The sequence below is a fragment of the Pelagovum pacificum genome, assembly GCF_016134045.1.
Lineage (GTDB): Bacteria > Pseudomonadota > Alphaproteobacteria > Rhodobacterales > Rhodobacteraceae > Oceanicola > Oceanicola pacificus_A.
The window spans coordinates 2,510,494-2,566,182 of record NZ_CP065915.1; the positions used below are offsets into that span (position 1 = coordinate 2,510,494).

Annotated in this window: 56 protein-coding genes and 2 pseudogenes; 34 read left to right on the forward strand and 24 right to left on the reverse strand. The window is 66.5% G+C overall.

The features are described from left to right. Positions 1-32 precede the first annotated feature (32 nt). Complete coding sequence (locus I8N54_RS12405) at positions 33-761, reverse strand: alpha/beta fold hydrolase (RefSeq protein WP_140197162.1); 729 nt, start codon at positions 759-761, stop codon at positions 33-35. Positions 762-956: 195 nt separating this feature from the next. Here I8N54_RS12405 and thrS point away from each other — a divergent pair, with 195 nt between their 5' ends. The 5 genes from thrS (at position 957) to I8N54_RS12430 (ending at position 5,888) form a co-directional block, all read left to right on the forward strand. Next, positions 957-2,918, forward strand: coding sequence for a threonine--tRNA ligase (thrS, locus tag I8N54_RS12410; RefSeq protein ID WP_140197163.1), 1,962 nt, complete (start codon positions 957-959; stop codon positions 2,916-2,918). A gap of 460 nt (positions 2,919-3,378) precedes the next feature. Next, on the forward strand, positions 3,379-3,687 hold the full coding sequence (locus tag I8N54_RS12415; protein WP_140197164.1) for a BufA1 family periplasmic bufferin-type metallophore: 309 nt from the start codon (positions 3,379-3,381) through the stop codon (positions 3,685-3,687). A gap of 52 nt (positions 3,688-3,739) precedes the next feature. Next, on the forward strand, positions 3,740-4,588 hold the full coding sequence (gene bufB, locus I8N54_RS12420; protein WP_140197165.1) for an MNIO family bufferin maturase: 849 nt from the start codon (positions 3,740-3,742) through the stop codon (positions 4,586-4,588). Then, complete coding sequence (locus I8N54_RS12425) at positions 4,588-5,316, forward strand: HvfC/BufC N-terminal domain-containing protein (RefSeq protein ID WP_140197166.1); 729 nt, start codon at positions 4,588-4,590, stop codon at positions 5,314-5,316. The genes bufB and I8N54_RS12425 overlap by 1 nt, the downstream gene beginning before the upstream one ends. Then, the gene (locus I8N54_RS12430; protein ID WP_140197167.1) at positions 5,313-5,888 is read left to right on the forward strand and encodes a DoxX family protein; all 576 of its coding nucleotides are present in this window, start codon (positions 5,313-5,315) and stop codon (positions 5,886-5,888) included. The genes I8N54_RS12425 and I8N54_RS12430 overlap by 4 nt, the downstream gene beginning before the upstream one ends. Here I8N54_RS12430 and I8N54_RS12435 read toward each other — a convergent pair. Continuing rightward, positions 5,845-6,213: a hypothetical protein gene (locus I8N54_RS12435; RefSeq protein ID WP_140197168.1), complete on the reverse strand. Its 369-nt coding sequence runs from the start codon at positions 6,211-6,213 to the stop codon at positions 5,845-5,847. The two genes, I8N54_RS12430 and I8N54_RS12435, sit on opposite strands and share 44 nt — an antisense overlap. A gap of 48 nt (positions 6,214-6,261) precedes the next feature. After that, a complete protein-coding gene (locus I8N54_RS12440; protein WP_140197169.1) occupies positions 6,262-6,588 on the reverse strand; it encodes an arsenate reductase family protein in 327 nt (108 codons plus the stop codon). A gap of 178 nt (positions 6,589-6,766) precedes the next feature. Between I8N54_RS12440 and I8N54_RS12445 the strand changes: the two genes are divergently transcribed. Then, complete coding sequence (locus I8N54_RS12445) at positions 6,767-6,973, forward strand: cold-shock protein (protein WP_140197170.1); 207 nt, start codon at positions 6,767-6,769, stop codon at positions 6,971-6,973. 37 nt (positions 6,974-7,010) lie between these two features. Here the strand turns inward: I8N54_RS12445 and I8N54_RS12450 are convergent, their stop codons facing one another. Further along, the gene (locus I8N54_RS12450; RefSeq protein ID WP_140197171.1) at positions 7,011-7,301 is read right to left on the reverse strand and encodes a hypothetical protein; all 291 of its coding nucleotides are present in this window, start codon (positions 7,299-7,301) and stop codon (positions 7,011-7,013) included. A 61-nt stretch (positions 7,302-7,362) separates the two neighbouring features. Between I8N54_RS12450 and I8N54_RS12455 the strand changes: the two genes are divergently transcribed. From I8N54_RS12455 to I8N54_RS12465, 3 genes are all read left to right on the forward strand, one after another. Then, positions 7,363-7,800 carry a nucleoside deaminase gene (locus tag I8N54_RS12455; protein ID WP_140197172.1) on the forward strand — a complete coding sequence of 146 codons (438 nt, stop codon included), beginning with the start codon at positions 7,363-7,365 and terminating at the stop codon, positions 7,798-7,800. A 55-nt stretch (positions 7,801-7,855) separates the two neighbouring features. Next, entirely contained in the window at positions 7,856-8,428 is a 573-nt protein-coding gene (locus tag I8N54_RS12460; protein WP_140197173.1) for a YdeI/OmpD-associated family protein, read from the forward strand. A gap of 120 nt (positions 8,429-8,548) precedes the next feature. Continuing rightward, complete coding sequence (locus I8N54_RS12465) at positions 8,549-9,034, forward strand: REP-associated tyrosine transposase (protein ID WP_140197174.1); 486 nt, start codon at positions 8,549-8,551, stop codon at positions 9,032-9,034. A gap of 143 nt (positions 9,035-9,177) precedes the next feature. Here I8N54_RS12465 and thyX read toward each other — a convergent pair whose 3' ends face one another. Beyond that, a complete protein-coding gene (gene thyX, locus I8N54_RS12470) occupies positions 9,178-10,086 on the reverse strand; it encodes an FAD-dependent thymidylate synthase (RefSeq protein WP_140197175.1) in 909 nt (302 codons plus the stop codon). A gap of 207 nt (positions 10,087-10,293) precedes the next feature. Between thyX and I8N54_RS12475 the strand changes: the two genes are divergently transcribed. The 6 genes from I8N54_RS12475 to I8N54_RS12500 all read left to right on the forward strand — a co-directional run bounded on the left by I8N54_RS12475 (position 10,294) and on the right by I8N54_RS12500 (position 16,075). Next, positions 10,294-11,373 carry a hypothetical protein gene (locus I8N54_RS12475; protein ID WP_140197176.1) on the forward strand — a complete coding sequence of 360 codons (1,080 nt, stop codon included), beginning with the start codon at positions 10,294-10,296 and terminating at the stop codon, positions 11,371-11,373. A 154-nt stretch (positions 11,374-11,527) separates the two neighbouring features. After that, on the forward strand, positions 11,528-12,739 hold the full coding sequence (locus I8N54_RS12480; protein ID WP_140197177.1) for a hypothetical protein: 1,212 nt from the start codon (positions 11,528-11,530) through the stop codon (positions 12,737-12,739). A 238-nt stretch (positions 12,740-12,977) separates the two neighbouring features. Further along, a complete protein-coding gene (locus I8N54_RS12485) occupies positions 12,978-13,406 on the forward strand; it encodes a VOC family protein (protein ID WP_140197178.1) in 429 nt (142 codons plus the stop codon). After that, on the forward strand, positions 13,400-14,107 hold the full coding sequence (locus I8N54_RS12490; RefSeq protein ID WP_140197336.1) for a DUF1194 domain-containing protein: 708 nt from the start codon (positions 13,400-13,402) through the stop codon (positions 14,105-14,107). Before I8N54_RS12485 ends, I8N54_RS12490 begins: the two co-directional genes overlap by 7 nt. Then, the gene (locus tag I8N54_RS12495) at positions 14,104-14,826 is read left to right on the forward strand and encodes a DUF1194 domain-containing protein (RefSeq protein WP_140197179.1); all 723 of its coding nucleotides are present in this window, start codon (positions 14,104-14,106) and stop codon (positions 14,824-14,826) included. The genes I8N54_RS12490 and I8N54_RS12495 overlap by 4 nt, the downstream gene beginning before the upstream one ends. Before the next feature lie 58 nt (positions 14,827-14,884). Beyond that, complete coding sequence (locus I8N54_RS12500; RefSeq protein WP_140197180.1) at positions 14,885-16,075, forward strand: DegT/DnrJ/EryC1/StrS family aminotransferase; 1,191 nt, start codon at positions 14,885-14,887, stop codon at positions 16,073-16,075. Between the two features lie 123 nt (positions 16,076-16,198). On the opposite strand, the gene I8N54_RS12505 is transcribed toward I8N54_RS12500, so the two are convergent. The 4 genes from I8N54_RS12505 to I8N54_RS12520 form a co-directional block, all read right to left on the reverse strand. After that, a complete protein-coding gene (locus I8N54_RS12505) occupies positions 16,199-17,110 on the reverse strand; it encodes a DMT family transporter (protein WP_140197181.1) in 912 nt (303 codons plus the stop codon). After that, positions 17,107-18,192 (reverse strand): THUMP domain-containing class I SAM-dependent RNA methyltransferase, encoded by a 1,086-nt coding sequence (locus I8N54_RS12510; RefSeq protein WP_140197182.1) that lies wholly within the window; start codon positions 18,190-18,192, stop codon positions 17,107-17,109. The genes I8N54_RS12505 and I8N54_RS12510 overlap by 4 nt, the downstream gene beginning before the upstream one ends. Before the next feature lie 75 nt (positions 18,193-18,267). Next, positions 18,268-19,740 carry a UbiA family prenyltransferase gene (locus tag I8N54_RS12515; RefSeq protein ID WP_331459744.1) on the reverse strand — a complete coding sequence of 491 codons (1,473 nt, stop codon included), beginning with the start codon at positions 19,738-19,740 and terminating at the stop codon, positions 18,268-18,270. A 1-nt stretch (position 19,741) separates the two neighbouring features. After that, positions 19,742-20,605, reverse strand: coding sequence for a lytic transglycosylase domain-containing protein (locus tag I8N54_RS12520; RefSeq protein ID WP_140197183.1), 864 nt, complete (start codon positions 20,603-20,605; stop codon positions 19,742-19,744). A 368-nt stretch (positions 20,606-20,973) separates the two neighbouring features. Here I8N54_RS12520 and I8N54_RS12525 point away from each other — a divergent pair, with 368 nt between their 5' ends. The 14 genes and pseudogenes from I8N54_RS12525 (at position 20,974) to I8N54_RS12585 (ending at position 34,135) form a co-directional block, all read left to right on the forward strand. After that, a complete protein-coding gene (locus I8N54_RS12525) occupies positions 20,974-21,159 on the forward strand; it encodes a Flp family type IVb pilin (protein ID WP_140197184.1) in 186 nt (61 codons plus the stop codon). A gap of 28 nt (positions 21,160-21,187) precedes the next feature. Further along, complete coding sequence (locus tag I8N54_RS12530) at positions 21,188-21,373, forward strand: Flp family type IVb pilin (RefSeq protein WP_140197185.1); 186 nt, start codon at positions 21,188-21,190, stop codon at positions 21,371-21,373. Between the two features lie 229 nt (positions 21,374-21,602). Beyond that, positions 21,603-21,788 carry a hypothetical protein gene (locus I8N54_RS12535; protein WP_140197186.1) on the forward strand — a complete coding sequence of 62 codons (186 nt, stop codon included), beginning with the start codon at positions 21,603-21,605 and terminating at the stop codon, positions 21,786-21,788. A 135-nt stretch (positions 21,789-21,923) separates the two neighbouring features. Beyond that, entirely contained in the window at positions 21,924-22,778 is an 855-nt protein-coding gene (gene cpaB, locus I8N54_RS12540; RefSeq protein WP_140197187.1) for a Flp pilus assembly protein CpaB, read from the forward strand. Positions 22,779-22,978: 200 nt separating this feature from the next. Continuing rightward, complete coding sequence (locus tag I8N54_RS12545; RefSeq protein WP_140197188.1) at positions 22,979-24,424, forward strand: type II and III secretion system protein family protein; 1,446 nt, start codon at positions 22,979-22,981, stop codon at positions 24,422-24,424. Between the two features lie 13 nt (positions 24,425-24,437). Beyond that, complete coding sequence (locus tag I8N54_RS12550) at positions 24,438-25,097, forward strand: OmpA family protein (protein WP_140197338.1); 660 nt, start codon at positions 24,438-24,440, stop codon at positions 25,095-25,097. A 309-nt stretch (positions 25,098-25,406) separates the two neighbouring features. After that, on the forward strand, positions 25,407-26,654 hold the full coding sequence (locus I8N54_RS12555) for an AAA family ATPase (RefSeq protein ID WP_140197189.1): 1,248 nt from the start codon (positions 25,407-25,409) through the stop codon (positions 26,652-26,654). 22 nt (positions 26,655-26,676) lie between these two features. After that, entirely contained in the window at positions 26,677-28,155 is a 1,479-nt protein-coding gene (locus tag I8N54_RS12560; RefSeq protein WP_140197190.1) for a CpaF family protein, read from the forward strand. Between the two features lie 11 nt (positions 28,156-28,166). Beyond that, positions 28,167-29,135, forward strand: coding sequence for a type II secretion system F family protein (locus tag I8N54_RS12565; RefSeq protein WP_140197191.1), 969 nt, complete (start codon positions 28,167-28,169; stop codon positions 29,133-29,135). A gap of 340 nt (positions 29,136-29,475) precedes the next feature. Beyond that, a pseudogene (locus I8N54_RS20210) lies at positions 29,476-29,952 on the forward strand (vWA domain-containing protein); the annotation flags it as partial. Positions 29,953-31,026: 1,074 nt separating this feature from the next. After that, the gene (locus tag I8N54_RS20215) at positions 31,027-32,013 is read left to right on the forward strand and encodes a type II secretion system F family protein (RefSeq protein WP_231592764.1); all 987 of its coding nucleotides are present in this window, start codon (positions 31,027-31,029) and stop codon (positions 32,011-32,013) included. 148 nt (positions 32,014-32,161) lie between these two features. Continuing rightward, positions 32,162-32,719 carry a tetratricopeptide repeat protein gene (locus tag I8N54_RS12575; protein WP_140197193.1) on the forward strand — a complete coding sequence of 186 codons (558 nt, stop codon included), beginning with the start codon at positions 32,162-32,164 and terminating at the stop codon, positions 32,717-32,719. A 62-nt stretch (positions 32,720-32,781) separates the two neighbouring features. Beyond that, entirely contained in the window at positions 32,782-33,642 is an 861-nt protein-coding gene (locus I8N54_RS12580; RefSeq protein WP_140197194.1) for a tetratricopeptide repeat protein, read from the forward strand. A gap of 4 nt (positions 33,643-33,646) precedes the next feature. Next, positions 33,647-34,135, forward strand: coding sequence for a prepilin peptidase (locus I8N54_RS12585; protein ID WP_231592745.1), 489 nt, complete (start codon positions 33,647-33,649; stop codon positions 34,133-34,135). Here the strand turns inward: I8N54_RS12585 and I8N54_RS12590 are convergent. Continuing rightward, complete coding sequence (locus I8N54_RS12590; protein WP_140197195.1) at positions 34,108-35,760, reverse strand: DUF2029 domain-containing protein; 1,653 nt, start codon at positions 35,758-35,760, stop codon at positions 34,108-34,110. The two genes, I8N54_RS12585 and I8N54_RS12590, sit on opposite strands and share 28 nt — an antisense overlap. Before the next feature lie 149 nt (positions 35,761-35,909). Here I8N54_RS12590 and I8N54_RS12595 point away from each other — a divergent pair, with 149 nt between their 5' ends. Further along, on the forward strand, positions 35,910-37,223 hold the full coding sequence (locus tag I8N54_RS12595) for an ATPase (RefSeq protein ID WP_140197196.1): 1,314 nt from the start codon (positions 35,910-35,912) through the stop codon (positions 37,221-37,223). A 57-nt stretch (positions 37,224-37,280) separates the two neighbouring features. Here I8N54_RS12595 and I8N54_RS12600 read toward each other — a convergent pair whose 3' ends face one another. Further along, entirely contained in the window at positions 37,281-38,822 is a 1,542-nt protein-coding gene (locus tag I8N54_RS12600; RefSeq protein ID WP_140197197.1) for an MDR family MFS transporter, read from the reverse strand. A gap of 131 nt (positions 38,823-38,953) precedes the next feature. Here I8N54_RS12600 and I8N54_RS12605 point away from each other — a divergent pair, with 131 nt between their 5' ends. Together I8N54_RS12605 and I8N54_RS12610 are read left to right on the forward strand one after the other, a co-directional pair. Further along, entirely contained in the window at positions 38,954-39,556 is a 603-nt protein-coding gene (locus tag I8N54_RS12605; RefSeq protein WP_231592746.1) for a MarR family winged helix-turn-helix transcriptional regulator, read from the forward strand. A gap of 49 nt (positions 39,557-39,605) precedes the next feature. Beyond that, positions 39,606-42,011: a ligase-associated DNA damage response DEXH box helicase gene (locus I8N54_RS12610; protein ID WP_140197198.1), complete on the forward strand. Its 2,406-nt coding sequence runs from the start codon at positions 39,606-39,608 to the stop codon at positions 42,009-42,011. A gap of 3 nt (positions 42,012-42,014) precedes the next feature. Here I8N54_RS12610 and I8N54_RS12615 read toward each other — a convergent pair whose 3' ends face one another. Further along, entirely contained in the window at positions 42,015-42,854 is an 840-nt protein-coding gene (locus I8N54_RS12615) for an NAD-dependent epimerase/dehydratase family protein (RefSeq protein WP_232790393.1), read from the reverse strand. Positions 42,855-43,000: 146 nt separating this feature from the next. Here I8N54_RS12615 and pdeM point away from each other — a divergent pair, with 146 nt between their 5' ends. Beyond that, a complete protein-coding gene (pdeM, locus tag I8N54_RS12620) occupies positions 43,001-43,651 on the forward strand; it encodes a ligase-associated DNA damage response endonuclease PdeM (RefSeq protein ID WP_140197200.1) in 651 nt (216 codons plus the stop codon). A gap of 154 nt (positions 43,652-43,805) precedes the next feature. Next, positions 43,806-43,967 (forward strand): annotated as a pseudogene (locus I8N54_RS20360) (VOC family protein); the annotation flags it as partial. Positions 43,968-43,987: 20 nt separating this feature from the next. Here the strand turns inward: I8N54_RS20360 and folD are convergent. The 12 genes from folD to tolQ form a co-directional block, all read right to left on the reverse strand. Further along, positions 43,988-44,878 carry a bifunctional methylenetetrahydrofolate dehydrogenase/methenyltetrahydrofolate cyclohydrolase FolD gene (gene folD / locus I8N54_RS12630; protein ID WP_140197201.1) on the reverse strand — a complete coding sequence of 297 codons (891 nt, stop codon included), beginning with the start codon at positions 44,876-44,878 and terminating at the stop codon, positions 43,988-43,990. A 173-nt stretch (positions 44,879-45,051) separates the two neighbouring features. After that, positions 45,052-45,654, reverse strand: a complete 603-nt coding sequence (locus I8N54_RS12635; RefSeq protein ID WP_140197202.1) for an MOSC domain-containing protein — start codon at positions 45,652-45,654, stop codon at positions 45,052-45,054. Between the two features lie 11 nt (positions 45,655-45,665). After that, positions 45,666-46,436, reverse strand: a complete 771-nt coding sequence (locus I8N54_RS12640) for a methyltransferase domain-containing protein (RefSeq protein ID WP_140197203.1) — start codon at positions 46,434-46,436, stop codon at positions 45,666-45,668. A gap of 99 nt (positions 46,437-46,535) precedes the next feature. After that, entirely contained in the window at positions 46,536-48,461 is a 1,926-nt protein-coding gene (gene ftsH, locus I8N54_RS12645; protein ID WP_140197204.1) for an ATP-dependent zinc metalloprotease FtsH, read from the reverse strand. Between the two features lie 76 nt (positions 48,462-48,537). Further along, the gene (tilS, locus tag I8N54_RS12650) at positions 48,538-49,797 is read right to left on the reverse strand and encodes a tRNA lysidine(34) synthetase TilS (RefSeq protein ID WP_140197341.1); all 1,260 of its coding nucleotides are present in this window, start codon (positions 49,795-49,797) and stop codon (positions 48,538-48,540) included. Positions 49,798-49,838: 41 nt separating this feature from the next. Further along, on the reverse strand, positions 49,839-50,663 hold the full coding sequence (gene ybgF / locus I8N54_RS12655; RefSeq protein ID WP_140197205.1) for a tol-pal system protein YbgF: 825 nt from the start codon (positions 50,661-50,663) through the stop codon (positions 49,839-49,841). A gap of 20 nt (positions 50,664-50,683) precedes the next feature. After that, entirely contained in the window at positions 50,684-51,190 is a 507-nt protein-coding gene (gene pal / locus I8N54_RS12660) for a peptidoglycan-associated lipoprotein Pal (protein ID WP_140197206.1), read from the reverse strand. A 65-nt stretch (positions 51,191-51,255) separates the two neighbouring features. Continuing rightward, positions 51,256-52,587 (reverse strand): Tol-Pal system beta propeller repeat protein TolB, encoded by a 1,332-nt coding sequence (tolB, locus tag I8N54_RS12665; RefSeq protein WP_408635300.1) that lies wholly within the window; start codon positions 52,585-52,587, stop codon positions 51,256-51,258. A gap of 125 nt (positions 52,588-52,712) precedes the next feature. Continuing rightward, entirely contained in the window at positions 52,713-53,105 is a 393-nt protein-coding gene (locus tag I8N54_RS12670) for a cell envelope integrity protein TolA (protein WP_140197207.1), read from the reverse strand. A 1-nt stretch (position 53,106) separates the two neighbouring features. After that, positions 53,107-54,261, reverse strand: a complete 1,155-nt coding sequence (locus I8N54_RS12675; RefSeq protein ID WP_140197208.1) for a hypothetical protein — start codon at positions 54,259-54,261, stop codon at positions 53,107-53,109. A 7-nt stretch (positions 54,262-54,268) separates the two neighbouring features. Next, positions 54,269-54,745: an ExbD/TolR family protein gene (locus I8N54_RS12680; RefSeq protein ID WP_140197209.1), complete on the reverse strand. Its 477-nt coding sequence runs from the start codon at positions 54,743-54,745 to the stop codon at positions 54,269-54,271. A 1-nt stretch (position 54,746) separates the two neighbouring features. Next, positions 54,747-55,421, reverse strand: a complete 675-nt coding sequence (gene tolQ / locus I8N54_RS12685) for a protein TolQ (RefSeq protein ID WP_197097662.1) — start codon at positions 55,419-55,421, stop codon at positions 54,747-54,749. Positions 55,422-55,689 lie beyond the last annotated feature (268 nt).

Genomic DNA, 55,689 nt, shown 5'->3' on the forward strand with positions numbered 1-55,689 from the left:
CCCCGTGTAACGGCCGTCCAGGGGTCGTCGCCTCAGCTTACCTCGTCGATCGCCGCCTCGATCAGGGCGAGGCATTCGGGCGTCGAGAAGCGGTGATCCGCACCCTTGACCAGTGTCAGACGAATGTCCGACGCCTCGGCATGGTCGAGCAGCTTCAACGCTGTGTGCTGGCTGACGTCCTCGTCCGCCGTGCCCTGCAACATGCGCACCGGCATCGGCAGCGCGAGCGGCCGGTCGAGCAGGAAGTTCTCCGGCCCCTCCTCGATCAGGCGCCGGGTGATCGGATAGGGGTCGCCGTAGGCACTTGGCCGGTAATGGACACCCGCCGCCATCAGGGCCGCGCGTGCGGCCTCGTCGAACTCATCCCACATGTTGGTGGTGAAGTCCGGCGCGGCGGCGATGGTGACGAGACCGGCCACCCGCTCCGGGCTGTCGCGCGAGATGAGCAGCGAGATCCAGCCGCCCATCGACGAGCCGACCAGCACCGCCGGCCCGTCGAGCAGCGCCAGTGCCGCGCGTGCGTCCGACGCCCAGTCGCCGATCGCGCCGTCCTCGAAGGTGCCTTCGCTCTCGCCGTGGCCGGAATAGTCGAACCGAAGGAACGGCCGCCCCTGCTGCTTTGCCCAGGCCTCCAGATGCACGGCCTTGGTGCCTTCCATGTCGGAGCGGAAGCCGCCGAGGAACGCGACGGGCACGCCCTCTCCCCTTGTCAGGTGGTAGGCGATGCGGCGCCCTTCGGGCGTGGTGAGCCAGTCGGCCATGAGACCCTCCTATCAGTCGGCGCCCATGAAGGCGCAAGCGGCGCGCGCCCGCAACCGGGTTTCCGCGGCGCACCAGCGTCGCCGGCACGGATACGCGCGGGCTTGACGCAGGACGCCGGGCAGGCCAAGTCACGCGCACGACATAACCCGCAACCGGGCGTTCCGTGGGCGCCGAACTGACGAGGAGCAAGGCCGATGAGCCTCGATTCTTCCCCCATATCCCTGACCTTCCCCGATGGCTCCGCGCGCGAGTATCCCGCCGGAACCACTCCGGCCGACGTCGCGGCGAGCATCTCGACCTCGCTCGGCAAGAAGGCGATTTCCGCCACCGTCGACGGGCAGCACTACGACCTTCAGTGGCCGCTCGAGGCGGACGCGACCATCGCGATCAACACCATGAAGGACGAGCGCCCGGCGCTCGAGCTCGTGCGGCACGACCTCGCCCACATCATGGCGCGCGCGGTGCAGGAGCTGTGGCCCGACGTGAAGGTCACGATCGGCCCCGTGATCGAGAACGGCTGGTACTACGATTTCGACCGGGAGGAGCCCTTCACCCCCGAGGACCTCGGCGCGATCGAGAAGAAGATGCGCGAGATCATCAACAAGCGCGATCCGGTCCGCACCGAGGTCTGGTCCCGGGCCGACGCGATCGCGCATTACGAGAAGACCGGTGAAAACTACAAGGTCGAACTGGTGCAGGCGATCCCGGACGACGGCCAGCCGATCCGGATGTACTGGCACGGCGACTGGCAGGATCTCTGCCGCGGCCCGCATTTGCAGAACACCGGGCAGGTTCCGGCGGACGCCTTCAAGCTGATGTCGGTGGCCGGCGCCTACTGGCGCGGCGACAGTTCGCGCCCGATGCTGCAGCGGATCTACGGCGCGGCGTTCCTCAACAAGGACGCGCTGAAGGCGCACCTCACCTTCCTCGAGGAAGCGGAGAAGCGCGACCACCGCCGGCTCGGCCGGGAGATGGACCTCTACCACATGCAGGAAGAGGCGCCGGGCCAGATCTTCTGGCACCCGAACGGCTGGACCATCTACACCGAGCTTCAGGATTACATGCGCCGCAAGCAGCGCGAAGACGGCTACGTCGAGGTGAACACGCCGCAGGTTGTCTCCCGCAAGCTGTGGGAAGAGTCCGGGCACTGGGACAATTACCAGGAGAACATGTTCATCGTCGAAGTCGACGAGGATCATGCCCGCGAGAAGGCGATCAACGCGCTCAAGCCGATGAACTGCCCCTGCCACGTGCAGGTGTTCAACCATGGCCTGAAATCCTACCGCGACCTGCCGCTGCGCATGGCCGAGTTCGGGTCCTGCGCGCGCTACGAGCCCTCGGGCGCCCTGCATGGCATCATGCGGGTGCGCGGCTTCACGCAGGATGATGCGCACATCTTCTGCACCGACGATCAGATCGAGGCCGAGACCAAGAAGTTCATCGAGTTCCTCGCCGGCATTTACGCCGACCTCGGGTTCGACAACTGGACGGTGAAACTGTCGACCCGGCCGGAGAAACGGATCGGCTCGGACGAGAGCTGGGACCGGGTCGAAGCGGCGCTCGGCGACGCCTGTAAGGCGGCGGGCTACGATTTCGAGGTACAGGAGGGCGAAGGCGCCTTCTACGGCCCGAAGCTCGAGTTCGTGCTGACCGACGCGATTGGCCGGGACTGGCAGTGCGGCACGCTGCAGGTCGATCCGAACCTGCCGGAGCGGCTGGGCGCGTCCTACATCGGACAGGACGGCGCAAAGCACCGCCCCGTCATGCTGCACCGCGCCGTGCTCGGCTCGTTCGAGCGCTTCATCGGCATCCTGATCGAGGAGCATTCCGGCCGCCTGCCCTTCTGGCTGGCTCCGCGGCAGGTGGTCGTCGCCTCCATCGTGTCGGATGCGGACGAGTACGTGCAGTCGGTCGTGGCCAAGCTGCGCAAGGCCGGCGTTCGCGCCGAGGCGGACGTGCGCAACGAGAAGATCAATTACAAGGTCCGCGAGCATTCGGTCGGCAAGGTGCCGGTGATCCTCGCCTGCGGGGGCCGCGAGGTCGAGGAACAGACCGTCTCGGTCCGGCGGCTGGGCGAGAAGCAGTCGTCGGTCGAGGGGCTGGATGCCGTGGTCGCAAGCCTCGCGGCGGACGCGCTGCCGCCGGACGAGCGGTAGGATCGGATCAAGGGGAAAGGGCCGGCCGGAGTGCCGGCCCTTTTTCGTTGGTGAGATGCGGTAACTGGTTGGGGGGCGTGAGCCCTTTGACGGTGCGGGAGCCCTGCGGGTCCCACACCCTGAATGTGGTCGCCCGGCGGTTCCGGGGCTGGCTTCCGAGGGCGCCGAATGGCGCGTCGCACTGTAACATTAGACCGCCACCGCAGCGGCTGGCCTGTGTCAGGTGACATTCTGTTACAGGTGGCGCTCGGTCTGTTTCAAATCTCCGGACACGCGTCGGAGACATTCAGACTGGAAACCAAAGGTAAACCATACGGGACGGGCACCGCGCTCTAGGTCCGCTCTCTCACGGAGCCGTCAGACACCGGCCTGTGAGTGGTTCGGCGCGCGATCCGCCACCTACCCTGTGCACATCACCCCGAGCGGTGATGACAACCGACTGCACCAAGGGAGAGACAGCATGTCCACCAAGACCAAGACCTTCGCCCTCGCCGCTTCCGTGGCGACCGCAATTGCGGGGCTCGCGACGCAGGCTGCCGCACAGGAGATGGAAAAGTGCTACGGCATTTCACTGGCCGGCGAGAACGATTGCGCCGCCGGGCCGGGCACGACCTGCGCCGGGACCTCCACCATCGACTACCAGGGCAACGCCTGGACGCTCGTGCCCGCCGGCACCTGCGAGGAGATGACGGTCAGCGACGCGATGGACGGCATGGAGGCCCGCATGGGCTCTCTCGAGCCGCTCGAGCGCGACCTGCCCGAAGCGTGAGACAGGCGTAGGATGGGTCACAGACCCATCCTACCCGCCAAGGGAGGTCCAGATGTTCGACGATACCGAGAAGTCCCTGCCCGCCCGTCCGGGCGTCGGCTACAAGCCACAGCATTTCCGCGACATCGGCCAGGCGCCCGGCCCGCTCGGCTGGCTAGAGATCCATGCCGAGAACTACATGGGCGACGGCGGCCGGCCGCTGGCGCAGCTCCGGCACCTGTCGGAGAGCTACCCGGTCTCGGTCCACGGGGTCGGCCTGTCGATCGGCTCCGATGGGCCGCTCGACCGCGCGCACCTCGCCCGGCTGCGGCACCTGTGCGACTGGCTGGCCCCGGCGAGCTTTTCCGAACACCTCGCCTGGTCGACCCATGACCGGGGCTTCCTCAACGACCTGCTGCCCCTGCCCTATACCGAACGCACGCTCGCGCTCGTCGCCGATCACGTCGCGGAGGTCCAGGACACGCTCGGCCGGCAGATGCTGCTCGAGAACCCGTCGAGCTACCTCGCCTTCGCCGAGAGCACGATGCGCGAGACCGATTTCCTCGCCGACGTCGTCGCGCGGACGGACTGCGGGCTGCTGCTCGACGTCAACAATGTCTTCGTCTCGGCCACCAATCTCGCCACCTCGCCGCAGGATTACATCGCCGCCTTCCCGACCGAGTTCGTGGGCGAGATCCACCTCGGCGGCCATGACGAGGACGAAGACGAGCACGGCGCGCCGCTGCTGATCGACAGCCACGGGCGCGAGGTCGCGGATCCGGTCTGGGCGCTGCTCGACATCACGCTGGCGCGGACCGGTCCAAAGCCGGTGCTGATCGAGTGGGACACCGATGTGCCCGACTGGCCGGTGTTGGTGGCCGAGATGGTCCGCGCCGAGAGCTCGTTGCAGGCGGTGCGCTGATGGAACAGGCCACGTTCACCGAAGCGCTGCTCGACCCGGCGCGGAAGGCACCGCCGGGCCTTTCCGGACCCGGCGGGCACCCGGCGGTCCGCCGCTTCGACGTCTATCGCAACAACGTCGCGGTCGGGCTGACCGACGCGCTGCGCAGCGCCTTTCCCGTCGTTCGCAAGCTGGTCGGCGACGCGTTCTTCGACGCGATGGCCGGGGAGGCGCTGCGCCGCCACCCGCCACGCGATCCGCTGATGATGCACTACGGCGCCGACATGCCGGCTTTCCTCGAGCACTTTCCGCCTGCCGCCGGGTTGCCCTACCTGCCCGACGTCGCCCGGCTGGAGCTTGCCCTCCGCCGGGCCTACCACGCGGCGGACGCCGAGCCGGTCGCGCCGGATGCCCTGCAAGCGATCCCCGCCCCAGCGCTCGGCGTGGTGCGGCTGAAGCTGGCGCCGTCGGTCTCGGTCGTCGCCTCGCGCTACCCGGTGGTGAGCATCTGGCGGGCGAACATGGTGGCGGGCGCTCCGCCGGTCCGGCCCGGCGCCGAAGCGGCGCTCGTCACGCGGCCCGGCTTCGATCCGCAGGTCGACCCGCTCGCCCCTGAAGGCCTCCGCTTCGTTGAGGCGCTGCGCGACGGTCTCCCCCTGGAAGCGGCCGCGGATCACGCCGGAGGCCACATCGGCGACACGCTCGGCCTGCTCCTGTCGCGGCACGCCGTGGTGGAGATCGCGACATGAGAGCGGTGTTCGACATGTCCCAGCAGGTCGCCGCAGGCCTCGACCGCGCGGCCGCGCGGGTGCTGACGACCCTCACGCGACTGGTCTTCGCGCTGGTCCTGCTGGTCTATTACTGGAATTCGGGGCTGACGAAGCTCGGAGACGGCGTGCTCGGCCTCGTCAGGCCCTCGGTCGGGGCCTATGCGCAGATCTTTCCGCGCCGGATGGAGTCGGTCGGCTACGACATCTCCCAACTTGGCGCGGTCGACCATCTCGTCGTTCTGGCGGGCACCTGGGCGGAGCTGATCCTGCCGGCACTCATCGTGCTCGGCTGCCTCACGCGGCTTGCCGCGGTCGGGATGATCGGCTTCATCCTGGTGCAAAGCGCGACGGACATCTGGGGCCTCGGTGTCGGGGCGGAGGATGTCGGGCGGTGGTTCGACCGGACGGCGGGCGCGGCGATCCTCGACCAGCGGGCGTTCTGGATCGTCACGCTGCTCGTACCGGTGACGATGGGGGGCGGTCCGCTGTCGCTGGACCGCCTCCTGTTCAGAAGTGGGCCTTCGGCTCGTCCGGCTTTCCGGCAGCAATAGCCAGCAGACCGGCGAGCGCGGCGAAGCCGATCGGGAACATCGTGCCGACGTTGAAGCCGAACGCGCCGTAGAACAGCGCGGCGGAGGCAATCAGCAGCACCCCGCCCCAGAGCGCCCGCGCCTTGGCCATCGCACCGCCGGCAATCGCGAAGAGCGGCGCGAAGAAGGAGGCGAAGCGGATGAAATCCGGCCGGTCGAGCAGGCCGAAGACCTCGGCGAACTCGGCGCTGCGTGCGGTAACCTCTGCGTAGCCGTAGCCGATCATCCCGACGACGATTCCGATCAGGCCGGCGATGAGGCCGAGGACAAGTGCGGCATTGCGCATGTGAAATTCCCTTCTTGATACGAACTGCAGATATGGGCGGGGTGGCCGCTATCCAATAACCGCCGCCCTGACGTCGCCCGTCCAGCCGAGAAACCATTGCCCGTCGTGGCGGATGACGGGGCGTTTCATCAAGGTCGGGTTCTCGGCCAGCAGCTCCAGCGGATCGCGGGCGCGCTCCTCCTCGGACAGGCCGCGCCACGTCGCGGAGCTCCGGTTGACGAGTTTGGGCCCGAACGCGGCCTGCATCTCCGCCAGGACCGGGGTCGGCACGCCGTCCTTCCGGACGTCGATCACCTGCGGGTCAAGCCCCGCCGCCCGGATCTCGCGCAGGGCCTTGCGGCACGTGTCGCATGTCGAGAGTGCATAGATTTCCATCGCTGCTCCTTTTTTCGGCAGAAACCGGCGCGTGACGGACGCGCACGTCACCTGTCATTTGCGTTTTAAGCGCAGCTGTTAATTGTTGAAAGGAAGGCTGACGGACGACCGCCCTGTCGCGGGGCCGTAAAGACCTGCCCCGGCCGGAAGGCCATGAGAGTGACAAGGGAGACCCGTGATGGCACTGGGAACCGTGAAGTGGTTCAACACCACCAAGGGCTATGGATTCATTGCACCCGACACCGGCGGCAAGGACGTGTTCGTGCACATCTCCGCCGTCGAGCAGGCCGGCCTGACCGGTCTCGCCGACAATCAGCAGATCGAGTTCGATCTGATCGAAGGTCGGGACGGGCGGCAGATGGCGGGCAATCTCCGGAAGGTCTGAGCCGCAGCCGATGCTGGTGACCGGAGCCGCACGGCGTTCAGGATGCGTCGTCGCCGGAGAGCGTTTGCCAGTCCACTCCCATCGCCACGATGCAGGACCGCCCGGAGGCGTAGCTGGCGACCATGGTCCAGCCGCCCTGCGCGTCGGTCCAGATTTCCATCATCTGCTCGTGGTCGCGCAGGCCGATCGCCTCGCGCGTGGCGCGGAAATCGATGGTGAGGCGTGTCATCATCTCGGGCGTCGGCGCGCAGATAACCTCTGCGATCGTGCTCGGCTCCGCCGTTGCGGCGGAGGCAGCCATTGCGCCGAGGAGGATGACATGTCTCATGATGGAAGTGTAACAGCCACATGACGCCTGTAAATACTTTGTATATACATCGGAGGCTGGAATGACAGATGCGGACTTCATCGACGGCGCGGTTGCGCAGGCGATGCGCGGCGCGGAGGAAGGCGGCGTTCCGGTCGGCGCGACGCTGCGCCATGGCGACCGGCTGGTGTCGGAGGGCCGCAACCGCCGGCAGCAGGAGGGCACGATCATCCTGCATGGCGAGACCGACTGCCTGCGGCAGGCCGGCCTCTACGGCGCCTGGTCGGAGACGGAGATGTGCACCACCCTGTCGCCCTGCATGATGTGCGCCGGCACGCTGGTGCAGTTCCGGGTGCCACGGCTCGTGATCCTCGACGACGTCAATTTCGGTGGCAACGAGCAGTTCCTGCGCGAGCGCGGCGTGGAGGTCGAAGTCCGGCGGCACGACCGGATGATCTCGTTCTTCTCCGAATGGAAGGCCGCCCACCCCGAGATTTGGAACGGCGACATCGGGGTGTGATTGCCTCGCCGTTCGGCGAGTGGTATTCATAACCCGAAGGGAATGAGAGGCGCCCATGGCACGGACGGCGGACGAGATCTTCGCGGAGGCGGAGCTCTGGCACGAGGAGGCCATCGCGCTGCGCGCGCGGCTGCTGGAAACCGGTCTGACGGAAGAGGTGAAGTGGCGGCAGGCCTGCTACACCTCGGGCGGCCACAACATCTGCATCATCCAGCGGATGCAGGGGTTTTTGTCGCTGATGTTCTTCCGCGGCGCGCTGATGAAGGACCCCGAGGGCGTGCTGAAGAGCCAGGGCGAGAACAGCCGCTCGGTGCTGCGGATCGAGTTCACCTCGCTGGCCGAGATCGAGGCGGCAGAGTACCTTGCCGCCTACGTGGCCGAAGCGGTGCGCGTGGCGGAGGCCGGGCTGAAGGTCGCGCGCCCCGAGGAGCCTGACTATCCCGACGAACTGGTCGAGGCGCTCGACAGCGACGCGGAGCTGGCGGAGGCCTTCGCCGCGCTCACGCCGGGCCGGCGGCGGTACTACGTGATCCACTTTTCCGAGCCGAAGAAGAGCGAGACGCGCGTCGCGCGGATCGAGAAGCTGCGCGGGAAGATACTGGCCGGCAAGGGCGTGAACGAACGGTAGGGTGCGCGCTCGATGCGCACCCGGTGAGGCCATTCGCAGCGCGGTCGGTATGGTCGCCGGGGTGCGCATCGAGCGCGCACCCTACACCGGTTGTTCAGGTTTTTCGTCGATACGGGGCCGATGGCCCGTTACCTCCGCCCCCGCGTTCCCGGTGCGGCGATCTTCTTCACGGTCTGCCTCGCGGACCGCTCGTCCGACCTGCTGGTGCGGGAGATCGACCGGCTGCGCGACGCGGTCCGGCGGACACGGGCGGAGCGGCCCTTCGGGATCGAGGCCTGGGTCGTGATGCCCGATCACATGCATTGCGTCTGGCGGCTTCCGGAGGGCGATCGCGACTACCCCGTGCGATGGTCGGTCATCAAGCAACGTTTCTCGCGCGGGTTGCCCTTCACGCTGCGGCGGGCCAGCCACGCCCGGCGACGCGAACGCGGCATCTGGCAGCGCCGCTACTGGGAGCATCACGTGAGATCGGAGGCGGAATTGTCTGCGATCGTCGACTATTGCCACGGCAACCCGGTGAAGCACGGGCTGGTCGCGCGGCCGGAGGACTGGCCCTATTCGTCGGTGCACCGGGAGGTGGAGGTGATTGATCGGGGCGATGGGTAGGGCGCGCGCGGCGTGGGGTCTGAGGGTGTGTCACCTTGCGCAGCGCACGCACCGTCAGCCACGCCTGACGGCCACTGTAGGGTGCGCGCTTGATGCGCACCCGTTGCGTTACCGCCCCGCAGGGTGCGCATCGAGCGCGCACCCTACCCATCCAGCATGCTGCTGAACTCCCGCCATTCCCCCTTGCTCATGCCGCTTGTCTCCTGCGTCACCTCTTCCCCAGCGAGCATCCGCTTGACGCACTCCAGGCCGCGGGCGGAGAGGACCGCGCCGCCGAGGCGGTAATCCTCGAAGGCGGAATAGGCGAAGGGCACCCAATCCTTGACCATGGCGCAGATCGCCTCGGCATAGACGCGGATCTCGTATTGCGCGTGCGCGTCAGCGCGCAGGCGCAGGAAATGGAACAGGTTGTGGAGATCGACCTTCCAGTACCACTGCGTGTAGATATTGGCCGGCAGGTTCATCCGGGCGAGCTCGCGGGCGAGGCCCTGCTGGCCCTCGGTCGAGATCATCTCCTGGTAATGATCGTAGGCGCGGCCCGCGTCGGACTTCAGCCACTCGAGCACCCGCGCGGCCTCCTCGCCGGACAGCGCCTCGCCCCGGCCCTGGTTGTTGACCACCGACTGCGCGGCGAGCGCGTCGGGCTCGGGGATGTAGAACTCGCGGTCGAGGATCGAGTAGCGGGCCGAGTATTCGTTCACGTTCGCCGTCCGGTGACGGATCCACTGGCGTGCGACGAAGACGGGCAGCTTCACGTGCAGCTTCAGTTCGCACATCTCGAACGGGGTCGAGTGCCAGTGCCGCATGAGGTAGCGGATCAGCCCCTCGTCGTTGCTCACCGCCTTGGTCCCCCGCCCGTAGGACACCCGCGCCGCCTGGGTGATCGCGGCATCGTCGCCCATGTAGTCGACCACCCGCACGAAGCCGTGGTCGAGCACCGGAACGGCCTTGTAGAGATGCGCCTCCATCCCCTCGGAGACCGCCCGCAGCGTCTGGCGGGGCTGGCTGCGTAGCTCGTCGATCTCGGCCTGTTGCTCGGGCGTCAGGGTCATGGGATGCTCTCCTTGGGTCTGGCGGACGGGCGGATACTATATCTGGGCGGGCCGTCGGGGGAAGTGCGGAATCCCGTGGCATATCGGGAACATGCCCCCTGCCGCCTGACGGGGCGACCACCGGCGCCGTTGACAGACGAGTCCCCCCTCGGCGACTTTGATCCCAAATGATCCGGGGCGCACCGGGCAAAACCAGAGAGCAGGCACATGAAACAGTTTCTCCTTGCGGCGTCCGTGCTGGCGCTTCTTGCCGCTTGCGGCGACGGTCAGCCGTTCTTCGAAGAAGAAACGACTGACGATACAACCGGCGACGACGGCTCGACTGATGGTTCAACGGACGACGGAAGTGACGAAGGGACCAATGGCATCCCATCGGCACAAACCCCCGCTTCCATGGACGTGCCCACTCCCGATTCTCGCATCGTGCGCTTCGAACAAGAGAACGAAGACGGCGGCGGCATGCTGATCAGTCCGGTGGTTTATGACGAAGTCAACGATCGCTTCTTCGTCGACAACATGGCTTTCGACGGGAATAACGTCTACCAGCGCATCTTGGGAAGCCAGATGCCCTACTCAGTCTATGAAGCGTCGGCCACTGCGCCCGATGCCTTGACGGGTGACGACATTCGCCAAGTTACCCCGTACAGCGCGATTGTCGGTGTAAGCAGGAACCGTTCGACCAATTCCGATGGGGAGTCCGTACCACGCACCGCGTTCGCAATTGTCAGAACAGGCGGTTATGTGGATTACGGCTTCGGAGGCTTCGTTTATCAGCGCGAAGGTGCCTTTGAAGTGCCGACCACCGGTCAAGCGATTTACACCGGAGACTATGGTGGCGTGCGAGTTTTCGAGGGTTCCTCCGGGCTAGAGTACGTCGATGGCAAAGCAGAAGTCCGGATCGATTTTGAAGACTTCAATCGCAACGAGGGCGTATATGCGCGCGTTTATGACCGGACTATCCTGAACCCCCGAAACGGGCAGCTGAACCTTCCGACCGTCGCCGTTCCGATCACCGTCGGTGATGGTGGCTTCGACGAAAACGGCGAATACATGAACACAATGTCTTCGGTTTTCATCGACCCTGACACCGGTGAGCAAGCTGTGCTCGAAACCGGCAATCTGTATGCGATCATTGCGGGCGACGCCACGTCCGGCAACGGCGGGGAAATTGTTGGAGTCGTTACCCTCACCTCGGACGACCCAAGGACTGAATATTCCAGCTCGACGGAGACTTTCGAAACCGGGGGATTCATCGCTTACCGCGGCGCCGACAATTTTGACAATTAATCGAGCTGGGAGCGGCTACCCGATGTTTCGGACACTGCTCATAAGCACCGCCTTCGTCTCATTTCTCGGGAGCGAGTTGATCGCCGAGCAAGTGGCGGTCGGACCTGATAGGCTTCGGGCCCTCGGTGTTGCAGCACTTGAGCAAGGCGATCCGGTGACGGCTGGCTATGCTGCAAACGCCCTTATCGAACGCGACCCGACGGACGTGCCTGCCCTCATCCTCCGGGCCGAGACGGCCGTGACGATGGGCGACTTCGACACCGCCTACACTGCGGCGACGTCCGCCTGGCGCAATGCGGACGTGCCGGTCGCGAAGTTCGCCTCCGCACGGCTGGCCGCCCTGGCGATGGCCGGTCAGCAGCGCCACACATGGGCGCAGTTCTGGCTGCGGCGTGCGCGCCAGACCGCGCCCGACGACCTCACGCGGCAGATGATCGCCGAGGATTACGAATACGTCCGCCGGCAGAACCCCCTCTCCTTCACGCTCGATTTCAACGCCTCGCCGACCGACAACGTCAACAACGGGTCCGAGAAGGACACGCTGACGCTTCCGGGCCTGCCCTTCGTCTTCGCCCTCACGGGTGATGCGCGGGCGTTGCCGGGGACGGAATATTCCGCCGGACTCGCGCTGCGCTATCGTATCCGCGAGACGCCGCGCAGCGTGACGTGGCTCGAGTCCACCGTCTTCGGGCGGACCTACACGCTCTCGGACGACGCGCTCGACATCAAGCCGGACGCAAAGGGCGCCGATTATGCCGAGACGCAGCTGTCCTTCGGGATCGGCCACCTCTGGTCGCCGGACGGCGGTCCGGACCCGTGGCGCTTTTCCGCGTCGTTCGGGCGCTTCTGGTACGCCGGCGAGCCATGGTCGGACTTCCGGCGCGTGCAGGTGAGCCGCGGCGTGACCTTGTCGGACAGCGATGCGCTCGATTTCGGGCTGACGCTGGAGCACCACGTCAATGCCGAGGTCGCCGACAGCGACGCCTACGGGCTGACCGCCGAGTGGCGGCACCGGTTCGACGATGTCGGGACGCTGACCCTTGGCGCCGGCGGGCGCCGGGTCGATGCGGACGGGTTCGACCGCGCCTACGATGCGGTCTCTGTCGAGGCGAGCTGGCAGGTCTCCGATCGCGGGCCGCTGGTGTCCTACGAGATCGAGCAGCGGGCCTTCGACACGTCGTTCTACCTCTTCGACCGGAGGGTCGACACGCGCTACACCGCCCGCGTGGAAGTGCCGGTGCCGCAAGTGGAGCTTTACGGCTTCCGCCCGGTCTTCAACGTCGAGCATTCGCGGCAGCTGAGCAATGTGAACCGTTTCGATACAGAGACGACTGGGGCCGGGATTTCCATTCGCTCGGCGTTCTGAGGCTTTGGCTCGGTGCTGGGTTATTTTGCTGTAGCCCCTCACCCTGCCCTCTCCCCCGGGGGGAGAGGGTTCGTGTTGCGCGGGCTGAAGATCGGCACACCGGGCCAACCGTAGGGTGCGCCCTTGGTGCGCACCCCCACGCGGCACCCCACCTTTTCCACCCCTGATCCTCCGAACGGCTGGTCCGCGCGGCAATCGGTGCTAGGGTCCCGCCCGAGACATACGACAGGAGGAAGAGATGGCTCCCCGCTACCTGCACACGATGGTCCGCGTGAAAGACCTCGAGAAGACGATGGCGTTCTTCGAACTGCTGGACCTGAAGGAAACCCGCCGGATCGACAATGACGGCGGCCGTTTCACGCTGGTCTTCATGGCCCCCGAGGGCCAGGAAGAATGCCCGGTCGAGCTGACCTACAACTGGGACGGCGACGAGGGCCTGCCGTCCGACGGCCGGCACTTCGGTCACCTCGCCTACCGGGTCGAGAATATCTACGACCTCTGCCAGAAGCTGATGGACAACGGCGTGACGATCAACCGGCCGCCGCGCGACGGGCACATGGCCTTTGTCCGCTCACCCGACAACATCTCCATCGAACTGCTGCAGGAAGGCGACGCCCTGCCACCGCAGGAACCCTGGAGCAGCATGGAGAACACGGGCCACTGGTGAGATCGACGCTTCCGATCCTCCCCCTGTTCGGGGCGCTCGCGGCGTCCGGAGCGCCTGCCCTCGCGCAGGACTGCCGGCTGGCGCTGGCGCTCGCTCTGGACGTCTCGTCGTCTGTCGACGCGGAGGAGGATCGGCAGCAACGCCTCGGGCTTGCCGGCGCGCTTTTGGCGCCGGAGGTCCGGGCGGCGATGTTCTCGAGCCCGCTACCCGTCGCCCTCGCCGCCTTCGAATGGTCTGGGCGGCAGAACCAGACCCTCATTCTCGACTGGACGCTCATCGACAGCCCCGCCGCGCTTGAGCGCGCGGCGCAGCGGATCGCAAGCTCCGACCGGTCCGAGGAGGAATTTCCGACCTCCCTCGGCTATGCGCTCGGCTACGGGTCGCTGTTGCTCGCCGACGGGCCATCGTGCCTCTTCACCACGATCGACGTCTCCGGCGACGGCGTGAACAACGACGGCTTCCCACCCTCCTCTGCCTACAAGGCCTACCCGTTCGCCGACGTCACGGTGAACGGTCTCGTCGTTCATACCGGCGGTCCGCCGGGGGACGAGGTGGTGGCGTTCTACCGGGACGAAGTGATCCGCGGCCCCGGAGCGTTCCTGGAGATCGCGCAGGGCTTCGACGATTACGAACGCGCGATGCGCCGCAAGCTGGAGCGGGAGCTGACGAGCCTGCCGACCGGCAAGCGCGACCTGCCGTGATCCGCGCGGCGCTCCTCCTGCTTGCCGTGATCGGCGCCAGCCCCGCGCAGGCCGCCTGCCGACAGGCGCTCGCGATCGGCCTCGACGTGTCGGGCTCCGTCGATCAGGGCGAATACCGGATGCAGCTCGACGGGCTGGCCGGTGCGCTCGGCTCGGAGCAAGTCAGCGCCGCCCTGCTCGAAGGGGCGACCGCGCCGGTCCGCCTGCTGGTGTTCGAGTGGAGCGGCCCGCAGGCGCAGCGCATCCTGCTGCCGTGGACCGACATCACCGACGAGGCCGCGTTGCAGGGCGCCATCGACAGGCTGCGCTCGATCGAGCGCGTTCGGGCGGAGCCGACGACCGCCATCGGAGAGGCGACGATGCTCGGCGCGCGGCTGCTGGCGGAGCAGTCCGATTGCTGGCAGCGCACGCTCGACCTGTCGGGGGATGGCAAGTCCAACACCGGTCGCCGCCCCCAGGACGTGCAGGCGGCCGAGCTGCCCGAGGGGCTTACGGTCAACGGCCTCGTCGTCGGGGCGGAGCCGTCCGAGGCAGTGCAGCGCCGGCTGGTCGAGATCGGAGAGCTCGTCGCCTACTTCCAGGCCTACGTGATCCGTGGCCCGGATGCCTTCGTGGAAAGTGCGCTCGGCTTCGAGGATTACGAGGCGGCGATGACCCGGAAGCTGTTGCGCGAGATCCGCAGTCTGGCGATCGGCGCGCTGGACCTGCCGCCGGATTGAGTTGCCCGGGACGGTCATTTCGGCTATTCTTAAACCGACTTTAAGGAAAGCTGAAGACATGATCCTGCCGCCCAACGTCTACGATGCCGAACCGATCCCCGCCGCTGCCATGGCCGAAGTCGAGCGCCTGCTGACCTCCGGCGACCTGTTTCGCTATACCGCGCCCGAGAACTCCCCGGTCGCGCTGCTCGAGGCGGAGTTCGCGGCGTTTCTCGGCACGAAGTACGCGTTGGCGGTCTCCTCCTGCTCGGCGGCGCTGTTCCTGTCGCTGAAGGCGCTGGACCTGCCGCGCGACGCCAGGGTGCTGATCCCGGCCTTCACCTTCGCCGCCGTCCCCTCCTCGGTCGTCCATGCCGACTGCGTGCCCGTGCTGGTCGAATGCGGTGACGATTACCGGATCGACATGGCGGACTTCGCGGCGAAGCTGCCCGGGGCATCTGCGGTCATCATCAGCCACATGCGCGGCCACACCTCGGACATGGACGCGATCATGGCCCTTTGTAACGAGGCGGGCGTGCCGGTGGTCGAGGACGCGGCGCACTCGCTGGGGACAACGTGGCACGGGCAGAACATCGGCACGATAGGCCGGATCGGCTGCTTCTCCTTCCAGAGCTACAAGCTGGTGAATGCCGGCGAAGGCGGGATCATGGTCACCGACGACGCCGACCTCGTCGCGCGCGCGATCATCATGTCCGGCGCTTATGAGCATAACTGGAAGAAGCATCCGGTCCTTCAGGACGCCTTCGCGACGTGGCAGAACAAGCTGCCGCTCTACAACCTGCGCCTGTCGAACCTGTCCGCCGCGATCATCCGGCCGCAGCTCGGCGAAGTGGCGCGCCGCGTGCGCGACGGCCGCCGCAACCACGACCTCGTCGCGGCGCGGCTTTCGGCGTCGCCCTGGCTCGAGGTGCCTCAGAAGCTCGTGCCCGAACAGCGCGCCCCGGACTCGATCCAGTTCAACGTCACGGGCATGAGCGCCGCCGACACCGCAGCCTTCTCCGCCGCCGCGGCGGCGCGGGGCGTGAAGGTGCAGGTGTTCGGACATTCGACCGACAACGCGCGCGCCTTCTGGAACTGGCAGTTCCTCGGCGAGACGCCGGAGCTGCCGAAGACCCGCGCGATGCTTGAGAAGGCCTGCGACATGCGCCTGCCCGCCCGGCTGACTCCGGCGCAATGCGCGGCGATCGCCGACGCCGTCGTGGCGGCCGCTGCCGAGGTCATGGAAGACACCCGCGCTTACGGGACCTGACCCGCTCTCTCATCTGGCCGAAAATACCTCCGGGGGAGTCGCCGCAGGCGACGGGGGCAGCGCCCCCTGATCCGCCCGAAGGGCGAGACTGGCGCGCCGAAGGCGCACATCCGGATTGCCAAGTCAGGGCAAGGGCCGCCCCGGATCGGGGAGCATCTCCTCCAGCCGCCGCGCGCGGCGTTCGGTGAACATCAGGTAGAGGCCGCAGGCCACGATGACCCCGGCGCCGAGATAGGTCCAGATCGACGGCACGGTGCCCCAGATCAGCCAGCCGAACAGGCTCGCCCAGATCAGCGCGGTATAGTCGAACGGCGCGACCACTGCTGCGGGCGCGAGGCGGAAGGCCTGGCTCAGCAGCGCGGTGCCGAGCGTCGCGATCACCGCGACTGCGGGGAACAGCACCCAGTCCAGCGGTTCCGGCTCGGGCCAGTCGACGAAGAGCACCGGCAGGCAGAACACCACCGGCGTCACCGACATCCAGAATGTCATCGTCAGGAAGTCGTCGCGCACGTCGATGAAGCGCGCCGCGACCAGCACCAGCCCGTAGAAGAACGCGGCCCCCACCGGCCAGAGCGCCTCCGGCCCGAAGACGCCCGCGCCCGGCCGGACGATCACCAGCACACCGGCGAACCCGACGAGGATGGCGAGCCAGCGGTCGCGGCCCACCCGCTCCTTCAGCAAAGGGCCGGAAATCGCCGCGATGAACATCGGGGCGGTGAAGCCGATCGTCACCGCCGTGTCGAGCGGCAGGTTCTTCAACGCGAGGAAGAAGCACCAGGCCGCGAACACCACAAGCAGGCCACGCAGGACATGCACCAACGGTTTGGCCGAGCGCAGACGGTGCGCGCCCCGCGTCAGCGTGATGAAGGTCGCCAGCATCGGGGCCGCGATCAGGCAGCGCAGCAACAGGATTTGCAGCGGGTGGTAGCGCTCCACCAGCCATTTGGAGATCGCGTCCGAGGTCACCATCAGGATCACGCCGAGACACATGGTCAGGATCGCGCGGCCCGCGTGGGCCGATGTCAGGGTCGTCATGAAAGTGCGTCCGTCCGGTAGAGCTTCACCTTGAGCGGACCGTGCGCCACCGGCGGTCCTTCTGCAAGGAACGGCAACCCGGTCGCCTTGGCCAGCCCGCCGTCGCTCGTGACGATCCCGACGCGCCAGCCCGAAAACCGCTCTTTCAGCACCGTGCCGAGCGCACCGTAAAGACCGAAGAGCATCTTGCGGTCGCCGATCCGTGCGCCGTAGGGCGGGTTCACCATGATGAGGCCGGGCGGTCCGTCGGGCCGCGCAAGATCGCTCACCGCCTGCCGCGCGAATGTCGTGACGCCCGCCACTCCGGCGCGTTCGGCGTTCGCTTCCGCGCCCCGGATCGCGCCGTCGTCGCGGTCGTAGCCTAGGAAGCGGAGTGACGTCTCGCGCGGCGTCACGGGCTTCGCCGCCGCCGGGGCCACGGCCAGCCGGTCGAGCGTGAAGTCCCGGTCGCGGCCCGGCGCGAGGCCGAGCGCGATTTCCGCCGCCTCCAGCACGAAGGTCCCGGAGCCGCACATCGGGTCGATCAGCGGTTCGGTTCCGTCGAAGCCGCAGTCGCGCAGGAACAGCGCCGCCATCGTCTCGCGGATCGGGGCCTTGCCGACGAAGCTCTTGTGGCCGCGCCGGTGCAGCGGCTCACCCGACGTGTCGAGCGAGAAGGTGCAGAGGTTGTCCTCGATCCGCAGCAGCAGGCGGATCGGCTCACCCGCACCCTTGCCGATGGTATCGGCGATCGCACGCTCCACGCGCTGTGCGGCCGCGCCCGCATGGTAGATCTTGGACTTCCTGCAGGTCGCCTCGACCTTCACTGCCGTTCCGGGGCGCAGCAGCTCGGCCCAGTCGATCTTGTGGCTGCGCTTGTCTAGTTGTGCGAGGTGGAACACCGGAAACTCGGCGAAGCGCGCGAGGACCCGGGACGCACCACGCAGCTCGCGGTTGGCGCGGGCGGCGTCAGACCAGTCGCCCTTGATCTCGACGCCGCCCGGCAGCGCCTTGGGATCGGTGAAGCCGGCGGCGCGGGCCTCGTCTGCGAGCAGCTGTTCAAGGCCGGGCGCGGTGGCAAGGAAGAGGGAGAGCGGTTGCATCCCTCTCCCTTATCCTGCGGTTGAGGGCGGGGCGAGGGGGGCAGACGGCACCATCCATCGACGGATACCCGCCCGCTACCTCCCGAAAAGCGAGGTCGCCCACTCTTGCCACAGGCCGGCGGCGTAGAACATCAGGCTCAGCGTGATGAGCAGGATGCCGATGCCGCGCTTGTCCTTCATCGCGAAGACGATCGGATCGTAGTCCTGCTTGCCATACCAGCCGAGCCGCACCATCCGGCTCAGCCACCACGCGATCGGCAGGAGCGCCACCCAGAGCAGCCATTGATCGGGGTAGAGCGCCCGGCCCTGCTCGGAGAAGGAATAGGCGAAGAAGATGACGAGCGCACCGACAGTGCCGAGCAGCGCCATGTTCAGAAGGTCTGGCCGGTCTGGCCGCCCATAGCCCCGGCCCGGCAGCCGTTCATCCGAAGTGGCCAGCGTCAGTTCGGTCAGGCGCTTCACGCAGCCGAGCGTGATGAAGACCGGAAAGATGAAGATCAGCATGAAGAGCGAGGCGTCCACCCCGCTCGCCGCCGCCCCCGCCACCACGCGGATGGTATAGAGAGACGCCAGCGTGGCGATGTCGATCCAGCGCATCCGCTTGAGCTTCAGCGAATAGCCGAGCGACAGCGTCATGTAGAGCGCGACGATCCCGAGGAACGCCGGCCCGAGCGCCGCCGCGACCGAGAGCGCGATCGCACCCAGTCCAAGCGTCGCAACCATCCCGACCTTCAGCGGCACCGCCCCGCTGGCGAAGGGGCGGCTCTTCTTCTTGGGATGCAGGCGGTCCGCCTCGAGGTCGAGCAGATCGTTGACGAGGTAGATGCAAGAGGCCGCCGCAGAGAAGGCGGCCATCCCGACCAGAACCAGAAGGAGCGCCGACAGGGTGAAGTCGTGCGCCGCGATGACCGGCAGCAGCAGCAGGATGTTCTTCACCCACTGGTGCGGACGCATCGCGCGGACCAGATCGGCGGGCGACCAACCGCCCTTCACTTCGGTAACGGCCCGGCCTTCGGCCCGGAGCGTCCTGGCCGACGCCGGATCGGCGACGGTGATGGCATCCTTGCCGCGGGTCCAGACACCCATGTCGGCGGGCTCGTTGCCGGCGTAGTCATAGCCACCCTCGCCGTAGGCCGCGACCAGGGCCTCGGCCTTGCGGGGACCTTTCAGGTTGGTCTGACCGTCGGAGGAAAAGGCGCGGTCCGCCTTGTGGAACGCGGCGAGCGGGCCGACGAGCGCGGCGTCGCTGGCGGAGGCGATGGCGACTTCGCGACCCTCGGCACGTGCGGCGTCGGCGAGCGCCTTCACCTCGGGCTCGACCGGAAGGAGGTCGACCCGAAGCGGTGCGATACCGGCAAGGACGGACTTGAAGCGGGCCGGATCGCCGACGTGGCGCAGTGCCTTCAGCGTGTCGATCGGGCGCGTTCCGAGACCGGCCCAGAAACACTCCAGCATCATGTCGGTCCGCAGCAGCGTGCCGTCGGCATCCAGCACAAGAGGCCGTCCGGTGTGCGCGTCGTTGTTTCGGATCGGTGCGGACATGTTCATCTCAACTGTCCCGGACGGCGAAGACGCAGCCGTCCGAAATGAGCTCCGGCGGGGTCACGCAGAGCCCGCGCGCGACCTTCCAGGCCGCGATGACCTTCGGCACGTAGGCGCGTGTCTCGGCATAGGGCGGAACGCCGGCATTGTCGCGCACCGAGCCTTCGCCCGCGTTGTAGCCCGCGAGGACGAGGATCGGGTCACCGTCGAAATGCTGCATCAGCCAGTCGAGATAGGCGACTCCGCCGCGGATATTCTCAACGGCATCGAAGCGGTTCTCGACCCCGAAGCGAGAGGCGGTGTCGGGCATGAGCTGCATGAGGCCGCCAGCCCCTGCCCCGCTCTCGGCGTCGGAGCGGCCGCCGCTTTCGACCGCGATCACGGCAAGCACCAGCGCGGGAGAGACGTTGGTGCCGACGGTCTCGCGCAGGATCGTGGTGCCGTGGCTGCGGGCGAGATCGGACATGCCCTGCAGGGCGGGCCCGCTGAAACGGGCATCCTCGGGGGCGGCATTCAGCGCGCCCAGCGCGGCATTCAGGCGCCCCGGCCCGGTGTCCGCGATGCTGGGAGAGATCGTCTCCCAGAACCAGGCCACGTTCGCCGGCGCGCGCGGCACGGCCGCCATCGCGCCCGAGCTCGACGTGGCGATTACCGGAACCGACTCCTCGGCGTCAGGCGCCGGCGGGAAATAGGCCGACGGGGCCTCGGGGTCGATCTGGACGCTGATGCGCCCCGTCGTACTGCCCGACGGCGGCACACCGACCCGACGAAAGGTGAAATCCGGCTGCAACCGTTCCGACTCGGCGAATGCCGCGGCTGCGAAGGACGCGCCGACAACGGCGCCGCCGATGGATTTGAGGATCAACCCCATCCTGACCTGCCTCTGACAATGACTGCTCGTTCGTATTCTTTTGCAGGGATCATCGCCCATCGGGCCCGTTCCACCAAGTCCCGCGAGATTCTCCGCTTGTCACGGGCGCTTGGCGGTTCCTTTTTGCAACGTAAGGGAAACCTCAATTTCTTAGGGGAATGTCGCCGGTCTGCCAAAGCTCGAACGCCGGATTTCCCTCAAATGGCCTCTCGCTGCATGTGAAAATGATCGAATGGAGCCAAATTGCCGCCCCATTCGGAGGGCAAAACCTGCTCATCCGAACCGGAGACGGACCGTGTGAGAGGCGGGCCAGAGCAAAAGCCGGAGAGGGACCGAAACCAGAGCAAACACCCTGAGGAGGGTACGACATGAAAAACTTCTTCAACAAATTCCGCCGCGACGAAGACGGCGCCGTCACCGTTGACTGGGTTGTGCTGACCGCCGCCATCGTCGGCCTCGGCATCGCCGTTCTGTCCACCGTCGGCACCGGCACCACCGCCCTCGGCGACACCATCTCCGACCGTCTCGCTTCGCAGACGATCGTCGACTACTGATCCAACCCTATTCGGAGCATATGACATGATGACCAAGCTTCTTTCCAAATTCCGCCGCGACGAAGACGGCGCCGTCACCGTTGACTGGGTCGTGCTGACCGCCGCCATCGTCGGCCTCGGCATCGCCGTTCTGTCCACCGTCGGCACCGGCACCACCGCCCTTGGCGACACCATCTCCGACCGTCTCGCTTCGCAGACGATCGTCGACTACTAAGTCGTAGCCAGGGCTTTCGGCTCTCAGGAGACCGCGTCAGATTTGACGCGGTCTTCTGCTTTGTGGGCTCCGACTTCAGGAGCGGCCTTCAACATACTGTAATTATTACCGAAACATTAAGGCATAAGTCTGCATGATACCGCCTTACCTCCCCGCTTTCGACACATTCGAACGCGAGGGTCAGTGCAGACAAACCGGGGCGGCGGCGCCCGAACCACGGAGCTACGGGATGCTGAGACTACTGACCAGGCTGAAGCTGGACGAGAAAGGCGCGGTGACGATCGACTGGGTCGTGCTGACCGCGGCCATCATCGGACTGAGCCTCGCCCTGATCGCCGCGATCGCCGGCGGTGCGACGGACACGTCGACCGGTGTCGGCGCGCGGCTGAGCAAGCAGACACTACTGGCCTGGTAAGAGGGACCGGGCCGACTTCCACCGCCATGATCTTGCCGGATTTCCGGCAAGCCTGCGCCGCATTTTTCCCTCATCGGATGCGGCCGGACATTTGGCAGTTACGGCTCCGCCCAAGACGGAGCGAAAGGACTAAAAATGAGAGCAGTATTCGGATTGGTTCTCATCGTGGGTGTCGGCCTTGCCGGCTTCGCGGTCTACATGGCGCAGGGCTACCTGCAGGAGACCGAGAATGCGCTCGCCGCGGAACGTGCCGCTGCGGCCCAGATCGTGCCGACCGTCGATGTCTATGCCGTCAACCGGTCCGTCGCCTATGGCGAAGAGCTCACGATGGAGGATGTCGCGGTTATCAAGTATGTCGAGACGGCGATGCCCGACGGCCTGTTCCTCACCGAGGAAGAGCTGTTCCCGCAGGGCCCCGACGTTCGCCGCGTCGTGCTCCGCCCGATGGAGCCGAACGAACCCGTCATGGCGATCAAGGTGACGGAGCCCGGTGAAGACGCCGGGATCACCTCGCGCCTCAGCCGCGGGATGCGGGCCTTCGCGATCCGCGTCGACGTCTCGACCGGCGTGTCGGGCTTCCTCCGCCCCGGTGACCGGGTCGACGTCTACTGGACCGGTCGTTCGGTGACCAACTCGGGCGATGTCGAGGAAGTGACGAAACTGATTCAGAGCAACGTGAAGCTGATCGCGATCGACCAGACGGCCGACGGCAGCGCGATGAACACGACCATCGCCCGCACCGTCACGGTCGAGGCGACACCGCAGGTCGTGGCGAGCCTTGCCCAGGCGCAGTCGACAGGTCGCCTGTCGCTGTCTCTCGTCGGCACGGACGACGACACGATCGCCGAAGCGGTCGAGGTCGACCAGCGCTCGCTACTCGGCATTCCCGAGCGGCAGCAGGTCGTCGAGGCTGAGCCCGAGCAGGTCTGCACGATCAAGACGCGCCGCGGTGCCGAAGTGGTCGAAATCCCGATCCCCTGCACCAACTGACGACGGTCGACTCACCGAGATGGGAAACGGCGCGCCCGCAAGGCGCGCCGTTTCTCGTTAGGTCAACCTGTTGCAAGTCATCCACATGCAGAGCGACCCGCAGGTCATTGATTCTTGCTTTATTCGCGGATCCGACGCAGCCTGCTCCCAAAGGACGGGCGCAAAGCCTGCATCGAGCGTGGCATAGAGGCAGGTCACCCATGAAATATGACAGATTCATTCGCGCGGCCGTAACCGGCTTCGCGCTGGCCCTCGTGGGGCCGGTCGCCAGCGGCAACGCCGAGGTTCTCAGCGTGATGCGCGGGGCGGCATCCAGTTCGCTCAACGTCACGATGAACCGCGCGGTCGTCGTGGAGAGCGATACCCCCTTCACGGAGGTCTCGATCGCCAACCCCGGCATCGCGGACATCTCAACCCTTTCGGACCGGACGCTCTACGTGCTCGGCAAGGAGCCGGGGCGCACGACGCTCACGCTTCTCGGCGCGGACGGACGGCTGATCACCAACGTCGAGGTGCAGGTCACCCCCGACATCGACGAGTTCAAGGAACGTCTGGCGCAGATCCTGCCCGGCGAGACGATCGAGGTCCGCACGGCGGCCAACGGCATCGTCCTGTCGGGCACCGTGTCCTCCACCGTCCGACTCGACCGGGCGCTTGAACTGGCCGAACGTTACGCGCCCGAACGGGTGTCGAACCTCATGTCGGTCGGCGGCGTCCAGCAAGTGATGCTGAAGGTCCGCTTCGCCGAGATGCAACGTTCCGTGTCGAAGTCGCTCAGCGCGTCGCTGTCGGCCCAAGGCACAACGCTTGGCGGCGACCTCGGCCTGTCGGCCGGGACCGGCGGCCTCGTGACGAACAGCGGTCTCACCTCAAGCCTGAACGGCAACCTGCCGTCGGTGAACCAGAATGCCGGAGCGACGCTCTTCGGTTTCAACGCTGGCGGCGTCGAGATCGGCATGCTGCTCGAAGCGCTCGAGAGCCGGGGCGTCGTCCGCACGCTGGCCGAGCCGAACCTTACCGCCCTCTCCGGGCAGGAGGCGCGCTTCCTCGCCGGTGGCGAATATCCGGTGCCGATCAGCCAGGACGGCGGCTCGATCGCCGTGGAGTACAAGCCCTTCGGTGTCGAGCTGAACTTCATTCCCCGCGTGGTGGACGGCGACCTCATCAACCTCGAGCTCGAGGCCGCTGTGTCGTCGATCGACCCGGCCAACGGCTTCAGCCAGGGCGGTTTCACCGTCGACGCGTTCCGCCGCCGCGAGACCTCGACCACGGTCGAGATGCGGGACGGCGAAAGCTTCGCCATCGCCGGCCTGCTGTCGGATGATTTCATCGACCTGAACAACCAGCTGCCCTTCATCGGGGACATTCCGGTGCTCGGCGCGCTGTTCCGTTCGGCGGAATACGAGCGCCAGCAGACGGAGCTCGTCATCATCGTCACGCCGCACCTCGTCACCCCGACGCGGGGCGAGGCCCTGGCGCTGCCGACCGACCGGGTCCGCCCGCCGAGCGAGCGCGACCTGTTCCTCTACGGTCGCGTCGAAGCTCCGAACGGCAGTGGCGTCGCGACCGCCCCGCCCCAGCAGGGCGCGGCGGCCGAAGTGGCGCGGCAGGACTTCTCGGGCTCCTACGGCTACGTGATGGATTGAGGAGACGGACATGATGAAGACATACCTTCTTTCCGCCGCCGCCCTCGCCCTCCTCGCCGGCTGTTCCACCGGCCCCGCCGGTGGTCCGTCGACGTTCGACGGTGAAGTCGGCAGCGCCGTTCTGGGTGCCTCCGACTTCGGATCGGCAACTCTGAACAACACGCTGGTTCAGACCGGGCAGCAGCAATACGCGCTGGTGCTGGCGGAGCGCTTCGCCTCCGAAGTGCCACCGATGGTCAATTTCGCCTTCGATTCCACGACCCTCGACGCCGAGGCACGCCGGATCCTCGACATTCAGGCGACCTGGATTCGCCAGTTCCCGGAGCTGCGCTTCTCAGTTTACGGTCACACCGACCTTGTCGGGTCCGACGCCTACAACCGCCAGCTCGGCCAGCGCCGTGCGCAGGCGGTCGTGAACTACCTTGCCTCGCGCGGGGTCGACATCAATCGGCTCGAGGCGCTCGTCTCCTATGGAGAGACGCAGCCGCTCGTCCTCACCCAGACACGGGAACGCGCGAACCGCCGTACCGTGACACAGGTGTCCGGCTTCCTGACGCGCCACCCGACCGTGCTGAACGGCAAGTACGCCGAAGTGATCTTCCGTGAATATATCGAGTCCGCGACCCCGCAGCGGGCGACCGAGGGCATCGACAGCGGAGACTTTGCCGGCTGATCCCCAAGGATTGGTTCCGATTCCACTTCAAAAGCCGGCCAATGGCCGGCTTTTTCATTCATTGACGACACTTGATGGTTACTGCGGTTGTTCTGCGTTCAACTGTCACGGGCAGGTCGACCCGATCGTTCCGCCAAATCGCACAATGGCGAAGTTTCGGCCCAAATCTCGACAGATTCAGAAGCGAATTTCTCACTATCGGACAGGGGTGAACCACGCCGTATCCGGACCCGAACCTGATGCCTCCACTGGCATCATCCCACGAAGCGGGTCCCGGCGCACGTCAGTCCCGAAAAGGACAAGAGGCCAATGAGCACCAACGCAGTTCTCCAGCCCGAGGTACAACCGATCATCGCCTGCACTGTCAGCCGTGACGTGCAGGTCTTCGACCTGTTGATCGAGGATATGGAAAATGCGCTCGGCGAAAGCTGGGGCGACCTCGGATTCTCCGATGCCCTGGCATTTCTCGAACAGGACGAGGCCGCGCAGCTCGAATTCCTGTGCATCGCGCTCGACGAACAGGACGAGGGCGATCTGTCCCTCATCACCGACATCGTGTCCGCCGCAAAGTCGAAGGACATCAAGGTCATCATCGTCGCCGAGGACGTGAGCCCGGCGTCTTTGCACCAGTTGCTGCGGGAAGGTGGGGACGAATTCGTCCCCTACCCGCTGCCCGAAAACGAACTCAGCCAGGCGATCAAGCGCGTGCTCGCGCCGCCGCCCGAGCCCCCTGCCCCGGCAGAGCCGCAGACGCCCAAGAAGATCAAGGCGAACGGCGACAAGAACGGCGTCGTGATCCCCGTGCACGGCATGGCGGGCGGCACCGGGTCGACCACGCTGGCCGTCAACCTCGCCTGGGAACTGGCACTCATGGATCCGAAGTCGCCGCCGAAGGTGTGCCTGATGGATCTCGACCTCCAGTTCGGCTCAGCTTCGACCTACCTCGACCTGCCCCGGCGGGAAGCGGTGTTCGAGCTTCTGACCGACACCGAGGCGATGGATGGCGAGAGCTTCATCGCCGCGCTCCAGACCTACAACGAAAAGCTGCACGTTCTGACCTCCCCGACCGAGCTGATCCCGCTCGACCTGATCGGGACGGACGACGTGCGGCGGCTGATCGAGATGGCGGCTTCGAACTTCGATTACGTCGTCGTCGACATGCCCACCACGATGGTGGAATGGTCGCAGGCCGCGCTCGAAGCCGCGCACGTCTATTTCGCGATCATCGAAATGGACATGCGGTCCGCCCAGAACACGCTGCGAATCAAACGCGCGCTCCAGTCGGAGGACCTCCCCTTCGAAAAGCTGCGCTTCATCCTGAACCGCGCCCCGCGGTTTACCGACCTCAACGGGAAAAGCCGCGTGAAGCGGCTCGCCGACAGCCTCGGCATCGCGATCGAGGTCCAGTTGCCCGAGGGTGGCAAGCAGGTCCAGCAGAACGCCGACCACGGCGTTCCGATGGCCGTTGGCATCGCCAAGAACCCCCTCCGCAAGGAGATCGCCAAGCTTGCTGCCCAAGTCCACGAAGTAAACCAATCCGACGCGAAGACCGGATGAGGTGAAAGCCAGGGACTGACAGATGTTCTCGAAATACAAGAAGCCGGAGCCTTCGAAAGCCACTCCGCATTCGGTTGCACAGCCGGCCCCCTCGCCGGACAAGCCGGCCCAGCCTGACGCTGCGCCGGCCGACGCCGTTGCACCGGCAGGCGGCGCGGCGAAGGCGAGCCTTCTGAAGCAGCTGCCAAAGCGCGACGCGAAAGCCGCGCCCCAGGACAAGGAGAAGAAGCGCAAGGAACGGCTGGGCGAGATCAAGCTCGAGGTCCACAAGGCCCTTCTCGACAACCTGAACCTGGCCGCGCTCGAAAAGGCGAGCGAGCAGGACCTGCGCGCCGAGATCAGCGCCATCGCGTCAGAGACGCTGGACGAGATGGGTGTCGTGCTGAACCGCGAGGAACGGCAGACCCTGAACCAGGACCTCTACTTCGAGGTCACCGGTCTCGGCCCGCTGGAGCCGCTGCTCAAGGACGACGACGTCAACGATATTCTCATCAACGGCCCCCACCAGATTTTCGTGGAACGCGCGGGCCGGCTGACCCTGTCCGACATCACCTTCAAGGACGAACGCCACCTTCTGCGGATCATCGACAAGATCGTCTCCGCCGTCGGTCGTCGCGTCGACGAGAGCAACCCCTACGTCGACGCCCGTCTCGCCGACGGGTCGCGTTTCAACGCGATGGTCGGGCCGATCGCGGTCGACGGCTCTCTCGTCTCGATCCGTAAGTTCAAGAAGGACAAGCTGGGCATCGACGAGCTGGTGAAGTTCGGCGCCTTCTCCGAGGAGATGGCCGCCTACCTTCAGGCCGCTGTCGCCACGCGTCTCAACATCATCGTCTCCGGCGGTACGGGTTCGGGCAAGACGACCACGCTCAACGCGCTGTCTTCCTTCATCGCCAACGACGAACGTATCCTGACGATCGAGGATACGGCCGAACTTCAGCTTCAGCAGACCCACGTAGGCCGGATGGAAAGCCGTCCGCCCAACGTCGAGGGCAAGGGCGCGGTCACGCAGCGCGACTGCCTGCGCAACGCGCTCCGGATGCGTCCCGACCGCATCATCGTCGGCGAGACGCGCGGCGAGGAAGTCATCGACATGCTGCAGGCCATGAACACCGGCCACGACGGCTCGATGACGACGATCCACGCGAACTCCGGCCGTGACGCCGTCTCACGCCTCGAGAACATGATCGCGATGGCGGGCATCGAGATGCCGATCAAGGCCGTGCGCAGCCAGATCTCCTCGGCCGTGAACCTGATCGTGCAGGCCTCCCGCCTGCAGGACGGCTCCCGCCGGATGGTGTCGATCACCGAGATCACGGGCATGGAGGGCGACGTCATCTCCATGCAGGAGATCTTCCGCTTCCAGCGCGTCGGCCTGACGCCCGAAAACAAGATCATCGGGCACTTCACGGCGACCGGCGTGCGCAGTCACTTCTCCGAACGTTTCCGGCTTTGGGGCATGGACCTGCCCCCGGCCATCTACGAACCCACGCTGGAATAGGTCAGCAGAACATGTCGCTTTCAGTCGATCTCATCATCTACGGCCTGATCTTCATTGCCGTGCTCGTCGTGGTCGAAGGCCTCTACCTGACGGTCTTCGGGCGGTCGATCTCGCTCAACAGCCGGGTGAACCGCCGTCTCGAGATGCTCGAGAAGGGCCAGGGCCGCGAGCAGGTGCTCGACCAGCTCCGCAAGGAGATGTCCCAGCACATCCGCAGCCAGTCGATCCCGATCTACTCGCTGCTCGCCAACAAGGCGCAGAAGGCCAACATCGCCTTCTCGCCGACGCAGCTGATCGGGGTGATGGTCGCCCTGTCGGTCGTCGCCTTCATCGGCCTGACCGCCGGCACCGGGGCCAGCCTTCCGGTCCGCGCCGCCGTCGCCGTGGCGATGGGGGTCGGCGGGGTCTTCGTCTGGGTCAACAGCAAGGCGAAGAAACGCCTGAGCCTGATCGAGGAACAGCTTCCCGACGCGGTCGAACTGATGGTGCGCTCACTGCGCGTCGGCCACCCGTTCTCCTCCGCGATCAACATCGTCGCCAACGAGGTGCCCGACCCGCTCGCCACCGAGATGGGCGTCATCGCCGACGAGGCCGCCTATGGCCGCGACATGGGCGACAGCCTCAAGGCGCTGGCCGAACGCATGGACATGCAGGACCTCCGCTTCCTCGCCGTGGCGGTGACGATCCAGCAGACATCGGGTGGTAACCTCGCCGAGATCCTCGACGGCCTCGCCAAGGTGATCCGCGCCCGCTTCCGGCTGTTCCGCCGGGTGAAGGCGATCACCGCCGAAGCGAAGTGGTCGGGCATGTTCCTGTCGGTGTTCCCGCTGCTCGCCCTTGTCGGGATCAACGTGCTTCAGCCGAACTACTACGACGAAGTGATGGAGACGCCGGTCTTCGTGCCCGCCTGTCTCGTCGTCGCCGGCTTCCTCGTGGCCAACATCTTCGTGATGCGCCACCTCACCAACATCAAGGTCTGAGCAAGCGATGTCTACCCTGCCTGCCCGCATCCGGGACTCCTCTCTCAGCCGCCTGATCGTCCTGGTCGCCTACCTGATCGGCTTTGCCGCCATCCCCATGATCGTCGGGGCGCAGTCAGAGGACGACAGCGCCCCGGCTGCCCGTGATCTCTCCGGAGTCGTCACGACCCTGAGGTCGATCGACATCGCGGATTACCCGACGGTGCGCCTGTCGGTCGACATCCGGGACGCCACCGGCGCCGTGGACGGTATCGAGCCCGAGGACTTCCGCATCTGGGAGAACGGCGCCTACCGCCCGACCGAGAGCATCACCAGCGACAGCACACCGGTCTCGATCGTCATGGCGATCGACATCTCCGACGACATGGCGGACCGGCGGGCCGAGACGCTCGGCGCCGCGCGCGCCTTCGTCGCCGACCTCGGCGCGCGGGACGAGGCGCAGATCGTCGGTTTCGGCGACCTGGTCTACACGCTGGCCGAGATGACCACCGACAAGCAGCGGCTTCAGGACGCGATCGCCGGGCTGCAGGGATCGGGCGATGCGCGCCTCTATGACGCGATCGCCACGTCGGTCGCCTCTGCCGCGGGCCGGGACGGTCGCAACGCGGTGATCGTCATCTCCGGTGGCAACGACCTGGATGCCGACGGCAATGCGGTCAGCAACACCTCGGCGGACGACGCTCTCGCAGCCGCGACCGAGGCCGGCGTCCCGGTCTACATCGTCAGCCTCGGCAACGGCGACGGCACCGAGACGATGGCCCGGATCGCCGACCAGACCGGTGGTCAGTATTACGAGACACCCGACGCCGCCGCGCTCGGCGCGATCTACGACATGATCGGCGAGGCGCTGACCGAGTCGACCTTCGAGGTGACCTATACCTCTCCCCTGCCCGCCGACGGTGAATCCCGTCAGGTGAACGTCGGCGTCTCGGGCTCCGCCACGGACGGTGCGAACCGCGCGCGGGTCGTGGCGATGCCCGGCTCCCGCGTTGGCCAGCTCGCGATGACGCCGGGTGGCGATGCCGCGCCGCCGCCGCGCCAGCTCGGCCCGGCGGACGGGGCCGCGATCGGCGCAAGCGGCAGCGGAGCCTCCGTCACGGTGCCCGACCCGAACGCGGCCGCCGACGACGTCGTCGCCCAGATGGAAGAGCTCGCCGGCGGCCAGTTCGCGCCCGGCGCAGGTGGCGGTGCCGCCCCGGCGGATGCCGCCGCGATGGCCGCGATCCTCGGCATGGCGCCCGGCTCACCCGAAGCGGCCGCGGCTGCCGATGTCGACCCCGCCGTAATCGCCCAGATCCTCGGCGCCGTTCAGAACGGCGAGCAACCGGACGCGGCGTCTCTCGCTGCGGTGTCGCAGGTCCTCGCCGCGCAAGGCATGTCCTCCGCAGAGTTCGACACGATGGAGGTCACCGGTCTCGACGGCACGGGCGGCGGCGAAGCCAATGTCACCTTCGCGGTCGGCAGCTCCGACTTCAGCACCTGCGGCGTGAACGAGGAGTTGCGCGCCAACAGCGAGACGATCACCCGCACCGTGCGTGAGTTCGGCGCCGGCAACATCGACGCCGCCACCCGTGCGTCGGTGACCGACACTGCCGCGACCTCGATGGCCCGCACCGCCGCCGGCAGCGGCCAGATCGGCTGTATGGCGCAGACGATGAACCTCGCGCTCGAGATGAGGGGCAAGGGCATGGTCTCGCCCGAGTCGCTGAACACCGCGGTCGGCATCCTGAACGCGGCGGCGAGCAACGCCTGCCGCGGCACGCAGACGCCGCAGATCGAAGCCGAGTGCGACATGGTGCTCAACGTCGCCTTCACCCCGGTGGAGGAGATCGACGAGCCCGCCGGTGAGGACGCCGCTGCCCCGATCGAAGAGGATACCGGTCCCGATCCGATCCAGATCTTCAAGAACTGGCTGCTCGAGCAGCTCGGACCGCTCGGCCCCTACATCGTGGTCGGTGGCCTCGGCGTGCTGCTCATGCTGCTCGCTATCCCGTTCTTCCTGAAGAAGCGCGAGGATCCGATCGACAAGCTTCGCCGTATTCGCGACGACGAAGCGCGCAACATGATGAAGGGCGAGAAGCTTCGCCAGAAGCGCGGCAAGGACAAGCTGGAGAAGTACTCCAACTTCCTCGAACCGCAGGACAAGGCCGAATACACCGCGACCCAGCTGAAGCTGCTTCAGGCGGGCTACCGGTCGAAGAACTCGGTGCGGATGTACCACTTCGCCCAGTTCGCACTCGGCAGCGCCCTGCTGCTGCTCGGCGTGGCCTACGCCATCTACCAGAGCCAGACCGGCGAGCCGACGACCAAGTCGATCATCCTGTCGATCATCATCCCCGGCGCCGCGGGCTACATGGCCCCGAAATACTGGGTGAACAAGCGCCAGCAGGAGCGCCAGAAGGAGATCGAGAACGGCTTCCCGGACTCGCTCGACATGATGCTGGTCTGCGTCGAGGCCGGTCAGTCGCTCGACCAGTCGATCATCCGCGTCGCGCGTGAGCTGAAGTCCGGCTTCCCCGCTCTGGCTTGGGAGTTCGAGATGGTCGCCTGGGAAATGAAGGCCGGCAAGGACCGCGTCAACGTGCTCAAGGACATGGCCGAACGCTGCGGCGTGCAGGATGTGACAAGCTTCGTCACCGTGCTGATCCAGTCCCAGCAGTTCGGCACCTCGATCGCCGACGCCCTTCGGGTCTACGCCGGCGAGATGCGCGACAAGCGGGTGATGAAGGCCGAGGAAAAGGCCAACACCCTGCCGACCAAGATGACGCTGGCGACGATGATGCTGACGGTCCCGCCGCTGCTCATCATCCTGATCGGCCCTTCAGTCTTCGATATCTACGACACGCTCGTCCTCGGCGGCGGTGTCGGCGGGTTCTGATACCCCTCGCTCTGGTATCGGCTTGCGCCCCGTCCGGAATGATCCGGGCGGGGCGCAATCGTTTGAGGCCCCCCTTCGGTCTTGCGCGACCGGGCAGCAGCGGCCAGAGTCCCGCGCAACGTCCCGGCGAAACGGGGATCGGGGGAGAATGCGGGCAATCCTGTCGATAGTACTGGCTTCAGCCGTGTCGGCCTGCGCGCTGATCGGCGGCGGACAGCGCGTGCCCGACACGCTCGACGCGCCAGGGATCGCACGCGACGGCGAAACGGCGGATCAGCTTGTGGTCGGTCACCGCCTGATGGCCGCCGGCGAGAACGAACTCGCGCTCGAGGCCTTCACCCGCGCCGCCGCCGAACAGGGACTGAACGCCGACACGCTCTCCGCGCTCGGCTCAGCGAACCTCCGGCTCGGGCGGCTGCACCAGGCAGAACGGCAGTTCCGCGAGGCGGTGGAGCTCGAAGCCGACTTCCCCGAAGCCTGGAACAACCTCGGCGTCGTGCTGATGGAGTTGGGCGAAACCGGCGAAGCGGCTGAGGTCTTTCGTCGCGCCTATGCAACGGACGACGGGCAATCCGACATGATTCGCGACAACCTGCGTTTGGCACTCGCAAAACTGGAAAACGCAAGCTACACTGAGCCCAATGACAACAGCGACTTCAGGCTGATCGAGCGCGGCGAAGGCGATTTCATCCTCCGCAGCGACTAGAGCACCGGCGAAAAGACCGGATCGGCCCTGAGGCGAAGAGCAGTACGAGGATGCAGGCACCCATGCGGCACCCCCACGTCTTGACCCTGCTGATCGCAGGTACAATCGGCCTGTCCGCCTGTTCGAAACCGGACGGCGAGGCCGAAGTGAACCGCGCGCTCAACGATCTGAACGTGATCGACGAAAGCAACCTCAACGACGTGATGTTGCAGGCCGCCGATCCCAACGAGGCGGTCGCCTACTTCAACCGGACGCTTCAGGAACAGCCCGAACGGGTCGACCTGCAACGCGGACTCGCCTCGTCCCTGACCCGCGCGGGTCGCTCGACCGAAGCAGTCCCCGCGTGGGAGCGCGTTGTCGCCTCCTCCGCCGCCACCGACGACGACCGGGTGAACCTCGCTGATGCGCTGATCCGTTCCAACGACTGGGACCGCGCCGAGACAGTGCTCGACGGCATCCCGCCGACGCACGAGACCTACCGCCGCTACCGGCTCGAGGCGATGGTCGCCGACAGCAACGAGGAATGGGACAAGGCCGACAGCTTCTACGAGACGGCGGTCGGGCTCACCACCACGCCCGCGGCGGTTCTGAACAACTGGGGTTATTCCAAGCTGAGCCGTGGTGACTATTCCGGAGCCGAGCGCCTATTCGGCGACGCGATCACCCACGACCAGACGATGTTCACCGCGAAGAACAACCTCGCCCTCGCCCGTGGCGCGCAGCGCAACTACGAGCTGCCGGTGATCCCGATGTCGCAGACCGAGCGCGCGCAACTGCTGCACACGCTCGCGCTGGCCGCGATCAAGCAGAACGACGTGGCCACCGGCCGCAGCCTGCTCCGCGAGGCGATCGACACGCACCCGCAGCACTTCGAGGCCGCTGTCCGCTCGCTCCGCGCGCTCGAAGACAACGTTCAGAACTAGTCCGGTGAGCGCGCAAGCGCACGCCGCGGCGTGGTTCCTGCCCTTCGTCCTGCCGGTCTGCCTCTACATCGCGTGGACTGACCTGCGGTGGATGAAGATCACCAACAAGGCCGTGCTGGCGCTGCTGCTGATCTTCATCCTCGGCGGCGCGATCCTGTTTCCGCTCGATCTCTACCTGTGGCGCTGGCTGCACCTGATCGTGGTGCTGGCCGCCGTGCTGGCGCTTTATGTCGGCGGACTGTTCGGAGGCGGTGACGCGAAGTTCCTCGCCGTCGCCGCGCCCTACGTTGCGATCGCCGACCTCAGCTCGATCATGATCCTGCTGGCGGGCATCATGCTCGCCGCCTTCGCGGTGCACCGGCTCGCCAAGCACAGCCGCCTCCGCCAACTTGCGCCGGAGTGGGAGAGCTGGACGTCCGGCAACCGCTTCCCGATGGGCTTTCCCTTCGGTGCGACGCTGGCCGCCTACCTCGTGATCTCGGCCCTCTCGTAGAGCACGTAGGCCTCGGTGCGCCGCACCTCGGTCAGCTCTTCGGTGCCCTGCGCCTCGATCGCCTCGAGGATCTCTCGCCGCACGCGGCCCACGATCGGACAGGTCGGCACGAACAGCAGGTCCGCCGCCTCGTAGCCCGACAGCGCTCCGTAATACCATGGCGCCGCGCCCGGAAGCGGTTCGAGGTCACCATAAAGCCAGTAGGTCGACAGCAGGTCGGCCGCGAACAGCGTGCGTCCGCCATAGCCGGCCGCGTCGAGGTCCGCTGCCACCGCATCGAACATCGCGATCATGCCGCCGTCGAGTGTGCAGGCCGCGAACTCCTCGCCCATGAACGTGACCGGCGTGTTCGGGCCGGGTTCGTCCTCGTCGCCGAGAGGAGCTTCCTCCGTCAGGCCGAGGCCGGGCGCGATCAGGGGCACCCGGACCGCCGGGTCCTCGGCCCGCACGGCGGCGGCGAACAGGTCGGCGCTCTCTGGTGCGCCGGGGATGACGGGCGCATAGTCCTCCGCCTCGACGAAGAAGTGCCGGAAGGGGGAATAGGCGAGGTTGAAGAAAGACGGCGCGGCGAAGGTCAGCGCGATGGCGGCGAGTCCCGCGGCCGCCGCGCGGTGCTGAAGACCGAAACTGTTCTCGCCCTCCTCCGGCATGGTCGACACGAAGGCCAGCATCAGCACGCCGAGCAGCAGCAGCCACTGCGGATCGTTGCCGAAGTTCTGGTAGGTCACGTAGAAGAAGCCCGGCACCAGCAGCAGCACGAGCAGCCCGGCGATGTCCTGCCCGGCCTGACGCAGCACGATCACCGCCGCGAGCGCGGTCAACGACGCCCCGACATAAAGCGGCGCGGTGAGCACGCCGGAGAACGGAAGCCCCGGCTGCGGACGCACGGTGGAAGCGGAGACCTCGCGCAGATCGCCGATATAGGCCGCCCAGTGCCCGAGGCCGAGCCAGAGAGTCGCGATCAGCGCGGCAAACGCCCCCGCGACGAGCGCGACCAGCAGCGTGCGTTGCTGCCCGGTCCGCACCAGCCCGAGCACCACAGGCACGACGAAGGCGACAACATAGGTGACCTTGATCATCACCAGCGCCGCGACCAGCAGGCCGATGATGATCCCGTCGGCGGCTGCACCCCTGCCCGCCTTCGGCGGCACCAGCGCCGCGATGACGAGGACAAAGGTCATCGCCCAGGACCACCGGTTGTAATGCATCGAGATCGAAAGCGCCGGCTCCGCCTCACCATGCACCAGCGCCAGCGTCAGGACGGACACGAACAGCACGAACAGGATCGCGACACCGCCGGTCAACCGCCGCGCGGCGATCCACCAGGCCGCAGGCGCGAGCAGGACCGCGACGAAGAGCTGCGACCAGAGGATGGCCTTGCCGATCCCCATCCCGGCGGACACCAGCGCGGCAACTGGCGCGAAGGCCAGCACGCCGATCGGCGTCATGAAGTCGAGGTGCGCCCGCTCGCCCGCCGCCATGCGCATCACGATGTCGATGAAATGGAGCGTGTCGCCTTCGTGCTTGCCGAAGTAATAGCCACCCTTGGCGATCGAAATTCCACCCAGCAGGGCGACGAAAATAAAGGTGAGGCCGGCCAGCCGGCCCGCCTTGGGATGAAACATGCCCGCCTCTCTTATATCTTTGTCCATTTTTTGGCCACAATACTCGGCCAAAACGAGGTCAGCAAAAGGGCCACTGCGCACGCCCGTCCTTCGTATGAAGGCGCGGCGCAAAGGCCACAGGGCCTTGAAGAGTTGGGGGCAACGATAGCATGAACGTGCAGACGAACGCAGTTCTCGCGCCACCGCCGCCGCGCACGATCGCGGCGATGCAGATCCCGGTCGTCATCATGCGGGACATCCTTCTGAAGACGATGTTCCGCAAGAACGTTTCGCTCGTGTCGGAACTTGCTAAGTCCGTCTGCCTTCCGCCGAACGTCACACAGGAACTGATCGACATGGGCCGCGCCCAGGGCCTGATCGAGGCGATGGGCACGCTCAAGGCGACTGCCGTCAACAACGAGATGGAATATCAACTTACCGACTCCGGCAAGGCACGCGCGCTCGATGCACTGTCGCAGTCGGAATATTTCGGCGCGATGCCCGTCCCTCTCGAGGTCTACCGTGAGCAGGTCCAGCGCCAGTCGATCCGCAACATCCAGATCACCCGCGAACAGCTGACGGGGGCGATGGGCCACCTGATCCTGCCGCCGAAACTGCTCGACCAGCTTGGCCCCGCAGTCGGCTCCGGCCGGTCGATCCTGATGTACGGACCGCCCGGCAACGGTAAATCCTCGATCTCCAACGGCATCCGCGATGCGCTCGGCGACAAGATCTACGTCCCTCGCGCGATCGAATATTCCGGGCAGGTCATCACCGTCTACGACCCGATCGTCCACTCCTCCGTGGAGGAGGAGTTCGACGATCCGAACTCGCTGCGGCGCACCACCGGACGCTATGACACCCGCTACGTCCGCTGCGAACGACCGACCGTCATCACCGGGGGCGAGCTGTCACTCTCGATGCTCGATCTCGTCTACAACTCGACCGCCCGTACCTACCAGGCGCCGCTGCAGCTGAAATCGACCGGCGGCGTGTTCATCGTCGACGACCTCGGCCGGCAGGCAGAACCGCCGCAGGCGCTCGTCAACCGCTGGATCGTACCGCTGGAAGAGAGCAAGGACATCCTCGCCCTGCAGTCGGGCGAGAAGTTCGAAGTGCCGTTCGACACGCTGGTGATCTTCTCCACCAACTTCCACCCGAACGAGATCTTCGACAAGGCGGCGCTTCGCCGGATCTTCTTCAAGATCAAGATCGACGGCCCGAACCAGGAAGACTTCCTGAAGATCTTCGCGCTGATCGCCCGGAAGAAGAAGATGCCGCTGGACGAGAAGGCCCTGCTCCACCTGCTCAACAACAAGTACCCGACGATCAACAACAATTACGCGAACTACCAGCCGGTCTTCCTGATCGACCAGATGATCGCGATCTGCGAGTTCGAGGGTATCCCCTACCAGATGACGCCCGAATTGATCGACCGGGCCTGGGCGAACATGTTCGTCCGCGACGAGTCGATCGTTCACTGACACCGCATCAATGGTGGAGAAAAAACCGGCGGAACCGCGATGCGGCCCGCCGGTCAGTCAGCCTCGGGCCGTCACGGGACGACCCGGCAGGGAGTTCGAGAGCGGCAGTTCCTTCAGAAGGAACGACAGCAGGAAAGCGATCGCCCCGACCGTCGCCGCGATCAGGAAGATCGGGTGCATCGCGTTGCTGATACCGTCCATCACCTGAACCTGTGCTTCCGGATCGAGCGCGGCAACCGTCTCCGCGCTCATGGAGCGGAGACCCGCTCCATCCGGCAGCAAACCGCCGAGATTGCGCGCCAGACCGGCGCTGAAGATGGCGCCGAAGGCCGCCGTGCCGATCGAGCCGCCGATCAGGCGGAACATGTTGGCACTCGCCGTCCCGACGCCGAGCATCGTGACCGGCACCGCGTTCTGGATCGCCGCCACACCGATGGAGAACACCGGCCCGAGGCCGAGGCCCACGCCGACCATCATCGTCGCGATCAGCCACAGAGGCGTGTCCGCCGCGAGCGTCGACATGCCGAGCATCGACACGGTCAGCAGCGCCGTCGACAGGATCGGCAGCAGCTTGTAGCGGCCGGTCCGCGACATGATCAGGCCAGCCCCCATCGACGCGCCGAGCAGGCCCGCCATCATCGGCGTCAGGAACATGCCCGAGGTCGCCGGCGACAGCCCCTTCACCACCTGCAGGAACAGCGGCAGGAAGGTGATCGTGCCGAACATCGCCATGCCGACCATGAAGCCCACCCCGTTCACCACGAGGAACGTGTTGATGGTAAAGAGCTTCGGCGGAAGGATCGGCTCAGCCGCCCGCCGCTCTGCGATCACGAAGCCGGCCACGGCGCCGAGGCCGAGCGCGATCAGCGCCAGAATCTGCGGACTGCCCCAACCGTAGACCGTGCCGCCCATGTTCGACACCAGCACCGCCGAGGCGAGGATGACCGAGAGCAGCACCGCGCCGGCGTAGTCGATCGGATGCCGAATGCCCTTGGTCGGGTTGTCCAGCGCCACGCCGAGCACGATGAGCGCCAGCACACCGACCGGCAGGTTCACGAAGAAGATCCAGTGCCACGACAGCGCCTGGACGAGGAAGCCCCCGATCAGCGGCCCGATCACGGTCGAAATCCCGAACATCGCGCCCATCAGCCCCTGGGCCTTGCCGCGCTCCCGCGCGGGCAGCACGTCCGCGACGACGGCCATCGAGACGACGATCAGCCCGCCACCGCCGAAGCCCTGCACGGCCCGGCCCGCGACCAGCATGCCCATGTTCTGCGCCAGCCCACCGATGACGGCGCCGACCATGAAGACGCCGATCCCCACCTGGATGACGATCTTGCGTCCATAGAGATCACCGAGTTTGCCCGCGATCGGCGCCCCGATGGTCGAGGCGAGAAGGTAGGCCGTGATGACCCATGTGATATGGTCGAGACCACCAAGATCGGCGACCATGATCGGCATGGCCGTGGTGACGATGGTCTGGCCGAGCGACGCGAAGAGCAGGGTCGTCGCGACGGCGATCAGGACGATCCTGACCCGCGCGGGCTCGTGTTCTTCGAGATACTCCTCTGCGGGACCCGTCTGTTCCGCTACACTCATGTGGGAAACTCCCGAAAAAGGGCCGACGCTGCGTTGCCGCATGTCGGCCACTTGAAAAATCTGCTTTGCTCGGCACATATGTGTCCGAGGCATATATATGTCAACAGCATGTAAATTCGCGGGAGCAGCATTTGGCAACGAGAGACGCGGACATGGTCGAAAAGCTGGCGGACGGCGGCATCAACGAGGATGTCGGAGAGTCCGCCCTTGAACTCGACGCGATCCTGCAGCGCTGGCGCCGCCGGATCATGAAGCGCGAACTCGGCCATCGCGCGATCGCCGACCTCGACCTCGCGCTCGACCTCGCGCAGCTCGACGCGCTGACGGCCATCTGGGCGCCCGCCAATGAATTCGGCGGGGAGCCGGATGACGAGATCATGGTGTCGACCGTGGCTGCCCGCCTTGCGATCGACCCGTCCCGCGCCAGCCGCCTCACGACCGAGCTGATCCGCCTGGGCCTCGTCCGGCGCGCTGTCAGCCAGTTCGACGCGCGGCGCACCATCCTCGAGGTCACGACAGAAGGGGACCGGATCGTCTCCGCCGTTCGGCAGTACAAGTTCCTCGTGCTGGGCAACTACCTCAAGGGCTGGACCGCCGAAGAGATCGCCACATTCATCCCCCTGCTGGAGCGGTTCAGCACGTGGTCGGAGACGCTCGAGGATACGAGCCCCCTTGCCAAGGAGATTGCCCGCCTGCGCGAGGACCTGCCGGAGAAATCCGACAAGGCGGGCTGATCGACGCGCGGGCTTGACCGCCTGCCCGGTGCGGAACATTTAAGGAACCATGTCCGCCCTGCCCACCGCCTTCGAAGACTGGTTCGCGTCCCGGGGATGGTCGATTCACCCCCATCAGGCAGAGATGCTGGACCGCGCGGACGAACCCGCGCTGATGTTGATCGCGCCGACGGGCGGCGGCAAGACGCTCGCAGGGTTCCTGCCGACGCTGGTCGAACTGGCAGACGGCGGGCACGAGGGGCTGCATACGCTTTATATCTCTCCGCTCAAGGCGCTTGCCGCCGATATCCGGCGCAACCTCACCACGCCGGTGACCGAGATGGGCCTGCCGATCCGGATCGAGGACCGGACTGGCGACACCTCTTCCTCCGCACGGCGGCGTCAGCGGGCCGATCCGCCGCACATCCTGCTGACCACGCCCGAAAGCCTCGCGCTGCTGACCTCCTATGAGGACAGCCACCGCATGTTCTCAGGCCTCCAGCGCGTGATCGTCGATGAGATTCACGCGCTGTCGGAAAGCAAGCGCGGCGATCAGCTGATGCTCGCGCTCTCCCGGCTGGAAGCGATGGCCCCCGGCCTGCGCCGTGTCGGCCTGTCGGCGACGGTCGAGGATCCGGCGGCCCTCGCCTCGGAACTTGCGCGGCACCCCGATCCCTGCCCGATCCTGCACGCCGATCCCGGACCCGACCCCGACATCCGGATGCTCGTCACCGAGGAGCGCCCGCCCTGGGCCGGCGGAGGCGCCAGATATTCCATCCCCGCCGTTCTAGAGGAGGTGAAGCGCCACCGCACGACGCTGATCTTCCACAACACCCGCGCCCAGGCGGAGATCTTCTTTCACAACCTATGGCTCGCCAACGAAGAGGCGCTGCCGATTGCGATCCACCACGGCTCCCTCGCGCGCGAGCAGCGGCTCAAGGTCGAGGCCGCGATGGTCACGGGCCAGCTGCGCGCCGTGGTCTGCACCGGCACGCTCGACCTCGGGATCGACTGGGGCGATGTCGACCTCATCATTCAGATCGGCGCCCCCAAGAACGTGAAGCGACTGATCCAGAGGATCGGCCGGGCGAACCACCGCTACAACGCTCCCTCGAAAGCGATCCTCGTCCCTGCGAACCGTTTCGAGATCGTCGAATGTATCGCCGCCTTGGAGGCCGCGAAGGAACGCGACCTTGATGGCGACCCGAAGGGCCCCGGCCCCCGTGACGTTCTGTGCCAGCACATCCTGATAAGGGCCTGTGCAGGACCGTTCCTACCGGAGGACCTTTACCGCGAGGTTAAGAGCGTCGGGGCTTACGCCGGTTTGTCGCGCGCCGCCTTCGATGATTGCCTCGAATTTTGTGCAACCGGTGGCTACGCGCTGCGCGCCTACGACCGCTGGCAGCGGCTGAAACAGACCGATGAGACATGGCACCTGCGCGACCCCCGCGCCGCGACCCGGATCCGCATGAATATCGGAACGATCCAGGACACCGACCGCGTGAAGGTCCGGTGGCGCGGGCGCGGTGGCGCGCCGCTCGGCGAAGTGGAAGAGGATTTCGCCGCGACCCTGACGCCCGGCGACACGTTCCTGATCGGCGGTGAGGTCGTGCGCTACGACCGGCTGCGCGAGATGACGATCGAAGTGTCGCGCCGGCCCGACAAGAAGCCGAAGATCGCGACCTTCATGGGCACCAAATTCGCGACCTCGACTCAGCTGTCACAGCGGATCCTGCGGATGTTCGAACAGCCCTCGTGGCCCGAACTTCCCGAGCACACGGCCGAATGGCTCGCGCTGCAGCGCGACGTCAGCAAGCTGCCCGAGGCCGACCGTATCCTGGTGGAGACCTTTCCCGACGAGGGCCGACATCACCTCTGCGCCTACGGTTTCGCGGGGCGCAACGCGCAGCAGACCCTCGGCCTGCTCCTGACCCAGCGGATGGAGGTCCTCGGGCTACATCCGCTCGGGTTCGTCGCAAGCGACTACGCGACGCTGATCTGGGGGCTTGATCCGGTCGAGGACCCGACTCCGCTGTTCGGCCCCGACGCGCTGCGCGAGGACTTCGATCATTGGCTGTCGGGCAATGCGGTCATGAAGCGCACCTTTCGCGCCGTCGCGACCATCGCGGGGCTGATCGAGCGCAATATCCCAGCCTCCGGACGCAAGTCCGGGCGGCAGGCGACGTTTTCGTCCGATATCCTCTACGACACGCTGGTCCGCTACGATCCCGAGCACCTGCTGCTGCGGATCACCCAGGAAGAGGCGCTGCGCGGTCTCGTCGATTTCGGCCGGATCGAAGAGATGCTGACCCGCACCGCCGGGCGGATCGACCATGTCCGGCTCGACCGGATCACGCCCTTGGCCGCGCCGATGTTCCTCGAGGTCGGCAAGGTGCCGGTGTCCGCCTCCGGAGCGGAGCGGCTGATGGAGGAAGAGGCCGCCCGGCTGATGGAGACTGCCGGGCTCGTCCTCTGATCCCTACTTCTTGCCTTCGGTCATCCGCTTGATCGCCTCGATCCCGCTCTCGCCGAGTGGCACCGCTGCGAAAGGACCGCCGACGCGCGTCTGCGCCACATCCTGCGGGTCGGGCGCGACGGCCTTGGCGAACAGCGCCTCCGCCCAGTCCTCGGCATTGTCCTGCGGCTTGTAGCCGAGGAAGCCGACCTTGTGATTGCTCACCGGCGCGCGATCGTTGTTCGAAACGCCGTAGGCGACGGTGAAGCCGACCGTCGGCGTCTCGATCGCGCGAGTTACGAGCTGCACCATGTCCCGATAGCTGAGCCAGGAGCCGAGAGCGCGAACGTTCTGCGGTTCCGGCGTGCAGCTGAGGATGCGCAGGCAGACCGCCTCGAGACCGCGCTTTTCCCAGTACATGCGGCCCATATCCTCGGCAAAGCACTTGGCGAGACCATAGAACGTGTCCGGCCGGTGGGGTTCGTCCGTGTCGATGCCGCGCGCGTTCTCCGCCATGCCGACGGCGTGGATCGACGAGGCATAGACCACCCGGCGTGCACCGTGCCTCCAGGCCGCCTGCCAGATGTTGTAGGCGCCGACGTAGTTCGGCAGGTGCAAGTCCTCGAACGGGCGTTCGTCGACGATCGCACCGAAGTGGATCACCATCTCCGCCCCCTCGAGCAGCGGCTCGACCGCGTCGTAGTCGCCGAGGTCGGCCTGAACGTACGTCTCGTTCGGCAGCAACTCCGCCGGCGCTTCGAGAATGTCGGTCGTGACAAGCTCGCGTGCCATCTTTGACAGAGGCGCACGCAGTTCATTGCCGAGGTTGCCACGGGCACCGGTGAGGACGAGTTTTCCGAACAAGGCAGATCCCATTCATTGCAGGAGGTACTGCCGGAGACGCTACCGGGATGGCGCGTGAAGGTCGAGTGTGCGGCACCTCCTTTCCAGGTGAGTGACAGGCGCGGGACGTCTTGCCCCCGGACCTATCATCTGCGAGTGAACAGATCATGAACGCCTTCGAGTTCACCTTGTCCGGCGCAACCCTGCGCGCCCTGCCCTCCGGTGCGCTCTACTGGCCCGGCGAGCGCTTGCTTTGCGTGTCCGACCTGCACCTCGGCAAGTCGGAGCGCATCGCCCGCCGGCAGGGTCTGATGCTGCCGCCCTACGAGACGCGCGAGACGCTGACCCGCCTCGACGCGGTGTTGTCGGCCACCGGGGCCGAGCGGGTGATCTGCCTCGGCGATTCCTTCGACGACCTCGACGCCGGTGCCGCGCTCGACGAGAGCGACCGGCTCTGGCTGACGCAGCTCATGGCCGGGCGCGACTGGACCTGGATCGAGGGCAATCACGATCCGGGCCCGCTCGAGCTTGGCGGCGCGCATCGTGCCGAGATGACGGTCGGTCCCTTGACCTTCCGGCATATCGCGATGGACGGGGCCACCGGCGAAGTCTCGGGTCATTACCACCCCAAATGCAGTCTGCGCGGAAACAGCCGACCCGCCTTCATTGCGGACCGTAACCGTCTGATCCTGCCGGCTTTCGGCGCCTATACCGGTGGTCTCCGCTGCGGCGATCCGGCGATCCGGCGACTGTTCGACGATGCGGCGCTGGCGATTCTCACCGGCACCCGCGCGCTTCCCGTTCCGTTGGCGCGGTAAGCCCCTGAAGTCCTGACTATGTACGGGGCCGAAGCTGACGTTTGACAGGTGCTGTTAGAAGAGGTCCCCGAACAAGTGCTGGCCAACGGCATGGTCGACGGGACGGAGGTCAGCTTCGCCCGGATCGAAGCAGAGATCTTCGGCGCGCCGGCGGGACTACGGGCGTCACTGGTCGCCGGTGCACCTCGACTTCCACACAAACGATGTCGAAGGGCTCCGCGAGCGGGCGCTGTGGGCCGGTGCGACGCTCGACGCCTGGCACAATGTCCCGGGCCGGCCGTCCGGCGCCTTCATAGCGGACCCGTTCGACAACGGCTTCTGCCTGATCGGCTCGGCTCAGGCGGTCAGACCTTCGGGCTCGGCAAGGCCATTGGCGCGGCAGCAGGCCGTGACGGTATTCGCCAGCAGGCAGGCGATCGTCATGGGGCCGACCCCTCCCGGCACCGGGGTGATCGCACCGGCACGCGCGGCGGCACTTTCAAAAGCCACGTCACCGACCAGCCGCGTCTTCTCGCCAGACGGGATGCGGTTGATGCCGACGTCGATGACCGTTGCGCCTTCCTTGATCCAGTCGCCCGGCACCATCTCGGGTCGTCCGACGGCGGCGACCACGATGTCGGCGCGGCGAACGACTTCGGCGAGGTCCTTGGTCCGGGAATGGGCGATGGTGACGGTGCAGCTCTCACCCAGCAGAAGGTTCGCCATTGGTTTGCCGACGATGTTGCTGCGCCCGATCACCACGGCGTCCAGTCCGGAGAGCGAGCCGAGCTGTTCGCGCAGCATCATCAGGCAGCCAAGCGGCGTGCAGGGAACCATCGACTTCTGACCGGTCCCAAGCAGTCCGACGTTCGAAATGTGAAAGCCGTCCACGTCCTTCGCCGGGTCGATCGAGTTGATGACGAGGTTGGAATCAAGATGAGGTGGCAGCGGCAACTGTACGAGAATGCCATGAACTTTCGGATCGGCGTTCAGCTTCTCGACCAGCGTGAGAAGCTCTTCCTCAGACGTGTCGGCGGTCAGCCGATGTTCGAAAGATGCCATTCCGACTTCAACCGTCATGCGACCTTTCGAGCGGACGTACACTTCGCTCGCCGGGTCTTCGCCCACGAGGACAACGGCAAGTCCGGGGGTGATCCCCTGCTCTTCCTTCAGCCGGTCGACGTGGCCGGCGACCTTGGCGCGGACCTCTGCGGCGAAGGCCTTCCCGTCGATGATCTGTGCGCTCATCTTCTGCGTCTCCTCTTCCGTGACCGGTGCTGTGTCTGGGCAGAGCGCTACGACACTTCGGGGGCGAACGAAAAGGCGAACTTCGCCTTCTTCATGGGTTTGGCGCGACGCTAGACCTCTGCGGCCGGTTGGCAGCAATGTTTCCGACCATTTGCCGGCCGGAATCGGCGGACCTAGGCCGGGACCGCCGCGTCCGCGCCTTGCCACGCCCTCTGCCCCGGCACGTGAAGCCGGATGCGCGCGCCGAGCTTCAGCTCACCTTCCCGCTCCACCCATGCCGTGACACCGCGCCGGCCTTCTGCGACCGCCTTGAAGCGTTTGCCATGGCCGGGCGCGGCTTCCTCGATAGTCATCGCGGGAAACTGGCAAGGCTGGTTCTGCATGTCGACCACCAGCGTCGCACCATGTTCCGACTGAAGCCGCGCCGACGGGGGGACATGGCTGAAATCCGCGATCCCCTCGACCACGACGGACGCGCCGAGCCATGCTGGGTCGATCGCCTCCACCCCCAGCTCTGCTGCGATCTGCGCAAGCTCCTCCGCCGATACGATACTCAGCTGCCGAACGTTACGGATCTCGGTGCCGCGCGGGTACTGACTGACCACCCGGCTGCAGGACGGACGGGTGAGGCCGGCGTGAAACTCGCCCTCATAGCCAGCGAACGTCAGGGGCATCGTGTCCTGTGCCGAACCGTCGATCGGCTTGCGATCCCGGTGGGGCACATGGCCAAGCCAGGTGATCGTGGCGTAATGGTCGGTGGGGATCAGGGCGGGCATCGCGACCTCCGTCAGGGCTGCTTGCGCAAGGTGACGAAAACCCGGCGGAACGGCAAGAGCACGGACCCGTCCGGCCCCGGTGGGTAGGATTCCGCAAGCGCGGCATCGTACTGCGCGATATAGGTCGCTCGCTCCTGGTCGGACATCCGTGTCGCATAAGGACGCATGGCGGTCGATTGGGTGAAGTGGCGCACCGGGTGGCCTTCCCCGGACGACACAAGCTCCTGAAGGTAAGTCGTTTCCCAGATGGACACTGCTCCGAATGAACGCAGCAGGCGGTAATAGCTGTCGAGCGGCGCGACCGGAGCGCGGAACGCGCGATCGAACCGGTCCGGGATTAAGTCTGCCGCGATCTCGCGCAGGAGGCGATGGCTCGGTGCGTCGAACTGGTCAGGCATCTGAACGGCGAGCACCCCGCCCGACGCCAGCAACAGCGCGAGGCGGGGGAACTGGATGTCATGCTCGGGCACCCAGTGGAGCAGCGCGTTGGAGAAGATCAGAGCCGGGGGCGCCTCCGACTCCCAAAGCGCCGCGTCCACTTCGACCAGCGCATCGTAACCTTTCGCCTTCTCCAGCATGGCGGGCGAGGAATCGACGCCGATCAATCGGCGATCCGGGAAGCGGGCGCGCAATGCGCCCGCGACCGCGCCGTTGCCACAGCCAAGGTCGACGATGTCGCCCGCCGGCACGTCGCCCACTTGCGCCAGCAGGTCGAGTGCGGGGCGCAGGCGCAGGTCACCGAAGGCCGCGTAGGCAGCAGGGTTCCAGTCAACGTCGGTCATGCCCGAGAGGCTACCGTGAAAACCGCAGAATGGCAGCGCGCAAAAGAAAAGCCCCGCCGGCATCGCTGCCGACGGGGCTTCTGTCGCTAGACCGGAAGATCAGGCCGACGGTTCGGGCTCCAGCCCGCCATCGTCGGAGCGCGGCTTCTTCGGCTTGTTCGTCTTCGGGATCGCGGTGACCGAGCTGCCCGAGGACGGCGGCGTGTCGTCCGCGTCGTCGCCGCGGTTCAGCGGATCGCCGGCGATGACCTTGGTGATCTCGTTGCCGGTCAGCGTCTCGTATTCCAACAGACCCTGCGCCAGACGCTCGAGGTCGTCGCGCTTCTCCGTCAGGATGCGCTTGGCCGTCTGGTACCCCTCGTCGATGATCTCCTTGACCTTGTCGTCGATCATCTTCTGGGTCGCGGCAGAGTGGTTGGTCCCGCCACCGTAGGCGCCGAGGTAGCTCTGCTGTTCGTTGGCGTAGTCGACATAGCCGAGCTCTTCGTCCGCGAAACCGAACTGGGTGACCATCGCACGCGCGATCTTGGACACCTGTTGGATATCGGACGCCGCGCCGGAGGTGACGTTCTCCTTGCCGAAGATCAGCTCTTCCGCGACACGGCCACCCATCGCCATGGCGATCTTGGACGTGTACTTGGTGAAGCTTACCGACAGCTGGTCGCGCTCCGGCAGCGACAGCACGAGGCCGAGTGCCCTGCCCCGCGGGATGATCGTCGCCTTGTGGATCGGATCATGCTGCGGAACGTTCAGGCCGACGACGGCGTGACCGGCCTCGTGGTAGGCGGTCAGCTTCTTCTCGTCCTCGGTCATGACCATCGAGCGCCGTTCGGAGCCCATCATGACCTTGTCCTTGGCGTTCTCGAAATCGAGCATCGTCACGAACCGCCGACCCACGCGGGCAGCCATCAGCGCCGCTTCGTTCACGAGGTTGGCCAGGTCCGCGCCGGAGAAGCCGGGCGTGCCGCGCGCGATGATGCGCAGGTCCACGTCGGGCCCGAGCGGCACCTTGCGCGCGTGGACGCCGAGGATCTTCTCGCGGCCCTTGATGTCTGGGTTCGGCACCTGGACCTGGCGGTCGAAACGGCCGGGACGCAGCAGCGCGGGGTCAAGAACGTCCGGGCGGTTGGTCGCCGCGACGATGATGATGCCCTCATTCGCTTCGAAACCGTCCATCTCGACAAGCAGCTGGTTCAACGTCTGCTCACGCTCGTCATTGCCGCCGCCGTAGCCCACGCCACGGGACCGACCGACAGCGTCGATCTCGTCGATGAAGACGATACAGGGCGCGTTTTTCTTCGCCTGTTCGAACATATCGCGCACGCGGGATGCGCCCACGCCGACGAACATCTCGACGAAGTCGGAGCCGGAGATGGTGAAGAACGGCACCCCCGCTTCGCCAGCAATGGCGCGGGCGAGCAGCGTCTTACCGGTGCCGGGCGGGCCGACGAGCAGCGCACCCTTCGGGATCTTGCCGCCGAGCCGGCTGAATTTCTGCGGGTTGCGCAGGAATTCGACGATCTCCTCGAGCTCGTCCTTCGCCTCGTCGATGCCGGCGACGTCGTCGAACGTGACGCGCCCGTGCTTCTCGGTCAGCAGCTTGGCGCGAGACTTGCCGAAGCCCATGGCGCCGCCGCGTCCACCGCCCTGCATCCGGTTCATGAAGTAGATCCAGACGCCGATCAGCAGCAGGAAGGGCAGAAGCCCGACCAGGAATGTGGTGAAGCCATTCTGTTCCTGGCTCCGCGCCGTGACGGGGATGTCATTGGCGATCAGAAGCTGGGTAACCTCGGCATCTTCAGGCTTGATCGTGACGTAGTCGCGACCGTCGGCCCCGCGGTAGCGAAGCTGTTCGCCGTCGATGGTCACGGAGCTGACGCCGTCGTTCTCCACTGCGCGGACGAAGTCCGAATAGCTGCGGGAGGTCGACTGCATCGTGCCCTGTCCACCGGAGAACAGGTTGAAGAGTGCCAGGATCAAAAGGAAGAGAACGACCCAGAAGGCCAGGTTTCGCGCGTTGCCCAACGATAACTCCCGTGAATCCTCCGGTCCGGCAAGTGGTCCGGACTGTCTCCCTAAGATAGAGATCGGCGCCCGATCTTCAATGAGATAACAAACATTGAGGGAATTCCCCGCGCGGCGGGGCGAGTCTGACCTCCAGCCCCGCGCCGAACTCTGCTCTCGGACAGGCGATCAGGCGCTCGCCGTCGAACAGCGCGGGCGCGGACAGCAGCGAAACGTGGGGCGCTCCGCTGTCGCGGCCGGCCTGCGCGGCGCCGTCGGGACCAAGGGCCCGGACGGTCAAGTCCTTGTTTCCGAAAGTGGAAATTCTCCAGCGGCGATCCCATACGTCGCCCTCTGCCACGGTGTCCTTCACCGCTTCGTATTCACGGACGATGCGGAGCCTGTCGCCCCGCACGACCAGCCGGCACCCGTGCAGCGCGGTATCCCCGCCGGAGAGCACCCGGTCGAGCGCGGCTTCCAGCGCGGCTTCGCGAGGGCGGTAATCGGCCGACGCGACATATTGCAGCGCCGCCGCCAGCAGACGGAGCTGCGTATCGGCCTCCGTCGCGGCCAGCCCGTCCCGGTCGAACAGCACGTCGCCATGGTCCATCGCCGCAATCCGCGTGGCGACATCGAAGGCGCGGGCCTCCAGGGCATCGCGCGCGCGGGCGAGCCTGCGGGACGTCGCCGCGAGCGTCGATCGGGCAAGTCCGGCGTCTTCCAGCGGATCGAGCAGAGCCCGCATCCGGGCGCGCAGGTAGGTGTCGTCGATGTTGGTCGGATCGTCCGTAAAGGGAATCTTCAGAACCTTGAGGTAATGTCGAAGCTCGGCACGGGGAATCTCCAGCAACGGGCGCAGCTGGATCCACGTGCCGTCACCGCGCAGGGGCATGTCGCCCGCGACATCCGGCGGGGCGTCGTCGGGACCATCGTGATTGCGGGAGGGGGCAATGGCGGACAGGCCCTCGACCCCTGATCCGCGTGACAGGCGCATCAGCAGGCCCTCGGCGAGGTCATCCTCGGTGTGGGCGAAACAGACATGGCACAGGTTCCCGCTCCAGCGCCCGATCAGGTCGAGCCGGGCGCGGCGGGCGGCGCCCATCAGGTTGCCCTGCCCGTCCCAGTGCCAGCGCAGCGTCGCGTGGGGCAGGTTCAGACCGGCGGCTTCGTCTGCCACCATCGCGGCTTCCTGTGGGGCCTCGCGGCGCAGACCATGATCGACGGTCACAACCCAGAGGCGGATGCCGAAAACCCGCGCCCAGCCGGCGGCAAGGTGCAGCATCGCCATGCTGTCCCCTCCGCCGGAGACGGCAAGGCCGATGTCGGTCGGGAAATCGGGGCCGACCAGCCGCCCCATCGCGTCGGCGAACCTCTGGTCGAGGCTCGCCGGCCCGGGCCTCACGAGCACCCGAGCGCGGCCCTCGCATCCTGCGCGTCGAGCGCGGCATCGGAGGACGGGAAACGGTTGGTCACTTCAGCCAGCGTCAGGCAGGCATCTTCGGTCTGGCCGAGCCCGCCAAGCGCATTGCCGAGCTTGAAGAGCGCGTCCGGCGCGAAGTCGCCCGCCGGGTTGCCGGAGAAGGAGTCGAGGTAGGCGCGCGCGGCTTCCGCCGTTTCCCCCAGAGAGTCGTAGGCCTCACCCCGCAGGTAATGCGCCTGCGCGCTCAGCGGTCCACCCGGATAGGTCTGGGTATGGGCCGCAAAGAGGTCAGCGGCGCTGCGAAAGTCACCGTTGGCGAGCGCCTCCTGCGCCCGCTCGAAATCCGCCTGTTCGCCGACGGCCAGGGCGGGGCCGTTCGTTTCGTTGGCCGGCGCCGGCGCCGGAAGGTCCTCGGCCGCGTCCACGCCGCCGAGTGTCGGCGTATCGCCGAGCAGCGAGACGTCGCAGCCGCTTTCCAGCTCGCAGAGCCGGTACTCGAGGTCGCCGATCCGGTTCGTGCCGTCGCGCGTCACGCGGTTGATCCGGAACTCGAGCTCCTCGGTCTTCGAGGTCAGGCGCTGAAGCTCGGCCTCGATCGCGTTCAGCCGCTCGAGCGCACTGTTGCCGGTGATGGCGACGGAGGGCGAGCCGGTCGTGTTCAGCTCGCTGTTGAGGCGTTGAACCTCGACATACATCACCGAAAGCTGCTGGCGGATGTCGGCCAGCGTTTCGTCCTGACCCTGCGCGGCCGCACTCATCGGTGCGGCCAGAAGCAGAGCTGTCAGCGTTGCGGCTCTCAGCATGTCGCCCCCCGTCAGTTCAATCAGCTCGTCGCGCCGGCGGCGATCACGGTCACCGCACGACGGTTCTGGGCGTAGCAGCTCTCTTGCGAGCAGACGGCCAGCGGACGCTCCTTGCCGTAGGTCACGGTCTGGAGACGGCCCGAGGCGATGCCCTTGCTCACCAGGTACTCGCGCACCGAGTTGGCACGGCGCGAGCCGAGCGCGAGGTTGTACTCGCGGGTGCCCTGCTCGTCGGCGTGACCTTCGATCACGGCGGTGTAGTCACCGTTGCGCATCAGCCAGTCGGCCTGCCCGTCGAGGATCGTGCGCCCCTGCGCGGTCAGCGTGTGCTGGTCGACTTCGAACAGGACGCGGTCACCGATCGTCTGGCTGAAATATTGCGGGCTGTTCGGATCGCTCGCGGAGTCGGAAGGCATGGAGGCCGTCGGCGGCGGGTTCAGCGCGGTGTCGTTCATGCGGTCGCGCCGGGAACAGCCGGAGATGGCGATCGCGGCGATGAGCAACGCGGCGATGGTGACGTGTTTCATTCAGGTAGTCCTGTCTCGATTGAGCCTGTTGCGGCGTTTCATAACACGGAGCGGCGCTCGGTGCATCAGGGTTGGAGCGGTCCCCACGAGGGGTCGGAGGCGCCGCCGGGCGTGTTTACGCGCTGCAGGTTCCGGCCCGACACGTCGACCGAGTAGACCGCCGACGCCCCGCTTTCGCCCTGCGTCTCGCGGCTGAACATCAGGACCCGCCCGTTCGGTGCCCAGGTGGGGCTTTCGTCAAGGAATGAAGCGGTCAGAAGCCGTTCCTCGCTGCCGTCCGTGCGCATCACGCCGATGTGGAAGCGGCCCGCGTTCTGCTTTGTGAAGGCGACGAGATCGCCGCGCGGCGACCAGACCGGCGTGCCGTAGCGACCCTCACCGAAGGAGATGCGGCGCGGCTCGCCGCCGCTCGCGCTCATCACATAAAGTTGTTGGCTGCCGGAGCGGTCGCTTTCGAACACGATCTGGCTGCCGTCGGGCGACAGGCTCGGCGCGGTCTCGATCGAGGGCGCATCGGTCAGGCGCATGTGCTGGCCGGTCGCCACGTCGGTGCGCCAAATATCGGTATTGCCGCCGTTCGACAGCGAATAGATGACCGAACGCGCGTCGCGGCTGAACCGGGGAGAGAACGCCATCTCGCCCTGTTGCGTGGCGAGCTGCTGGCGCGAGACGGTGCCGACGTCGATCGCGTTGATCCGGGGGAAGCCGCTGTCCCAGCTCGTGTAGATCACCCGGTCGCCGTTCGGCGAGAAGCGCGGCGCCAGCACGATCGAGCTGCTGTCCGTCAGATACTGCACGTTCGCGCCGTCGTAATCCATAATCGCGATGCGCTTGCTGCGGTTGTCCTTGGGGCCGCTCTCCGCGACGAAGACGACGCGGCTGTCGAAATAGCCGGACTCGCCCGTGATCCGCGAATAGACCTGATCGGCGACCTTGTGCGCCATGCGCCGCCACCCGTCGGTCGTGCCGACGAGCTGCTGCCCCGCGCCGAGCTCTTGGCCCGAGAACACGTCGTAGAGGCGGAACTTCACCGTCACCTGGTTGCCGCTGACGGCGACCGCGCCCGTGATCAACGCCTGTGCGTTGATCGTGCGCCAGTCGGTATAGGCCACCGGTTGCGCGAAGGAGGTCACCTGGCTGACGAAGGCATCCTGCGAAATCTGGCGGAAGAGCCCGGTTCCGGTGAGGTCCTGCGCGACCAGCTGGGTGATCTGGCTCGCCAACTGCCCGGCGTCGCCCGTCTCCGCCTCGAAGGTCGGGATGGCGAAGGGCATCGGCTCCACGTTCGGGTCGGTCACCGTGATGCGGAGCGGACCGCTGCCCTGCGCGGAGGCAGGCGCCACGGAAACGGCAAGGATCATCGCGACGCAAAGCGCTAAGAAGCAGCGGAACATCATCAACCTCATTCTCTCCGGGCCCTGCCCGTTTTCAATTGAACCCGCCCGGCGGCGGCAGGTTTCAGCCGATCTTCGGGCGGTCTGCCCGGTCCGGCCGGTCGTCACCTCGAACGAAGTGGTCATTGTCACGAGTCCCCCGCGATCGGATTGAATGTAATCGTCATCTCTTTCCAGCTCTCAAAGGCCTCGGGTGGCAAGTCGTAGGGCTGGCATCTCTGCAGAGCGCGCTCCGCCGCCTCGAACCCCTTGATGACAAGGCGGCCTTCGCTGCGGCGGGGCTCGACGAGGCGCACCTTGCCGTCAAGCGCGCCATCCCGTGCCAGCTGGAACGAGACGGTCACCGGCGGGGCGCCCGCGACGGGCGACCAGCAGGTGCGGATGACACGGACCATGTCCGCCTCGATCCGCTCGACCGCCGTGGGGGCCGGACCCATCGTGCAACCTTCGGCCACCGCGCAAGCGGACGCGCCGCCGGCGGGCAATCCGAAGATCAGCGAAAGGAGAAGGGTCAGCCGCATGTCAGAAGGACCTGTTCGAAGGGTCGAAGGTGATTTCGACGCTCTGCCATTGACCGTATTTCTCTTCCGGCAGGTCATAGCCCGACCGGCCGCCGGAATTCTGGCAGCGCATCACGGCACGTTGCGCGGCGCCGAAGGCTGCGCGCACGGCCTCGTCGGGTCCACCGTTGGCGCTGACCATGCGGACCTCGCCCTCGACCATGCCCTGCCGGCTGAGATCGAAGCCGACCGTCACGACCACGCGAGCGGCTTCCGAACCGACATCGAGGTTCCAGCAATCCTGCACCGCAAGTCGCAGCCCCTCCCGCTCCGCGCCGGTCATCGGCGGGCCCTGCGGGACGGAGGTCTCCGGCACGCCGGCATCCGATGCGGCGGCGAGCGCGGCGGCGACGGCATCGTCGACCGCCTCCTCGTTGACTGCCGGGTCCTCGACATTGTCGGAACTCGCGGTGGTCGTGGTACTTTCCGTCTCGGGTGGCGGGGTCGGCCGGTTGGGCCGGGTCTGCGGCCGGATGGAGGCGAGCGGCGCGGAGGCGGCGGGCTCGTCCGCTTCGGTCACAATCTGGGTCGCTGCCTCTTCCTCCACGGTTTCCTGCTGCTCTTCCTCGACGATCTCGGCCGGCTCCTCGGCCGGAGCGGCGGCGGCGGTCGCCTCCTCCGCGATATTGTCGTCCGGCTCGGGCGGCGGCGCGACTTCGTCCGCGACCCGGTCGGCCGGGCGCGGCACAGGGCGGTCGCTGACGGTCAGCGTCTCATCCTCGACGATCTGCGGCACGGACGGTGCGGGCGGTGCGACGTCCGCGACGTCGGCGGGCGGCTGCTCCGGCTCCGGGAGGGCGGGCGGCGGATCGGGCTCCGCCGCTTCAGCAGGCGGCGGCGGCTCCGGCTGGGGCGGCGGGTCCTCGGCGACCGGTTCGGGCATCGCGGCCTCTTCCGTCTCGGGCGGCTCGGGCACGACCACTTCGGGCGCATCGACCTGCGGCTCGGCCGGCTGCGGCGCGGAGGCCGCGCGCATCTGCTCGAACTCCTCGCTCGAGACGACGGAGACGTCCATCACGTCGAACTCCAGCGGGTTGGAATACAGCCCCCATCCCGCGATGAACCACACGAGAAGCCCCGCGTGACCGGCGCCTGATATGTAGCCACCCGGACTCACTCGCGTCCTACCCGTCCGAACCGTCGAGGGTCGGCCCGCCGATGTCGGTGACGAGGCCGATGTTGTTGAAGCCTGCAGCGTTCATCGCGCCCATGATCTCGGCCACGGCGTTCCACGCGTTCGCACCGTCGGCCCGCAGGAAGACGCGGTCGCTCTCGCGTTCGCCGGCGATGGCGCGCAGGCGGGTGATGAACTCATCCCGCGCGACGTCCGTCGCCTGGATCTGGAGACCACCCTCAGCCGTCAGCGTGACCGTCAGCGGCTCTTCCTGCTCGGTCGGCAGGGCATTGGCCGCCGTCTCGGGCAGCTGAACCGGAACACCCACCGTCAGAAGCGGCGCGGCGACCATGAAGATGATCAGCAGGACGAGCATGACGTCCACGAAGGGCGTCACGTTGATCTCGGCCATCGGCTGCGATCGCCGCGTCCTGCGGCGTCCGCGCTTGCCGCCGCCGTCGTCCTTCTTGATGACCGTGGCTGCCATGTCAGCTGTCCAGTTGCCGGCTCAGGATAGTCGAGAATTCGTCGGCGAAGGCCTCGTAGCCGTTCACGATCCGGTCAGCGTCCGCAGACAGCTTGTTGTAGAAGACAACCGCCGGAATGGCCGCGAGCAGGCCGAGCGCGGTGGCAAGCAGCGCCTCGGCGATGCCGGGCGCGACGACGGCGAGGTTGGTGTTCTGCTGTTCGGCGATCTCGATGAAGGCGTTCATGATGCCCCAGACGGTGCCGAGCAGGCCGATGAACGGCGCGGTCGAGCCGACGGTCGCCAGCACCGGCAGCCCGCGCTGCAGCTTGCCCGCTTCCTTGGCGATGGCGACGTCCATGCTGCGGTCGATGCGGGCCTGCGCCCCGGCGATCAGCTCTCCGTCCTGTCGGTGCGATCGTCGCCATTCGGTCATGCCGGAGGCGAAGATCTTCTCGCTTTGCCCCTTGGGGGTCGGGCCGATGTCCTCGTAGAGACCGTCGAGCGGCTCGCCCGACCAGAACGCCCGGTCGAACCGGCTGGCTTCGCGGCGTGCCCGCTTGAACTGAAGCCACTTGTCGATGATGACCGCCCAGCACCAGATGGATGCGCCGATCAGAAGGAGCATCACGAACTTGACGGCGATTGTCGCGCGCGCAAATAGCGCCCACATGCTGAAATCGGTAGCTGCTTCCATAGACCTGCTCTTTTGGTGGCCCCTTTCGTCGCGGGGCTTCAACTGCCGGATTACATCATAATCAAGTGCGAATCCACGCCGCGCCGTTCACGGGCCCGTTTTCCAAGGCCCGCGACTGGCGGACATCCGCGCATATCGAAAGAATTCTGTTTGGCGGGGGCGGGCCTGATCCGGCGGAGCACCTGCGGTGCGCTCTGTCAGCCCTCCCTGCCGGTCGGGCGGAGTCAGGGGGCTGTCTGCCCCCTCTTGGGCCTGCGGCCCAATTCAC

What these genes read in the sequence shown, in the direction of transcription:
- I8N54_RS12405 (WP_140197162.1), bottom strand. Translation starts at nt 761, where the DNA reads ATGGCCGACTGGCTCACCACGCCCGAAGGGCGCCGCATCGCCTACCAC.
- thrS (WP_140197163.1), top strand. Translation starts at nt 957, where the DNA reads ATGAGCCTCGATTCTTCCCCCATATCCCTGACCTTCCCCGATGGCTCC.
- I8N54_RS12415 (WP_140197164.1), top strand. Translation starts at nt 3,379, where the DNA reads ATGTCCACCAAGACCAAGACCTTCGCCCTCGCCGCTTCCGTGGCGACC.
- bufB (WP_140197165.1), top strand. Translation starts at nt 3,740, where the DNA reads ATGTTCGACGATACCGAGAAGTCCCTGCCCGCCCGTCCGGGCGTCGGC.
- I8N54_RS12425 (WP_140197166.1), top strand. Translation starts at nt 4,588, where the DNA reads ATGGAACAGGCCACGTTCACCGAAGCGCTGCTCGACCCGGCGCGGAAG.
- I8N54_RS12430 (WP_140197167.1), top strand. Translation starts at nt 5,313, where the DNA reads ATGAGAGCGGTGTTCGACATGTCCCAGCAGGTCGCCGCAGGCCTCGAC.
- I8N54_RS12435 (WP_140197168.1), bottom strand. Translation starts at nt 6,213, where the DNA reads ATGCGCAATGCCGCACTTGTCCTCGGCCTCATCGCCGGCCTGATCGGA.
- I8N54_RS12440 (WP_140197169.1), bottom strand. Translation starts at nt 6,588, where the DNA reads ATGGAAATCTATGCACTCTCGACATGCGACACGTGCCGCAAGGCCCTG.
- I8N54_RS12445 (WP_140197170.1), top strand. Translation starts at nt 6,767, where the DNA reads ATGGCACTGGGAACCGTGAAGTGGTTCAACACCACCAAGGGCTATGGA.
- I8N54_RS12450 (WP_140197171.1), bottom strand. Translation starts at nt 7,301, where the DNA reads ATGAGACATGTCATCCTCCTCGGCGCAATGGCTGCCTCCGCCGCAACG.
- I8N54_RS12455 (WP_140197172.1), top strand. Translation starts at nt 7,363, where the DNA reads ATGACAGATGCGGACTTCATCGACGGCGCGGTTGCGCAGGCGATGCGC.
- I8N54_RS12460 (WP_140197173.1), top strand. Translation starts at nt 7,856, where the DNA reads ATGGCACGGACGGCGGACGAGATCTTCGCGGAGGCGGAGCTCTGGCAC.
- I8N54_RS12465 (WP_140197174.1), top strand. Translation starts at nt 8,549, where the DNA reads ATGGCCCGTTACCTCCGCCCCCGCGTTCCCGGTGCGGCGATCTTCTTC.
- thyX (WP_140197175.1), bottom strand. Translation starts at nt 10,086, where the DNA reads ATGACCCTGACGCCCGAGCAACAGGCCGAGATCGACGAGCTACGCAGC.
- I8N54_RS12475 (WP_140197176.1), top strand. Translation starts at nt 10,294, where the DNA reads ATGAAACAGTTTCTCCTTGCGGCGTCCGTGCTGGCGCTTCTTGCCGCT.
- I8N54_RS12485 (WP_140197178.1), top strand. Translation starts at nt 12,978, where the DNA reads ATGGCTCCCCGCTACCTGCACACGATGGTCCGCGTGAAAGACCTCGAG.
- I8N54_RS12500 (WP_140197180.1), top strand. Translation starts at nt 14,885, where the DNA reads ATGATCCTGCCGCCCAACGTCTACGATGCCGAACCGATCCCCGCCGCT.
- I8N54_RS12505 (WP_140197181.1), bottom strand. Translation starts at nt 17,110, where the DNA reads ATGACGACCCTGACATCGGCCCACGCGGGCCGCGCGATCCTGACCATG.
- I8N54_RS12510 (WP_140197182.1), bottom strand. Translation starts at nt 18,192, where the DNA reads ATGCAACCGCTCTCCCTCTTCCTTGCCACCGCGCCCGGCCTTGAACAG.
- I8N54_RS12515 (WP_331459744.1), bottom strand. Translation starts at nt 19,740, where the DNA reads ATGAACATGTCCGCACCGATCCGAAACAACGACGCGCACACCGGACGG.
- I8N54_RS12520 (WP_140197183.1), bottom strand. Translation starts at nt 20,605, where the DNA reads ATGGGGTTGATCCTCAAATCCATCGGCGGCGCCGTTGTCGGCGCGTCC.
- I8N54_RS12525 (WP_140197184.1), top strand. Translation starts at nt 20,974, where the DNA reads ATGAAAAACTTCTTCAACAAATTCCGCCGCGACGAAGACGGCGCCGTC.
- I8N54_RS12530 (WP_140197185.1), top strand. Translation starts at nt 21,188, where the DNA reads ATGACCAAGCTTCTTTCCAAATTCCGCCGCGACGAAGACGGCGCCGTC.
- I8N54_RS12535 (WP_140197186.1), top strand. Translation starts at nt 21,603, where the DNA reads ATGCTGAGACTACTGACCAGGCTGAAGCTGGACGAGAAAGGCGCGGTG.
- cpaB (WP_140197187.1), top strand. Translation starts at nt 21,924, where the DNA reads ATGAGAGCAGTATTCGGATTGGTTCTCATCGTGGGTGTCGGCCTTGCC.
- I8N54_RS12545 (WP_140197188.1), top strand. Translation starts at nt 22,979, where the DNA reads ATGAAATATGACAGATTCATTCGCGCGGCCGTAACCGGCTTCGCGCTG.
- I8N54_RS12550 (WP_140197338.1), top strand. Translation starts at nt 24,438, where the DNA reads ATGAAGACATACCTTCTTTCCGCCGCCGCCCTCGCCCTCCTCGCCGGC.
- I8N54_RS12555 (WP_140197189.1), top strand. Translation starts at nt 25,407, where the DNA reads ATGAGCACCAACGCAGTTCTCCAGCCCGAGGTACAACCGATCATCGCC.
- I8N54_RS12560 (WP_140197190.1), top strand. Translation starts at nt 26,677, where the DNA reads ATGTTCTCGAAATACAAGAAGCCGGAGCCTTCGAAAGCCACTCCGCAT.
- I8N54_RS12565 (WP_140197191.1), top strand. Translation starts at nt 28,167, where the DNA reads ATGTCGCTTTCAGTCGATCTCATCATCTACGGCCTGATCTTCATTGCC.
- I8N54_RS12575 (WP_140197193.1), top strand. Translation starts at nt 32,162, where the DNA reads ATGCGGGCAATCCTGTCGATAGTACTGGCTTCAGCCGTGTCGGCCTGC.
- I8N54_RS12580 (WP_140197194.1), top strand. Translation starts at nt 32,782, where the DNA reads ATGCGGCACCCCCACGTCTTGACCCTGCTGATCGCAGGTACAATCGGC.
- I8N54_RS12590 (WP_140197195.1), bottom strand. Translation starts at nt 35,760, where the DNA reads ATGTTTCATCCCAAGGCGGGCCGGCTGGCCGGCCTCACCTTTATTTTC.
- I8N54_RS12595 (WP_140197196.1), top strand. Translation starts at nt 35,910, where the DNA reads ATGAACGTGCAGACGAACGCAGTTCTCGCGCCACCGCCGCCGCGCACG.
- I8N54_RS12600 (WP_140197197.1), bottom strand. Translation starts at nt 38,822, where the DNA reads ATGAGTGTAGCGGAACAGACGGGTCCCGCAGAGGAGTATCTCGAAGAA.
- I8N54_RS12610 (WP_140197198.1), top strand. Translation starts at nt 39,606, where the DNA reads ATGTCCGCCCTGCCCACCGCCTTCGAAGACTGGTTCGCGTCCCGGGGA.
- pdeM (WP_140197200.1), top strand. Translation starts at nt 43,001, where the DNA reads ATGAACGCCTTCGAGTTCACCTTGTCCGGCGCAACCCTGCGCGCCCTG.
- folD (WP_140197201.1), bottom strand. Translation starts at nt 44,878, where the DNA reads ATGAGCGCACAGATCATCGACGGGAAGGCCTTCGCCGCAGAGGTCCGC.
- I8N54_RS12635 (WP_140197202.1), bottom strand. Translation starts at nt 45,654, where the DNA reads ATGCCCGCCCTGATCCCCACCGACCATTACGCCACGATCACCTGGCTT.
- I8N54_RS12640 (WP_140197203.1), bottom strand. Translation starts at nt 46,436, where the DNA reads ATGACCGACGTTGACTGGAACCCTGCTGCCTACGCGGCCTTCGGTGAC.
- tilS (WP_140197341.1), bottom strand. Translation starts at nt 49,797, where the DNA reads ATGGGGCGGCTGGTCGGCCCCGATTTCCCGACCGACATCGGCCTTGCC.
- ybgF (WP_140197205.1), bottom strand. Translation starts at nt 50,663, where the DNA reads ATGCTGAGAGCCGCAACGCTGACAGCTCTGCTTCTGGCCGCACCGATG.
- pal (WP_140197206.1), bottom strand. Translation starts at nt 51,190, where the DNA reads ATGAAACACGTCACCATCGCCGCGTTGCTCATCGCCGCGATCGCCATC.
- tolB (WP_408635300.1), bottom strand. Translation starts at nt 52,587, where the DNA reads ATGATGTTCCGCTGCTTCTTAGCGCTTTGCGTCGCGATGATCCTTGCC.
- I8N54_RS12670 (WP_140197207.1), bottom strand. Translation starts at nt 53,105, where the DNA reads ATGCGGCTGACCCTTCTCCTTTCGCTGATCTTCGGATTGCCCGCCGGC.
- I8N54_RS12680 (WP_140197209.1), bottom strand. Translation starts at nt 54,745, where the DNA reads ATGGCAGCCACGGTCATCAAGAAGGACGACGGCGGCGGCAAGCGCGGA.
- tolQ (WP_197097662.1), bottom strand. Translation starts at nt 55,421, where the DNA reads ATGGAAGCAGCTACCGATTTCAGCATGTGGGCGCTATTTGCGCGCGCG.